Origin of the sequence: Sphaerisporangium dianthi (genome assembly GCF_042654065.1) — a bacterium.
In the GTDB taxonomy this organism is placed as follows: domain Bacteria; phylum Actinomycetota; class Actinomycetes; order Streptosporangiales; family Streptosporangiaceae; genus Sphaerisporangium; species Sphaerisporangium dianthi.
The window spans coordinates 1-52281 of record NZ_JBHSFP010000044.1 but is presented as its reverse complement, the minus strand read 5'-3'; the positions used below and the strand labels follow the sequence as shown (position 1 = coordinate 52281).

Genomic DNA, 52281 nt, shown 5'->3' with positions numbered 1-52281 from the left:
GCCGGCCCGGCGCCGCGGCGCAGGATCACCGTCTCCACCGCCACCCTGGCCGTCGCCGTCGAATGGGCGGCCGCGCCGCGCGCCGCCGGCGACCCGGCCCGCGCACCGGACGGGCCGGCCGCCCGCTGCGCGCACCCCGGCGGGCCGGCCGCGGCCGCCGCCCCGGCCCCGGACGGCGCGGCGGACGCCGACGGCGCCGTCGTGGTCACCTCGCCGATGGTCGGCACCTTCTACCGCGCCCACGAGCCGGGCGCCGCGCCGTTCGTCGAGGTCGGCGACCTCGTCGAACCCGGCCAGCAGATCGGGATCGTCGAGGCCATGAAGCTCATGAACGCCGTCCAGGCCGAGCACGGCGGCCGCGTCAGCGAGATCGTCGCCGCCGACGGCGCGCCGGTGCAGTACGAGGAGCCGCTGCTGGCCCTGGTGCCGCACGGCGGCCACTGACCCCGCACCCGCCACCGCCCGCAGCCTGGAGCGCCATGTTCACCACAGTTCTGATCGCCAACCGGGGCGAGATCGCCCTGCGCGTGCTCCGGACGTGCCGCGAGATGGGAATCCGCACGGTGGTCGCCCATTCCACGGTGGACCGCGACACCCCGGCGGTGCGCCTGGCCGACGAGTCCGTCCAGATCGGGCCGGCCACGCCACGGCGCAGCTACCTCAACCCGGCCGCGATCATCGCCGCCGCCCTGCAGACCGGCGCCGACGCCGTCCATCCCGGATACGGATTCCTGTCGGAGAGCGCCGAGTTCGCCGAGATCTGCCAGGCGCACGGCCTGACCCTGATCGGCCCCCCGCCACAGGTGATCGCGCGGCTGGGCGACAAGGTGTCGGCAAGGGAGTTCGCCGTGGCCGCGCGCCTGCCCGTGCTTCCCGGCGGCGCGGACCCCGCGGGCGGCGCCACCGAGGCGGCCCGCACCGCCGACGCCGTCGGCTACCCCGTCGTGATCAAGGCCGCGGCGGGCGGCGGCGGGCGTGCCATGACCGTGGTGCACGAGCCCGCCGAGTTCGCCCGCGCGTACGCCGCCACCCGCCGCGACGCCCTGGCACTGTTCGGCGACCCCCGGGTGTACGTGGAGCGGTATCTGGACGCGGCCCGGCACGTGGAGGTGCAGATCCTCGCCGACGGCCACGGCAACGTCGTCCACCTGGGCGCGCGCGACTGCTCGGTGCAGCGGCGCCGGCAGAAGCTGATCGAGGAGACCCCGCCGCCCAACCTTCCCGCGGCGACCGTCGAGCACCTGGGCGAGCTCACCGTGCACGCCGCCCGCGCCGCCGGGTACGTGGGCGCCGGCACCTTCGAGTACGTGCTGGACGAGCACGGCGCCTGCTACTTCATCGAGGTCAACTGCCGGCTGCAGGTGGAGCACCCCATCACCGAGATGGTGACCGGGATCGACCTGGTGCGCGAGCAGATCCTCGTCGCGGCCGGGAGGCGGCTGACGCTACGGCAGAGCGACATCGTCCCCTGCGGGGTGGCCATCGAGTGCCGGGTCAACGCCGAGGACCCCGCCCGCGGGTTCCTGCCCACCCCCGGGCTGATCGAGCGGTTCGTCCCGCCGGGCGGCCCGTTCACCCGGGTCGACACCCACGCGGCCGCGGGCCTGCGGATCACGGCCGACTACGACCCGCTGATCGCCAAGGTGGCGGTGTGGGCGCCCACGCGGGCCCAGGCGCTGGCCCGCGCCGACCGGGCGCTGGAGGAGACCGTCGTCCAGGGGCCCGGCCTGCGCACCGGGCTGCCCTTCCTGCGGGAGGTGCTGGCCCACCCGCTGTTCCGGTACGCCAAGCACACCACCTCCCTGGTCGAGCAGATGATGTCCACGCCGATGAGCTGAGCGCGCGCCCGTCCGGGACGGGCCGGAGGCGGGCCCCGGTTTGCGGGGGTGGCGCGCAAGATGCTCTGATAGGTGGCCATGGCGGTTTCGGAGGCGCATCGGGCGATCGACCAGGTGTGGAGGGCCGAGGCGGCGCGGGTGACGGCCGGCCTGGCCCGCGTCGTGCGCGACGTCGGCGTCGCCGAGGAGCTCGCCCAGGACGCCCTGGTGGCCGCGCTGGAGCAGTGGCCGCGCGAGGGCGTCCCGCGCAACCCCGGCGCCTGGCTCATGGCCGTCGGCAAACGCCGCGCGATCGACCTGATCCGCCGGCGCGAGCGCCTGGAGCGCAAGGTCGACGAGCTCGGCCACGACCTGCTCGCCGGCGGCCAGGACGACGACGCGGCCCTGGCCGCGCTGGAGGGCTCCCTCGACGGCGGCATCGAGGACGACATGCTGCGCCTGGTGTTCACCGCCTGCCACCCGGTGCTCTCCACCGAGGCGCGGGTGGCGCTCACCCTGCGCATGCTGGGCGGGCTGAAGACCGAGGAGATCGCGCGGGCGTTCCTGGTGGGCGAGCCGACCGTGGCCCAGCGCATCGTGCGGGCCAAGCGCACGCTGTCCGACGCCCGTGTCCCCTTCGAGGTGCCGGCGGGCGCCGAGCTCGCCGGCCGGCTGTCGTCGGTGCTGGAGGTCATCTACCTGATCTTCAACGAGGGGTACACCGCCACCGCCGGCGACGACTGGATGCGGCCGGCGCTGTGCGAGGAGGCGCTGCGCCTGGGCCGTGTCCTGGCCGGGCTGATGCCCCGCGAGCGGGAGGTCCACGGGCTGGTCGCGCTCATGGAGATCCAGGCGTCCCGCTCGGCCGCGCGGGTCGGCCCGTCGGGGGAGCCGGTCCTGCTGCTGGAGCAGGACCGCGGCCTGTGGGACCGCGCCGCCATCGGGCGCGGGCTGGCGGCTCTGGAACGCGCCGAGGCGATCGGCGCCGCCCCCGGCCCCTACACCCTTCAGGCGGCGATCGCCGCCTGCCACGCCCGTGCCGCCGAGGCCGGCGGCACCGACTGGGTGCGCATCGCCGCACTGTACGAGGCGCTGGTGCGGCAGGTGCCCTCTCCGGTGGTGGAGCTGAACCGTGCGGTGGCCCTGGCGATGGCCTTCGGCCCGGAGGCGGGCCTGCGGCTGGTGGAGGAGCTGGCGGGCGATCCGGCGCTGAAGGGCTACCATCTGCTGCCGAGCGTGCGCGGTGATCTGCTGTTCCGCCTGGGCAGGACCGCCGAGGCCCGGCGGGAGTTCCAGCGCGCGGCCTCCCTCACCCGCAACGACCGTGAGCGCACCCTCCTGCTGGCCCGCGCCGCAGCCTGCGTCCCTGCGGACCCTCGGCCCGGGACCGGGCCTTGACGCGGGTCGCGCCCGTTCGGTGCGATTCGCCGGCCCTTCAGCGTGGCGAGCGCGACGCGGCCGCGTCGAGCGCCGGCACGAGCGGAGTCAGCGCGGCCCGGACAAGGTCAGGCAGCGACCCGGACGGCACGACGAAACCCGGCATCGACGGCAGCGCGCTCGTGGATCGCAGCCACTGCCGCAGCGCCACCCTGGCGGCCGCGCCGACGGCGGCGGACAGCACCTGGGCGGTCAGGCGCTCGATGCCCGGGCAGCGTCCGGTGATGGCTTCCGCGAGCGGAGCCTCGATCGCGGTGACGGTGTCGACGTAGCAGGCGCGCAGAGCGGAACTCGAGGCGATCATCAGTAGCGCGTCGCGCGGATGATCGCCCGAATCGGTGTGAAGCTCCACGACGGCCTCGACGACGGCGTCGCCGAGGCCGGCCTCGGGCGGCCGGGCGGCCACGGCCGCCGCGACGTGTGCCGCGCGGTCCGCGGCGATCGCGGCGACGATCGCCTGCTCGCGGCTCGAGAAGTAGTTGTTGTAGGTCCTGGGCGAAACCCCTGCCGCCTCGGCGATGTCCTCGACGCGGACGTTCTCGGGTCCGCGCTCCAGCGCGAGACGCAGCGCCGCCACCTGCAGCGCCTCTCGGGTGGCCCGCTTCTTTCGTTCACGCAAGCTCGATGGGCCGGTCACGGTGTCGACTCTGCCACAGGTGATGCGTCCACGCAAAATTGCGCGCACGCAAGTTTCTGCTACCGTCGCTGCGTACCCCCTCGGACCACCCCAGACCGAAAGGACCGGCATGCGAGCCAAAGGCATCGCCTACGACACCGGCTTCGTCAGCGACGGCGTCAACTCGCTGGAACGCTTCGACCACACGGTGGTCCGGCGCGAGCTGACCATCATCCGCGACGACCTGCACTGCAACGCCGTCCACATCGTCGGCGGCGACCCGCGGCGCCTGGAGTTCGCCGCCCGCACCGCCGCCGAGCTCGGACTGGAGGCCTGGTTCTCGCCGTACCCGCTGGACCTGGAACCCGGCCGGATCCTCGCTCTGCTCCTGGACTGCGCCGAACGGGCGGAGCGACTGCGTGCGGCGGGAGCCGAGGTCGTGTTCGTCGCCGGCGTCGAAATGAGCATCATGAACCGGGGGTTCATCGAAGGCGACCGTCTCGGCGACCGTCTCGGCCGCCTGCTGGCCGGCCCGGACGGCCGCGCCGAGCGCATCGCCGAGGTCCGCTCCCGCCTCGACCGGTTCCTGCGCACCGCCGTGGCGGCGATCCGCGAACGCTTCCACGGAAAGGTCACCTACGCCGCGATCCCGTTCGAGGGCGTCGATTGGGACCTGTTCGACTTCGTCACCCTCGAACTCATCCGATCCGCCGAGGTCGCCGAGCGGTTCCGCGACGGCGTGCGCGATCTCGTCGCCCAGCCCAAGCCGGTCGCCGTCACCGGCTTCGGCACCGCGACCTGGCGCGGCGCGGGCGACGTCGCACCACGCAGCATGGAGATCCTCGAGTACGATCCCGTCACCCGCGCGCCGCTGCGACTGAACGGACCGTACGAACGCGACGAGGCGGGCCAGGCGCGATACCTCCGCGAGCTGCTCGACATCTTCGACAGTGAGGGCGTCGACAGCGCCTTCGTCCACCTCTTCGCGCTCTACGGCTTCCCCCACCGGCCCGACGGCGATCCCCGTGACGACCTCGACCTCGCCAGTCTCGGGATCGTCAAGGTCCTCGAGGGCCGCACCGGCGACACCTACCCCGACATGCCCTGGGAGCCGAAGGCCGCCTTCGCCGCGGTCGCCGGGCACTACGCCCGCCCGCACGTGCGGGCGAACCCGTAGTCCCCGCTTCCGGACGCCGGGCCTCGTCAATCGGATTGCCCGGGCGGGGGGCGGTGTGCGAGCCTCGGCGGGTTCGCCGGTGCGGGCGACGACCGGCGGCCGCGCACCGGGCGTCTTGCGGCAGGGGGAATGACATGGGCGACGTCGTGGACCCGTCGGATCCGCTGGCCTGGGTGCTGGCGCGCCACCGGCCCTCGACCGCGCAGGAGGCCGCCGATCTCGAACGGGCCCGGGCGCTTCCGGCGGCCGGTGATCCCTGGGGCCGCTCGACGGCGCTGCACGTGACGGTGTCGGCGCTGATCCTGCACCCGCCGACCCACCGGGTGCTGCTGCGCTGGCACGCCCGCCAGGGCGCCTGGCTGCAGGTCGGCGGGCACGCCGATCCGGGCGAGTCCGACCCGCTCGCCGTCGCGCTGCGCGAGGGCCGGGAGGAGACCGGCCTGGCCGACCTTCGGCCCTGGCCCGCGGGCCAGGACGCCGAGACCGTGCACCTGGTGATCGTCCCGGTGACCGCGGGCGCCCGCGAGCCGGCCCACGAGCACGCCGACCTGCGGTTCCTGCTGGCCACCGGCTCCCCCGAGGCGGCCCGCCCGGAGAACGCCGAGGCGCCGCTGCGCTGGCTGACCATCCCGGAGGCGATGGAGGCGACCACCGAGGCCAACGTCCGCGAGACGCTGATGCGCGCCGGGCGCCTCCTCGACCGGAGCCGGTCCTGACCGGCTCGGCCGATCCGGCTCACCTGGCCGGCCTGACCTGTGCGGCGCGGGTCCGCCCGCGCCCGGCCGGCAGGACCGCCGATCCCGGGCCGGCGCGGCGGCGTCGCGGCCGCCCAGGTCAGGAGATGTAGGTCAGGAGGGACGGGTCAGGAGGTGATGCGGGGGAGGGTGGCCGCGGGATAGCGGTCCCCGGCGACGGCGCCCTTGGGGGCGGCCTTCTCCAGGGCGGCCAGCTCGTCGCGGGTCAGCGCGATGTCCAGCGCGGCGACGTTCTGCTCGAGGTAGGCGCGCCGCTTGGTGCCCGGGATGGGCACGACGTCCTCGCCCTGGATGAGCACCCACGCCAGGGCCAGCTGGGCGGGGGTGACGCCCTTGTCCCGCGCGATCTCCTCCACCCCGGCGGCCAGAGCCCGGTTGGCCGTGAAGTTCTCGCCCTGGAAGCGCGGGTTGGAGGCGCGGAAGTCGGTGGCGTCCAGTTGCCCGGCGCTGGTGATCGCGCCGGTGAGGAAGCCGCGGCCGAGCGGGCTGTAGGCGACCAGGCCGATGCCGAGCTCGCGGAACAGCGGCAGCAGTTCGTCCTCGATGTCGCGGGTGAACAGGGAGTACTCGTACTGCCCTGCGGTGATCGGGTGGACGGCATGGGCGCGGCGGACCTCGGCGGGGGCGGCCTCGGAGATGCCGAGGTGGCGGACCTTGCCGGCGGCGACGAGCTCGGCCAGCGCGCCCCAGGTCTCCTCGATCGGCACCGAGGGGTCGACGCGGTGCTGGTAGTACAGGTCGATGTGGTCGACGCCGAGCCGCTGGAGGGAGGCGTCGCACGCCTGCCGCAGGTAGCCGGGGCGGCCGTTGACGCCGACGCGGGTGCCGTCCGGCCGGCGCTCGACGCCGAACTTGGTGGCCAGGACGATCTCGTCCCTGCGCCCGGCGATCGCCGTGCCGACCAGCCGCTCGTTGGTGAACGGGCCGTAGATGTCGGCGGTGTCCAGGAAGGTGACGCCGAGGTCCAGGGCCCGGTGGAGGGTGGCGGTGGACTCGCCGTCGTCGCCCTGCCCGTAGAACTCGCTCATGCCCATGCAGCCGAGTCCGAGAGCGGAGACGGTCAGGCCCTGGCCGAGGGTGCGCTGTTTCATGCCGGGTCCTCCTCGATGCCGCGGCGGTGCCGGCGGGCACGCGGCGTGTCCGCGCGTCCCAGTCTTGCCACTGGAGTGCGCTCCAGGTCAACTCCAGGCATCCGGCTTACTTTGTAAAGCCGCCCGGTCCGGTCGGCATGTTCTCGTCAATGAACGGAGAAACCCCCGTCGACGCAGATGATCTGCCCGGTGATGTACTCGGCGGCGTCGCCGGCCAGCAGGACGGCGACGCCGGCGAAGTCGGCGGGGACGCCGTTGCGTCCGATCATCGAGCGGGCGGCGAGCGCCTCGGCGCGCCCGGGTATCGCCTGGGCGGGCGCGGTGAGCGGGGTGAGCACGAACCCGGGCACGAGGGTGTTGCTGCGCACCCCGTGCCGGGACCACGCCTCGGCCTGGGAGCGGGTTAGCCCGGTGATGGCGGCCTTGCTGACCCCGTAGACGCCGCTGTCGCCGAAGGCGCTGATCGACTGCTGGGAGCCGACGTTGATGATGCGGCCCCAGCCCCGCGCGGCCATGCGGGGGCCGAAGTGCCGGCCGAGGGTGTACGGGGCGGTGACGTTGACGCGCATCGTCGCCTCGTAGTCCTCCGTGGTGAGCTCGTGCATGGGCCGGCGGATGTTGTTGGCGGCGACGTTGGCCAGGATGTCGATCTCGCCGAAGAATCCGGCGGCCTGGTCGCACACGCGGAGCACGTCCGCGGGGTCGCCGAGGTCGGCGGAGATGGCGGCCACGCGCACCCCGTGGGCGCGCATGCGCTCCGCGGCGGCGTCGAGCTCGGGTCTCCTGCGGGCGACGATGACCACGGCGGCGCCGGCCCGGCCGATCGCCTCGGCCATGGCCAGGCCGATGCCGGAGCTCCCGCCGGTGACCAGGGCGGTGCGGCCGGACAAGGAGAACAGCGCTTCGAGATGCCCGGCCCGCGCGGGCCCGGTGGTGTCGTCCCCAGTGGTCATGGGCCCCGAAGCTACCGCACCGGCGGCCGGCCTCCGCCGCCGCCCGGGCACCCGCGGGCGGTGACGACCGGGCGGCGGGTCCTTCGTGGTGGGACGGGGAAAGAGGAGGGCGCGACGGCCGGGGAGCGCGGGGCCGTGGTCAGCAGGGGCCGTACACCTCGGCGGCGGCCGCGCGCAGTTTGGTCATGACGTCGTCGAGGCTGCGCAGGGTGGCGGTGTCGAGGCGGTCGAGCAGGCGCCGGTAGCCGCTGAGACCGGCGTCGATGAGCTCCTCGGTCATGCGGCGCCCCGCGTCGGTGAGCTCGACGCGGCGGATGCGGCGGTCGCTGGGATCCTCACGGCGGGTGACCAGGCCTTGGGCGACGAGCCGGTCGACGATGCCGGTGACGGTTCCGAGACCGGCGCCGAGGGTGGCGGCGAGCTCCTGGCCGGAGGCCGAGCCGCGGCCGGCCAGGATGAGGGTGACCTTGAGCTGTTGCATGGTCAGGTTGAGGGCCAGCAGCGGCAGCGAGCGGTCGTTGGAGAACGCGCGCCCCAGGGCGTGCTGTGCCTCGCCGATCCGGGTGATGAGCTCTTCCCTGTCGTCCACATTCACCTTCCGCGCGGGCCTGATCAGGTTACCAGGAGTTCATGACGGCGCTAAATATTCGTTCTACGCGAAGTGTTAGCATTGCCGGAAACTTTTGGGTACTCGCCCGCAAACCGGGAGGTCCACGCCAATGACCGCTCTGGCCAGGCTCAGCCTTGCCAACCGCAGCCTCGTCATCATGGTCGCGGTCGTGATCAGCGCGTTCGGTGCCTTCGCGATCCCCTCGCTGAAGCAGCAGCTGCTGCCCTCGTTGTCGTTCCCCGGGGCGTTCGTGGTGGCGCCGTACGCCGGCGCCGCTCCCGACATCGTCGAGGAGCAGGTCACCAAGCCCATCGAGAGCGGGTTCCAGGGCATCGCCGGCGTCACCGAGGTGACCTCGACCTCCCGGGAGGGCATGGCGCAGATCCAGGTGTCGTTCGAGTACGGCACCGACATCGAGGCGGCGGTGGCCAAGCTGCAGCAGGCCGTCGGCCGGCTGAGCGGCCGGCTGCCGGCCGGGGTCGAGCCGACCGTCGTGGCCGGCAACACCGACGACATCCCGGTGATGGTGCTGGCGGTGGGCGACGGCGGCGACCAGCGCGCCATGTACGACAAGCTGAACCGCATCGCGGTGCCCGAGCTGCGGGGCGTCACCGGCGTGCGCGAGGTGTCGGTGACCGGGGCGCGCGACCAGACGGTCGTCATCACCCCCAACCTCCTCAGCATGGCGCTGCACGGCGTCTCGCCGCTGTCGATCCCCGAGGTGCTGCGGGCCAACGGCACGCCGATCCCGGCGGGCAGCCTCACCCAGGACGGCAAGACGCTGACGGTGCAGATCGGCCGCCGCATCGCCTCCATCGACGATCTGCGCGAGCTGTACCTGACTCCGCAGGCGCCGGCGGCGCAGGCCCAGACCCCCGCCTCCCGGCAGGGTGCGCCAGGTGGCGCCGGTGGCGCCGGTGGCGCGGGCGGTCAGGGCGCCGCGGCCCGGCCGGGCACGATGGGCACGGCGGGTGCGGCGGGTGCGGCGGGTGCGGTCGCGGCCAAGCCCAAGCCGGTGAAGCTCGGCGAGGTGGCCACCATCGAGGAGAAGCCGGCCGAGGCGACCACGATCACCCGGACGAACGGCACGCCGAGCCTCGGCATGTCGCTCACCATGACCCCTGACGGCAACGCCGTGCAGATCTCCCACGACGTGCGCGACAAGCTGGCCGGGCTGACCCGGGCGCTGGGCGACGCCGCCGAGATCACCGTGGTGTTCGACCAGGCCCCCTACGTGGAACGCTCGATCGAGGACCTGTCGACCGAGGGCCTGCTCGGCCTGGTCTTCGCGGTGCTGGTCATCCTGTTGTTCCTGCTGTCGCTGCGCTCGACGCTGGTCACGGCGGTGTCCATCCCGCTGTCGGTGATCATCGCGCTGATCGCGCTGTGGGCGGGGGACTACTCGCTGAACCTGCTCACGCTCGGCGCGCTGACCATCGCGATCGGCCGGGTGGTGGACGACTCGATCGTCGTGCTGGAGAACATCAAACGGCACCTGGGCTATGGGGAGGCCAAGCGCGAGGCGGTGCTGACCGCGGTGCGGGAGGTGAGCGGCGCGGTCACGGCCTCGACGCTCACCACGGTGGCGGTGTTCCTGCCGATCGCCTTCGTCGGCGGCATGATCGGCCAGCTGTTCGCCCCGTTCGCGATCACGGTGACGGTCGCGTTGCTGGCCTCGCTGCTGGTGTCGCTGACGGTGATCCCGGTGCTGGCCTACTGGTTCTTGAAGGCGCCGCGCCTGTCGCCGGAGCAGGCGCTGCGGGTGCGGGAGGCGGCCGAGGCAAAGGAACTGCGCAGCCCGCTTCAGCGCATGTACCTGCCGGTGCTGAGGTTCGCGACGCGGCACCGGGTGGTCACTCTTCTCGTCGGGGTGCTGGTGTTCGCCGGGACGCTGGGGCTGGCGCCGGGGCTGAAGACCAACTTCATCGACTCCTCGGGCAACGACACCATCTCCCTGACGCAGAAGATGCCGGCGGGCACCGACCTGGCCACGACCGACGCGGCGGCCAAGAAGGTCGAGCTGGTGCTGTCCTCCATCGGAGACATCGCCTCCTACCAGGTCAACGTGGGGTCGGGCGGCACGTTCGCCGGCGGGGTGGGCGGCTCCGCCGACCGGGCGTCATACTCGGTGACCGTCGCCGAGGGCGCCGACACCCCCGCGCTGGAGAAGACGCTGCGCGAGCGGCTGGCCGCGCTGACCGGCGCGGGCGAGGTCACCGTCGGAGGGCAGGGCGGCGGCGGGTTCGCCTCGGACCGCGCCGAGGTGATCCTTCAGGGGCCGAGCCTTGAGGCGCTGAAGTCCGGGGCCGACACGGTGGCGGCGGCGATGCGCGGCATCGGCGGGCTGCGCGATGTGGCCTCCAACCTCGAGTCCAGCGCGCCGCGCGTGGAGGTCCGGGTCGACCGCCGCAAGGCGGCCGCGGCCGGGCTGACCGAGACGGGCATCGGGCAGAGCGTCGCCCAGGCGTTCCGTGGCGCCCCGGTCGGCCAGCTCACCCTGGACGGGCGCACCAACGACGTCATCCTGCGCACCGGGGCCAAGACGCCCGGCGACCTTTCGGCCGTCCGGTCGCTGAAGCTGCTCACCGCCTCGGGGACGGTGAAGCTGTCCAGCGTGGCGGAGGTGCGCCAGGTCGCGGGACCGACGCAGATCACCCGCAAGGACGGCGACCGCACCGCGTCGGTGTCGGCCGCGGCCGAGGCCAGCGACCTGGGCAGCGTCACCACCGAGATCACCGAGCGGATGCGGTCGCTGACCCTGCCGGCCGGGGTGAGCTACAGCATCGGCGGGGTGAGCGCCGACCAGGAGGAGGCGTTCTCCCAGCTGGGCCTGGCGATGCTGGCGGCCATCGCCATCGTCTTCATGATCATGGTGGCGGCGTTCCGCAGCTTCGCCCAGCCGCTGATCCTGCTGGTGTCCATCCCGTTCGCGGCGACCGGCGCCATCGGCCTGCTGCGGGTCACCGACACCCCGCTGGGCGTCCCCGCCCTGATCGGCATGCTGATGCTGATCGGCATCGTGGTGACCAACGCGATCGTGCTGATCGACCTGATCAACCAGTACCGAGAGCAGGGCATGGGCGTGGTGGAGGCGGTCTTGGAGGGCGGCAGGCGCCGCCTGCGGCCGATCCTGATGACCGCGATCGCCACGATCTGCGCGCTGACCCCGATGGCGGTCGGCCTGACCGGGTCGGGCGGCTTCATCTCCCAGCCGCTGGCGATCGTGGTCATCGGCGGCCTGGTGTCCTCCACCCTGCTGACCCTGGTCTTCGTCCCGACGCTGTACACCATCGTCGAACGCACCAAGGAACGGCTCCGCCGGCGGCGGCCTTCGTCCGGCGATCGGGTACATCCGGGTGCCGGAGACGAGGGACGGCGAAAAGTCGATCTCCCCGTCCATTCGACGTGACGCCGTCCAGGCGAAGGCGGCGCGCCGCGGCCTCCACATAGCGGACGGTGAGCGGCCGGACGAACGACCGGTCGCGAGGCCTGCCGCCGGCCGGGGAGATCAGGGGGCGGTGAGGAGCAGGGAGACATTCTGCCCGCCGAACCCGAAGGAGTTGCAGAGCGCCGCCCCGAGGCGCTGCTCACGAGGCTCGCCGCTGACGACGTCCAGCTCGATCTCGGGGGCCTTGTGCTCGAGGTTGAGGGTGGGCGGGATGACACCATTGACGACCGACAGAAGGGTGATGATCGCCTCGACCGCGCCGGCGGCGCCGACGAGGTGGCCGATGCTGGATTTGGGTGCGGTGAGAACGACGTCGTCTCCGAGCGCCCGCTGGATGGCCACCGCTTCCCCTGCGTCGCCCACGACGGTGGACGTCGCGTGGCAGTTGACGTGATCGACGTCCGCGCTCTGGAGTTCCGCGGACGCGACGGCCTTCAGGATCGCCCGGATCTGGCCGGCGCCCGCCGGGTCGGGGCCGGTGATGTGGTGGGCGTCGGAGGTGATGCCGAAGCCGGCCAGCCGGCCGATCGGGCGAGCGCCCCGCCCGGCCGCGAAGTCCGCGCGCTCCAGGATCATGGCGCCGGCGCCCTCGCCGAGCACGAAGCCGTCACGGCCGACGTCGAACGGCCGCGAGGCACGTTCGGGGTCGTCGTTACGTTGTGACAACGTGCGTGCCTGGCCGAACCCGGCGATGGTCAGCGGCGCGATCGCGGCCTCCGAGCCGCCGGCGATCACGACATCGGCCTCGCCGGACCGGATCAGCCGGGCGGCGAGGGCGAGGGCCTCGGCTCCCGATGCGCACGCGGAGACCGGCGTGTAGACGCCGGCGCGGGCGCCGTACTCCAGGCTGACCCAGGCGGCCGGCCCGTTCGGCATCAGCATGGGGACGGTGAGAGGAGATATCCGGCTGGGCCCTTTCTCCTCTATCACGTCGTCCTGGGTCAGGAGGGTGTTGAGGCCGCCGATGCCGGTGCCGATCACCACCGCGAGGCGGACCGGGTCGACTTCAGGTGCGGCGGCGTCGGCCCAAGCCTGCCGGGCGGCGACGAGCGCGGCCTGCTGGCAGCGGTCCATGCGCCGGGCCTGGACGCGGGGCAGCACTTCGTCGGGGGAGACGGCCATGGGGGCGGCGATCTTCGTGGCCAGCTCATCGGCGTGGCGGAACGACGACATCGACTCGTCGATTCTGCGTACGCCGGAGCGCCCCGCGAGCAGCCCCTCCCACAGGGAGGCGACGTCCCCGCCGAGCGGTGTGGTCGCGCCCAGTCCGGTGATGACGACGTCGTGTGCGCTCATGCCGACCTCCTCGAGTGGCGCTGTACTGGGGTTTGCGCGAACCTAGTTGTATCGCATACAAATATGTGGTGTCCACGAGCGAACCGCCCCGCAGCCGCGGCCGGCGCACCCGCGCGCAGCTCCTCGAACAGGCCGTGACGCTCTTCGCCGAGCGCGGCCTGGACTCTGTGAGCGTGGCCGAGATCGCGGCCACTGCCGGCGCCCATCCGAACCAGATCACCTACTACTTCGGATCCAAGGACGCGTTGTTCGTTCACGCGGCGTTCCTGATGCTGCTTCGCGACGCCGAACGGCTGGAACCGATCGGTCACCGGCAGCGCACGCCCAAGACGTTCCGCGAGGCGCTGGCGCGCGCGGCGCTGGCACTACCGGCGGTGCCGATCGCCGTCCAGGCGATGTCGATCACGCGTCACCGGCCCGAACTGCAGCCGTTGGTGCAGCAGAACCTCGCTCTCCTGTTCCGTCAGGCCCAGCGATACCTCACCGCGGTCCTTGAACGCCACGACTGGGTCATCGACCGGCCCGCCGGCACCGAGGCGCGAACCTTCTGGAGCGCCGTCCTGGGGGCGCGGCTGATCTCAGAGTCCGGCTTCGACGGCCGCTCCGGCGACATCGACCTCGCCGGAGTACTCACCGTCCGTGCACGGTCGGCGCATGAATGAGCGGCGCCAGAACCCGGTCCGCCCGTCGATCCCGGCACGGTTCACCGCACGGAGGCGATGTCGTCGGCTGGGCCCGCCACCGGCCGGGCGGCCGGGGAATCAACGCAGGGGGATTTGAGGAAGCGATCGGTGGCCTGGGTCGTTCACCGTGATCGGGCCGGGGCCGCTTGTCTCGGCGCCGGGATTGTCGCTGCCGGCCATGATGCCCGAGACGATGAGGTAGAGCAGAGCGACCACCACGGCTGTGACGCCGCCCGGCACCAGCTTGGACTTGATGGCCGACCGGCGCATGAGGAGTCCCCTTCCTGCTGTACTGGGACATCGCCCCCCGGGGAGACCGCCCCCTCGACCCGCACCTGTTCTCGTACTACTCCCGTCGCGTCCGGCGGTCAAGGGCAGGCGCGGACCGCGACCTGCCCGGCGGACATATCGGCGATCGGGCTTGGGCCGGGCGAGGCGTGAGGGCTACCGCAGGAGTGAGGCGGTCCACCGCGTCACCTGCCGGGCGATCTCCGGCAGCAGGGTGATGTGGTCGGCGCCGGGCACCGGCAGGAAGGTGACGTCGGTTCCGGCGGCGGACAGCTGCCGTACGGTCAGCTCGGTGAGGGCGAGGGGGACCCCGGTGTCGGCGGCGCCGTGCGCGATGTACACCGGCTTGGGGTAGCGGGCCACGACGACCTCGTCGTCGGTGAGGGCGCGGGCCATCACCTCCGCCAGCGCCGCGGGGTCCTTCACCATCTCACCGTTGGTGCGCCCGGCCGCGGCCTGGAGCATCTCGCCCGCGCACACCCGCCCGGCGAGGCGCACCAGCTCCAGCCCGGCGGGGGTGAACCAGTCGGCGGGCCGGAAACCGGGTTCGGTGAGCGCGAGGGCGTGCCCGGTGTAGGGCACGGTGAAGGGGAGCGGCGCGGCCGGGTCGCGGAACGCCGGGCTCGCCAGTTGCACGCCCCACTGCGTGATCGGGGCCATGGCGATCGTGCCGGCGTGCCGGAGCGCGGGCGCGTACCGCTGGGCCAGCGCCGCGGCGAACAGCGCGGCGTGCCCGCCCAGCGAGTATCCGGCCGCGACCCACGATCGGGAGACGGGGGCGACGTTCCGGGCGGCCCGCACGATGTCGATCATGTTGTACGCCTCGGACGCGCCGTTGACGCCGGGGCCGTCCGCCGGGGTGCCGAGGCCCTCGTAGTCGGTGACCGCGACCGCGTACCCGGCGGCGATCAGCGCCTCCTGCACCGCCCGTTCCCACGGGCTCGGCCCGGTGCGGGACGGCCCGCACGCGTCGCCGAGGCCGTTGAACCCGTGCCCGAAGGACACCACCGGCCAGCCCCCGGACGGGGGACGGCCCGGCGGCAGGGACAGGGTGCCGCTCACGACCGCCGGCCCGCCGTTCCAGGAGGTGGACAGGTAGCGCAGCGACCACGACCGCCCGGCGCCGGCGAGCCGCAGCGGCCCGGCCAGCGGCTCCAGCCGCACCGGGGCGCCCCGCCACTCCCCGCCGCCCTCCGGCGCAGCGCCCGCGTGTGCGGGCGCTGCGCCCACGAGCAGCGCGAGGGCCGCGATGAGCGCGATCAGCGCGCGCTGGATCGGCAAGGTGTCTCCAGAGGTCCTATGGATCCGCTGGACGGAGTCTCCCAGGCGGCTCGGGGGTGTCAAGATCGGCGCCGGATCCGGCCATCGCGGCGGGCGGACCCACCGGCCACCCTCGGGGCGGACGGGCCCGGGGGGTGAAACTTCCACGCCGGCCCTCTGCGCGCCACGTACGGCGGCTCTGGGCACGGGTCGAGGAACCCAGAAGCGGCCGCTCCTGTCACCTGCATGTCCTCACCTCCTGCGGCGGCGAGGGTGTGGCCGAGGCCGGCGCGGTCGCGGCGGGGCCGTCCTTTGGCCAGACGCCAGGTGACTCCCCGCCGGCGTCGGGTGCGGCGGAGTAGGCGGCGCTGTCGGCGTCCGTCGGGTGGTACGACTCGATCGCGATCTCGTCCAGGGTGAGGTCCATCGGAGTGCCGAACGGGGTCGTCGTGGAGAACAGCCGCAGTTCGCATCACGGAGCGTTCCGGAGGCCGGGCGGCGGGCCGGCAGGTGACGGTGCGCGACGCGGGCCCTCGCCAGGCATCCGCCGGACCGGCACCTCTACACTGGGGCGACGTGACCAAGCCGCGTATTCCCAATGTCCTGGCGACCCGCTATGCCTCACCCGAGCTGGCCCGCCTGTGGTCGCCCGAGCACAAGGTGGTGGCCGAGCGGCGGCTCTGGCTGGCCGTGCTGCGGGCCCAGGCCGAACTGGGCGTCCCGGTGCCGCCCGGCGTGGCCGAGGACTACGAGGCGGTGGCCGAGAAGGTCGACCTCGACTCCATCGCCGAGCGCGAGCGGCTCACCCGCCACGACGTCAAGGCCCGCATCGAGGAGTTCAACGCCCTGGCCGGGCACGAGCACGTGCACAAGGGCATGACCTCCCGCGACCTGACCGAGAACGTCGAGCAGCTGCAGATCCGCGACAGCCTGCTGCTGACGCGCGACCGCTGCGTGGCGCTGCTGGCCCGTCTGGCCGAGCTGGCCGCCCGGCATTCGGGCCTGGTGGTGGCCGGCCGCTCCCACAACGTGGCCGCACAGGCCACCACCCTGGGCAAGCGGTTCGCCACCGCGGCCGACGAGCTGCTGGTCGCCTTCGCCCGGCTGGAGGAGCTCATCGCCCGCTACCCCCTGCGCGGCATCAAGGGCCCGGTGGGCACCGCGCAGGACATGCTCGACCTGCTCGGCGGCGACGCGGCCAAGCTGTCGGTCCTGGAGGAGCGGGTGGCCCGGCATCTGGGGTTCGCCACCGGGTTCACCAGCGTCGGCCAGGTCTACCCGCGATCATTGGACTACGAGGTGCTGACCGCCTTGGTGCAGCTGGCGGCGGCGCCGTCCAGCCTGGCCAAGACGATCAGGCTGATGGCCGGGCACGAGCTGGTCACCGAGGGGTTCAAGCAGGGCCAGGTGGGCTCCAGCGCCATGCCGCACAAGATGAACACCCGCTCCTGCGAGCGGGTCAACGGGCTGACCGTGGTGCTGCGCGGGTATGCCTCGATGGCAGGCGAGCTGGCCGGGGACCAGTGGAACGAGGGCGACGTTTCCTGCTCGGTGGTGCGCCGGGTGGCGCTGCCGGACGCGTTCTTCGCCTTCGACGGGCTGGTGGAGACCATGCTGACGGTGCTGGCGGAGTTCGGCGCGTTCCCCGCGGTGATCGGGGCCGAGCTGGACCGCTATCTGCCGTTCCTGGCGACGACCAAGATGCTGATGGCGGCGGTGCGGGCCGGGGTGGGCCGTGAGACCGCCCACGAGGTCATCAAGGAGCACGCGGTCGCCTCGGCGCTGGCGATGCGCGAGACCGGCTCGCCCAACCTGCTGCTCGACCGCCTGGCCGCCGACGAGCGGTTCCCGCTGGACCGCGCGGCGCTGGACGCCCTGCTGGCCGACCCCGCGCCGTTCACCGGCGCCGCCGCCGCTCAGGTGGACCAGGTGGTCGCGCGGGTCGGCGAGGTCGCCGCCCGCCATCCGCGGGCGGCCGCCTACCGTCCGGGCGCCATCCTGTGACCCACGATCCGGTGGCTGTGCCAGTGGAGTAGCCGTGCCGGGGGAGCGGGCTCTGGTGCCCGGCCGGACGCCTCGACCGTCGCTCCCGCGCCCCCACGAGCGGCTCGCGGGGGCGCTTGGCGGGGGTGCCGCTCAATGGGGGGAGGCGGCGATCCGCACGCGGTGGCTGTCGCCGTCGGAGAGGAACGAGGCCAGCTCCCGTCCCTGCTCGGCCACGGCGGTGCGGTCGGCTCGCGAGAGGCGGCGCAGCGGGGCGACGATCACGGTGCCGTCCTCGGCGCTCCAGGTCGCGGTGACCCGCCCGTCGACCAGGACGACGCGAGCGCCGGCGACCGACAGGCCGCGGTGGGCGTCGTCGATGATCCGCCCGCGGTCGTGGTAGCCGAGGATCGCGTTGTCGAACGCCGGCAGGAACCGCACCGGGGCGGGGGTGTCGGGGTCGGGCCGCGGCGCGCCGGGGAGATCCAGCAGTTCCCGGCCCCGCTCGTCGCGGAAGGTGACCAGCTCCTCGCGTATCGCGGCCACCGCGGCCGGCAACCCGGCCAGGCCGCACCAGGCGCGCAGGTCGGCCGCGGCGGCGGGGCCGAACGCGGCAAGATAGCGCCGCACCAGCGTCTCGCCGACCGGATCGGAGCCCTCCGGCGCCGGCGGGTCGATCTCGCGTTCCAGCCAGGAGGAGAGCAGGCGGTTGCGCACTCCCGCCCTGGTGCGCCACAGCCCGCGCGGCGGCAGCTGCGTCACCGGCAGGACGGCCATCAGCATCTCGCCCAGCGCCCGCGGCCCCGGCGCGGGCCAGCGTCCGGCGAGCATGCGCGCGAGCTCGGTCATCGAACGGGGTTCGCCGTCGGCCATCACCGCCCGGCCCGCGTCCGCGAGCTCGTCGAGATCCACCCCGGCGAGCTCACGGCGGTAGACCCCGAGCACCCGCTGGCGCAGCATGACGTCGTGGCGAGCCCGCCAGGCCAGGGCGTCGCCCGCGGTGACAAGGTGGACGGTGCGGCGCATGAGGTGGGTCCGCACCACGCCGCGCCCGATCAGCAGGTCCGACAGCACCGCCGGGTCGAACGCGCGCAGCCGCGACCAGAGCCCGACGAACGGCTCCTGCGGCTCCTGCGCCTGCAGGCCGCACAGGTGCGCCACGGCGTCGAGGACCGGAACGTCGGCGTGATCGAGCAGCAACTGCCGGGCGAGCGTCGCGCGGTTGAGCGCCCGGACGCCGAGAACGGTCATCGGGCTGTACGGCGCGGCGCCCGCCGGTCGCGGCCGGGGTCGCGGCCGGCGCCTGGCAGGGCGACACGTGCCGCCGCGGGCGCGGCCAGCGGGTCGCCGCGCCCGTTGGTGAGGGGCGAAGGGGAGACGGTCACGGCGTTTCGGCCCTCCGGGTCGTTGACGGACACATGTCCACGCTCGCAGGTGAAGCGGCCACTTCCTGACCGCTTGCCGGACACGGCATGGGGATCACGGCGGTGCCCTCGACACGACCCCTGTCGTCGCTCGCGCTGTTCCGGGAAACGCTGCCGGCGGGGCGGTCGCTCGACGATCTGAGATTACTTTGTAAAGCCGGTTGGCTGGTACATGGTACTGAAGTACATAAAAGACACCCGCCGAGAAGGCGAGCCGCCGCGTTGCTCCTCGCCTCCCCGGGGCGCATGATCCTGCAGCCGGTCCCTGCCCGTCGCCGGGTCCGCCGCGACGGCCGTCCCCGCCTCGGGGGACGGATAGATCGGTGTCGGTTCAAGAGCGTCAAGGTGGTGATGGGCCTGCTCGAGGGGGAGCGGCGCCGGCGGCGTGCCGGGGCCGTGGAGCCGGTGGATCCGCGTTGAGGACGTGCCGGCCGGTCGCCGGGCCTGCGATGATCGGGCCGACCGCATGTCACCGGCGTCCGTCGCCGGTGTTCTCCCACTCGACGAGGAGGGTGCTGCCATGACCGACGAGCAGAGGTACGCGCCGATCGACACCACCACGCCGCATTCGGCGAGGGTGTGGAACTACTGGCTGGGGGGCAAGGACAACTATCCGATCGACCGGCAGGTGGGGGAGCAGGTTCGCCAGGTGTATCCGGGCATCGTGGAGGTGGCGCGGCATTCTCGTGCCTTCCTCGGGCGGGCGGTGCGGTACCTGGCGGGTGAGGCGGGCATCACGCAGTTCCTGGACGTGGGCACGGGGCTGCCCACGGTCGACAACACCCATGAGGTGGCCCAGCGGATGAACCCCGTATGCAAGATCGTTTATGTGGACAACGATCCACTGGTGCTGGTGCACGCCCGTGCCCTGTTAGCCGGCACGCCGGAAGGGGTGTGCGAGTACATCGACGCCGATGTCCGCGATCCGGAGCGGATCTTGGAGGAGGCCGCCCGGACGCTCGACTTCACCCGGCCGATCGCGCTGATGATGCTGGGCATCTTGGGCAACGTGTGGGACGACGAGGAGGCCGGCGCGATCCGTGACCGTCTGGTGGCGGCGTTGCCGCCGGGCAGCCACCTGGTCCTGGAGGACGGCACCGACGCCGTCGACCCGGAGGCGGCCGCCCAGGCGCAGAAGACCCGCGCGGAGGCGGGGGATCCCTACAAGTTGCGAACGCCGCAGCAGATCGCGGCGTTCTTCGACGGGCTGCGCCTGCTGGAGCCGGGTGTGGTGTCGGTGTCGCGGTGGCGGCCGGAGCCCAGCGCCTGGGGGCTGCCCGAGGAGGTCACGGCGTTCTGCGGCGTCGCCGTCAAGGCGTAGCGCGGTCGCCGGGACCTACCACGCCGGCCGGTTCACCGAAGTGCCGCGGGCCGGCGAACCGCCGCGCGTGCCGGCCTCGGCCGACCGCGGGCCGGGGCGGCTGTGGCGGCCGGGTACCCCGCTCGCCGCCGGCACCCCGGCCGCCGATGTCCGCGTCGGCCATGCCCGCCGCTCAGCCGTCGATTCGCCGGATGGGAAGGATGGCCCTGAGCGTGAGCGAACAGCTGGGCGCGGAGGGCTTCCCAGAGCGCCGGCGCGCGGCGTTGCCTCGGCGCTACGCTTGGCCGGCCAGCGAAGATCTTGTGGTGACTGCTCTGGTGGCAGGCCGCGCGGTGGAGCTGTCCCGATCCTCGCCATCATCGGGGTCCACGACCTGGAGCAGGATCTCCAACAGGTCCTGCGGCGCGTCCCGCATGAGGTTGTGGCCGCTGTCCAGAGCGTACGTCCGCCACGAGGGGTTTTCACGCAACCGCTGGTAGACGGGAGTGAACGGGGATTGGCCGTCCCAGCCCGCGGCGTACACGTAGGACCTGCGGCGGATGTGCGCGAGGTCGCTGGTGAGCTTTAGTGGCTGGAGCAGGGAGGCCAGGGGGTGGGGCGTGGCCCGTGGGTCGAAGAAGGGCAGCGGCCGTACCGCGTAGCCGGTCTCCACCACGTCCATGTACCATCGGCGCTCCTGGTCGGAGACCAGACTCCAGGTGGAGTCGCCGGGCTCCGGCACCATGGCGTCCAGGTACACCAGGGCCTTCACCCGTTCGGGTGCGCGGTCGGCGGCACCGGTGATCACCATGCCCCCGTAGCTGTGGCCGACCAGCACCGCATCCTGGATGTTTTCAGCGGCTAGCACGCCGGTGACGTCCTGGATGTGCGTGTCGAGGTTCACTCCGCCGTGCAGCAGATGGCTGCGCTCGCTGAGCCCGGTCAGCGTCAGCGGGTAGACGGCATGCCCCTGCGCGCGGAGTCCGCCGGTGAGCTCCTCGAAGCACCAGCCGCCGTGGCACATCCCTGGGATGAGCACGAAGTCGCCCATGATCGTTCTCTCTTTCTCTTGTCGGATTTGGTGTCCGGCGACGTGTGAGGCGCTGCCCGGGAGAACGCCGACCGCATGCGCGGTCTTCTGTGCCGGGTCGCCGGTGTCAGGCGCGCGTCTCAGTTGTGTGCCGGGCCCGGCCGGGCCGAGGTGCGCCGGGGCGTGTGCGGCCTCCGGCGATGGCGATCGCGGAGGCCGCGGCGCACAGGATCGCGGTCCACGCCAGCGTGGCCTCGGTCGAGGTGTGATCGGCGACCATGCCGGCGATCCACGGCCCGGCGGTCTGCCCGGCCGCGAACAGCGTGGTGAAGGCCGCCAGCGTGGCGGCCCAGTCGGCGGGCGGGACGTTGCTCTTGATGAGGGCGGTGATGGCGGCGGGAACGCCCATGAATGTCGCCCCGTAGATGATCGCGGAGGCGAGGACGACCGGTGGCGTGGGTGCCGCCAGCGCGAGCGCCGCTCCGCCGGCCAGGATCGCGAGCAGGGTGGCCAATGCCCGGGTGGCGGCCCACTCGGCGGTGGGGCGGCTCCACAGCGCGGGCGCCGCAATGACGGCCAGGCCCAGCGCCGTCCAGGTGAGCACCACCTGCCCGAGCGAGGCGTGTTGGTCGGCGAGGTAGGCGGACAGGAAAGTGATGTAGGTGATGTACCCGGCGGCGAACAGCAGGTATGCCAGGGCGGTCCCCCACAGCGGGCGCACGCGGAACCGGCCGGCCGCGGCGGTATGCGCGTCCTCGCCCGTGCCTGCCGCGCTCCAGCTCGCCACGGTCGCCAGTGCGGCAGCGACGGCCAGGCCAACCCAGGCCAGGCGCCAGTGCTCCCCCAGCGCGGGGATGCTCACCCCGCTGACCACGATGCCCAGCCCAGTGCCGGCGAAGTACACGGTGATGGGCGCGCTGGAGGCCGCGCGGGCGGCGACGCGCGAGGCGATCACGCCGCCGGCGACGAACACCACCGCCCCCGCCGCTCCGGCTGCGGCCCGCGCGGCCAGCAGCGCCGGATAGGCGTCGCTCGCCGCGGTGGCAGCCAGCGACACGGCCGTGAGTGCCATCCCGACGCGGAAGGCGGCGGCGGTGCCCCAGCGGCGCACGACCGCGGCGGTCACCAGCGCGCCGAGGAGGTAGCCGAGCCCGTTGGCGGTGCTCATCGCCCCCGCCTCGGCCAGGGTCCAGCGCAGGTCCTCGCGCATGGACGGCAGGAGCAGGCCATAAGCGAAGCGCGCGAGCCCGAGCGCCGAGGCGGTGCCGAGCGCCAGCCGGCCCGTCTGCCACGCCGCCCGGGGCTCCGCCTTGGGCGCCGTCCGCGTCATCGGTCCCATCTCTCGGCGGCGCCATCGCCGCGAGGGGCCGCGTCCCGCACGTCCGAGACGTTCCGGATTCGCGGTGTGGCGAAAAGGTCCGGCATGACACTCCAAAGATCGAACCGATCGGTACGAACTCGGATGCTAGCAGTAGAACGAACCGACCGGTACGATCTAGGGCATGCCCATTCCCAAAGGCTCGACGATCGACCCAGAGCGCACCCGGGCGGCCATCCTCGAGACGGCCACCCGGGAGCTGTACGCGCGCGGCCTCGACGGCATCGGCGTTGCCGAGCTGTGCACCCGCATCGGAGTGTCCAAGGAGACGCTCTACCGGCACTTCGGCACCAAGGACGCCCTCGTGGAGGCCATGCTGCAAGCGCGCAGCGAGCGGGTCGCGAGCTGGCTGGCCGAAGCCGCCGAAGCCGCCGGGGACGCCCCCGGCGAGCAACTCGCCGCGGTGTTCGACGCCCTCCAGCGGTGGTACGACGATCCGGTCTTCCGTGGCTGCGCGATACTGAACGCGGCAGCCCAGCACCACGTCGACGCCGTTCGCACTATCACCGCGCGCCACCTGGACCGCTACCTCGACCTCCTGACCGGCATCGCCGGTCGTGCCGGAGCCGTCGATCCGCCCCTTCTGGGACGACAACTGCTCATGCTGGTCGAGGGGGCGACCGTCATTGCCGCGCATCACGACGCGGCCGACGCCGGAGAGGCCGCCCGCAAGGCCGCGCTCACCTTGCTGTCCGCCGCCGCTCGCCCCAGCCTCTAAGACCGGCCTTCCTGGCTTCCCGTCTCGGCCGCCGAGCCCGGTCAGGCTGAATGTCCACGACCAAAGGGACACCGCGGCGGCCGGCCACCGGTCATCACCGACGACATGCTGCACGCCGTGGTTCACTACTTTGTGGTACCGTGTACTGGTACTCGGTACTACAGAGTACCTGGAGACCGAAGAGGACCAGCATGGACGACCTGACGGAGATGCTGAAGGGCACGCTCGAAGGCTGCGTGCTCGAAATCATCGGCAGCGAGGAGACCTACGGGTACGCCATCACGCGTCGGCTGAACGAACTCGGCTTCGCCGACGTCGTCGAGGGGACGGTTTACACCATCCTGCTACGGCTCGAGAAGAACGGGCTCGTCCAGGCGACGAAACGACCGTCCGGGCAGGGCCCGCCACGCAAGTTCTATGCGCTCAACGACGCGGGACGCAAAGAACTCGCGACGTTCTGGGCGAAATGGGAGTACATCACGTCACGGATCGACAAGCTCAAGGAAGGCGGGAGATGAACCTCTGGGAGACCATGACGGGCAGCGACCTCACCAGGGAATGGAAGGCGTTCGAAGCCCGGGCCATGGCACTGCCGCCCGGCCACCGGGCGGCGTGGGAACAGATCAAGGGTCATCTTTTTCCCCACTCGGATTTCACCGGCCGAAACCTGATGCCGATTCTCGACGGCGCCCTGGGGCTGCTCGAAGAGACGGCGGCCGATGGGCAGAGCATTCACGAGGTGCTCGGTGACGACATCGGGGGTTTCTGCGCGGCGCTGGCCGGCGGGGGAGGGGGCCGGAACTATCGCGACCGGTGGCGCGAGCAGTTGAACAGGAACGTCGCGAGGAAATTGGGCCGGCTAGGAGGCTGACGTGGGCATCCACGACATCATCGAGGGCAAGAAGCAATGGCGGGCGCACATGGCGCGGGTCAAGGCGCTCCCGCCGGACTATCAGATCGTCTATAAGGAGATGCAGAAGTACCTCTTCAAGATCGGACCGATCGACTTGCTCGGCGGTTCCCTGCTCCCAGGGATTCTCGATTTCTTCGAGGAGGGCGTCGCGGCCGGCAAAGGAGTCCTGGAACTCATCGGCGACGATGTCGCGGCCTTCTGCGACGACCTGGTCAAGGACTCGCGCACCTACGCGGACATCTATCAGGAGTCCATCAGCGGAAAACACGACACGGCCGAGAAATGACATCCGGCGACCGGCGGAATTCTTCCATGGGTGGGCGAAGGGGAACATCGGGCCCGTGACCCGCCGATCCTCTCCGAAGGCCGGCACCTCGACCATGGGTTGAGCGGTCATTCGGGCACCGTTCTTCGCTCCGTGATCGTGCGGGCGATCTCGGGTGGGGGCGGGCCCGCGTGCAGGACGCCCAGGCGGCGGGTGGCCCGGGTCAGGGCCACGTACAGGTCGTTGCGGCCACGCGGGGAGGCGGCCACGATGCGGGCCGGGTCGGCGACGAGCACGGCGTCGAACTCCAGCCCTTTGGCCTGCCGGACGCCGAGCACCACCGCCGGGCGGGTCAGGTCGGGGTGAGGGCCGAAGGAGACATCGGGAACGACCTCGGCGACGGCGGCGCCCAGTTCGGAGGCCCGCGCCTGAGGGACGATCACCGCGAGCCGTCCGCCTCCGGCCGCGGTCTCGGCGGCGGCCAGCTCGGCCAGCACCGTGGGCAGCGCGGCGGCGGTGGTGCGGACGCGCCAGGGGCGCACGCCGGTCCGGCGCACCGATCGGGCCGGGGGAGTGCCCGGGCTGATCGCGGCCAGCAGGTCCGCGGCCGCTGTCATGATCTCGGCGGGGGTGCGGTAATTGACCGACAGCCGGACCAGGCGGAACCGGTCGCCGACGTGCGGGCCGAGCACCTGTTCCCAGCTGGAGGCGCCCGCCGGGTCACCGGTCTGGGCGAGGTCGCCGACCACGGTCATCGACCGGCCGGGGCAGCGCCGCATGAGCATCCGCCAGGCCATCGGGGACAGCTCCTGGGCCTCGTCTACGATGACGTGCCCGAATGCCCAGGTGCGGTCGGCGCGCGCCCGCTCGGCGACCGTGGCCGGCGAGGAGGAGTGGTGGCGTTCGGCGAGCGCGCGAGCGTCGATCAGGTCGGCGGCGGTCAGGACGTCACCGGTTCCGCCGAGCGGATCCGCCCCGCCGGGGCCGCTCGGCCCGTCGCCGGCGTACGGTGCGCCACCGCCGCCACGGGAGGCGGCGGCGATGTCCAGCACCCCCTGCGCGTAGGCGACCCGCCGCGCGTGCTCGCGAGACTCCCGTGCCCGCGCGGCCTGGTCGTCCTCGCCGAGCAGTTCGGCCGCCTCGTCCAGCAGGGGGACGTCGGCCGGGCTCCAGCCGCCGCCGGGCGCCCGGACCAGCAGGGCGCGTTCGGCGGGGGTGAGCCCGGGGGCGGCGCGCTCCAGGCGGGAGGGGTCGGCGTACAGCCCTTCCAGCAGCCGCTGGGGTGTCAGCGCGGGCCACAGGGCCTCTATCGCGGCGCGCACGCCGGAATCGTGGCGCAGTTCGCGTTCCAGGGCCGGCACGTCGGCCGCGCCGAGGAGGTCTCCTGGGCCGCCCTGGTCGCCGGTGCGGTCGAAGACGCCGTCCATGGCGGCCAGGTCGGCGCGGATCGCCTCCCGCACCCCGGACTCGGCCAGCACGTCGGCGATGTCGGCCTCCAGGCGGTCGGCCAGGTCACGGGCGGCGCCGGCCAGCCGGCGGGCGAGGTCGGCGATGACCTCGCGGGCGAAGACCTGCCGGGCCCGGTTGTAGGGCAGGCCGGTCCGCGCGGCCCGCCCGGCGGCGCGCCGGCACGCCGGGCCGTCCAGGAGCAGGCGCTCGCCGGCGGCTTCGACGGTGATGCCGCCGACGGGAGGGGTCCGGTGTTCGCGCACGGCGGCGGCGACCATCGCGGCCATCTCGGCCCTTCCCTTGACCTCTGCCGCGGCGAGGCTCTCCCCGCGGTCGGCCTCGACGCCGGGGTACAGCCCGGCCACCGTCGACAGCAGCGCGCCGGTCTCGCCGAGACCGGGCAGTACCCGCCCGATGTAGGTGAGGAAGGCGGCGCTGGGGCCGACGACCAGTACGCCGCCGGCGGCCAGCCGGGGCTGGGTGTAGAGCAGGTAGGCGGCGCGGTGCAGGGCGACGGCGGTCTTGCCGGTGCCCGGGCCGCCCTGGACGACCAGCACGCCGCGGTGGCCGGAGCGGATGACGGCGTCCTGTTCGGCCTGCAGGGTGGCCACGATGTCATGCATGCGGCCGGTCCGTTCGGCCGACACCGCCGCCAGGAGCGCGGCTCCGCCGACCAGGGGGATGTGCTCGCCCTGGCCGGTGAACCTGTCCTCGGCCGCCGTGGCCGGGGGAGGACTGTCCGCGGAGGGGGTGCCGTCGACGGGTCCGTTCACGGCGGATCCGTGTTCGGCGCGTCCAGGTGGCTGCGGCCGTGTGAGGATCTCGTCGTCCAGGTCCACCACCCGCCTGCCGCGGGTGACGATATGGCGGCGACGGCGCACTCCTTCGGGGGCGAGAGCGGTGGCGACGTAGAAGGGCCGGGCGGCCGGGGCGCGCCAGTCGATCAGCAGGGGGTCGCCCTCGTCGTCCTCGGCGCGCAGCCCGACGCGGCCGATGTAGCGGCGTCCGCCGTCGCGCAGGTCCAGCCGGCCGAAGCACAGGCCGTCGTCGGCCGCCTCCAGCCGGGCCAGCCGCTCGGCGTGACGGGCGACGGCGGCGTCGCGTTCGGAGCGTGCCTGCGGGGTGCCGCCGTTCTCGCGCGACGCCGCGGCCAGCCGGCCCGCCGTCGCGCCGCGCAGTGCGTCGAGCCTCTCGTAGAGGGTGCGAAGGTGGCGCTGCTCGCCTTCGATCTGGGCGCGCAGAACGTGGTCTTCGTGGGTCACCGGGTCCGCCCTGTCGTGTGCCGTGTCGCGTCATGCCTTCGGGTGAGCCCAGGGTGAGGCATGAGCTGTATGGAAGAACAGTCTTGTTCTTCCCGGCGGTGTCAGCCGGGGGCTCGGTGGCAAGGGGAGGGGATCCGGCGAACCGGCCACTGAGCTGGGAGGTGCGGGGCTGGGCAGGGGAGGCGAGTGGTCTCACGACGGCCCCGCCGCGGTTGGAGGAGAAGGCCGGAGACGGTGGAAGAGGGCGCGGACGCGGCGCCTGGTTCCGGATGACCGATGCGACACGATCAGAGAAGCGGATACCCTTTGAACTTACTTTGTAAAGGCCGCGGAGTCGCATACAGAACCTCCCATCAGGAAAACACCTAAAACCCGCTCCGGATCAGTACTTCGGGAAGGGCGTCCGGCGTGGTCAGGGATGGCGGCGGGGGATCGGAGGGTCGTGCGCCGCAGGTCCAGATGACGGGCATTGGCGCCTGACGCCCCCGGGCCACACGCCTGTGGGCGCCGCCGTCCTGGCCTTCGGCGAGCGCCGGTGCCACTTCGGTGGCTACGGCGTCCCCGGCCAAGGCGCCGGCCAGGTGAACGGGGGTGGGTCCCCATGGAGATCCGCCGTTTTCCGGAGTCGCGTACGGCGCGGGGGAAAACCAGGTGAAGCGCGACGGCCGGCGAGGCACAGTTGTTGAGTGATGTCCGATTTCGCTGCTGGTTTCATGCCAGGTCTTCCTTTGTCGCGCGCGTTCTACACGGAGGTGGTGCGCCCGCTGATCGGCCAGGTGCCGCACGGCGCCGCGCTGATCGGCCCGGGCTCGGAGGTACTGGCGTTCGACACCGAACGTTCGGCCGACCACGACTGGGGGCCGCGCGTGCTGGTGTTCGTGGAACCCGGCCAGGAGGCCGCTCTGTCGCAACGGCTGGGAGGCGCGCTGCCCGAGCGGTTCCGCGGCTATCCGACCGTCTTCGGGTCTGACCGGAACCCGCCCCGCCACGGCGTGGTGGTGACCGTGTTCGAGCAATGGGCGCACTCTCGGCTGGGGTTCGACCCGCGCGGGCCGATCGGCACGGCCGACTGGCTGGGGGTGTCCTGGCAGCGGCTGGCCGAGATGACCAGCGGCGAGGTCTTCCACGACGGGCTGGGGGAGCTGGCGGTGGCCAGGGCCAACCTGCGCTGGTATCCCGACCAGGTCTGGCGGTACGTGCTGGCCTGCCAGTGGCGGCGGGTGGGTGAGCTGGAGAGTTTTCCCGGACGGTGCGGCGAGGTCGGCGACGACCTGGGGTCGCTGCTGGTCACCGCCCGTCTGGTGGAGGAGCTGATGCGCCTGTGCCTGCTCATGCGCCGCCGCTACCCGCCCTACGCCAAGTGGCTCGGCAGTGCGTTCGCCCGGCTCGGCGGGTCGGCGGAACTGGGGGAGATGTTCGCGGCGGCGCTGGCGGCGCGCGGCTGGCGCGAACGTGAGGAGCATCTGTGCCGCGCGTACGAGCGGGTGGCGGGGCTGCACAACAGGCTCGGGCTGACCGAGCCGCTGCAGGCGTCGGTGCGCGGGTACTTCGACCGGCCGTTCCGGGTGATCGGCGCGGACCGGTTCGCCGAGGCGCTGCTGGGCACGGTGGATTCGACGGTGCGGAGCCTGCGGGCGCCCGGGTCGGTCGACCAGTTCTGCGACAGCGTGCAGGTGCTCGGCGACAGCGCCCGTTCCCTGGCCGTTTCCCGGGCCCTGCGCGGCCCGACCGGGCCGTGAAGCCGACCGGGCTGTGACCCGTGCAGGGCCGTGGTCCGGGGTCGGAGGTGACGCCGATTCGCCGCTGATGCGAGGTCGGCGTCCGGCTGGGTGGGCCTGTGGCGGTGCGCGGCGGGAAGGCGCCTGACCGCGGTGACCGCTTCGGGCATGTGGTCGCGCGGAGGATGTCCATCGCCGTGGGCACGACCTTGGTGCTCGGCGACCGCCGCCCTGTTCCGGCTTCCGGATCCGGCCGGTCGTTGGGGCCGAGCGCCGTTCGTGCCTGGACCGCGTGCCTGAGCTCGTGGTCTGGACTGTGCGCCGTCGCGTCAGGCGGAAGCGTTGCCGGACCGGCCTCCCTGGTCCAGCAGGGCGTTGATCATCTCCTGAAGCCGGTCGCGTCCGATAGCGCCGAGTGCGCCGGTCAGGGCTTGGGCGAGTTTGTCGAACGGGTCGTCCATCGGCAGTTCCTTCACCTTCTCGGCCAGTTCCTCCACGCTCCACAGCCCGTCCTTGTGGATGTGGCCGCCGAGGACCCAGCCGTGGTTGACCGCGACCGTTCCGCCCCGCACCGACAGCACCTGGCCGGTGAGCGGGCAGGTTGCGCCGGCCAGGTAGGCGGCGACGGGTGCGCAGGTGGCCGGGTGCAGCGGGTCGAACCGGCCCGGGGGTGGTTCCTCGCTCATGCCGGGAACGGCGGCAGTGATACGGGTACGGGCCATCGAGGGCGAGATGCAGTTGACCCGGACGCCGTAGCGGCCGAGTTCAAGGGCGGCCACGGTGGTCAGCGCCGCGACCCCGGCGTTGCCTGCCGCGTAGGAGACCTGCGCGGGCAGTGGGTTGAGGAGCCCGGAGCCGGAGGAGGTGTTGACCACGGCGCGGTCGGCGTGGATCCCTGCCTGATACCGGTCGCGCCAGTGGCGGGCCGCCCAGTGCGTTACCGCGAAGGTGCCTTTCAGCTTGACGGCCACGACGTCATCGAAGTCCTCCTCCGACAGGTCGGTCAGGCCCATGTTCCGTTCGGTGGTCGCGTTGTTGACCACGACGTGGAGGTCGCCGAAGGACTCCAGGGCCGTCTCCACCATGCGGCGGGCGCCGTCCCAGTCGGCGACGCTGTCGGTGTTGGCGACAGCCTGTCCGCCGCGGGCGGTGATCTCTTCGACGACCTTCGCGGCCACGCCGGCGTCGCCGCCCGTGCCATCGATGGCGACGCCGGGGTCGTTGACGACGACTTTGGCGCCTTCGGCGGCGAAGAACAGCGCCTCTTCCCGCCCGATGCCGCGCCCTGCCCCGGTGATGAGGACGACGCGTCGGTCCAGACTTCCCATGAATGATCACCTTCAATGACTGCAGTCCATGTAGTGATTCACAGTATGCATCAATTCGGAAGATGAACTAAACTGCCCTGCATGGCGGAGACACGCGGACTGCGGGAGCGCAAGAAGCAGCGCACCCGGCAGGCACTGATCGAGGCGGCGGTGCGTCTGTTCGAGGACAAGGGCTACGACCACGTGACCGTGGCCGAGATCGCCGACGCCGCGGAGGTGTCCCCCCGCACCTTCTTCCTCCACTTCCAGGCCAAGGAGGATGTGCTGCTGGCCAATGCCGACGTGCGCGTCGATCTGGCGCTGCAGGCGATCGCCGAGCGCCGCGCCGGAGAACGGCTACCCGAAGTGCTGGTGCGGGCGATGGACCAGATGATCGCCAACACCTGGGACAGCGACCTCCCCAGCGGGCTCGCGGCACTTCGCGCACGGCTGGTGGCTTCGGTGCCGGCCCTGCAGGCCCGGCTGCTGCAGCGTTACCTCACCGCGCAGACCGAACTGGCCCAGGCGCTGCAGGGGGCATTCCCCGGCAGACTCGACACGATCACCGCCTCCGCTGCGGTCGGCGCGATGGTGGGCGCGGTCAGCGCATCCGCGCTGACCGCGCTGCAGCGCGGCGACGGACCTGACGAGGTGCGCGACGCCATGCGGCAGGCCATGGCCTTGGTGGCGCGATCCGTCGCCTGACCCCGTCCATCCCGCAGGGAGTCGGTGATCGTTGGGAACGGTCGAAGAAGCGGTCCCAAGGGTTGGGCGGGATCGTCCGGGCATCGGACACTCCGCCTTTGACCGGGCGCGGGTCGCCCGCGGAAGGGGTACGGGCGGGCGGGACGCGGGTCGGTGAGGAAGACGGGGCTTCGGGTGCGACCGGCGGGCAGGCGTGGTGGCAGCCGGGCGGTGCCGGACTGCCACAAGATCCAGCCGGTGGCGCCTCCCTTGACAGCGCCTCGGCCGGCCATGTGCGTGATGACAGCCTGTGATCACGTACATGGCCGGCCGTCGATCATGGTGGAGCAGGCGATCCGGTCCAGAGGTCGTCTTCGGCGGGCGGGCCGCCCACCCGCTGGGGGAGTGGCCGGGATGTTCGCCCTCCGCCCGCGGCCAGGCTCCGGGGCCCGGGCCGCGGGCGTCGGGTCACCGAGCACCGGAACACCGGGCCCCCGTCCACCGGGCCCCTGGCTACCAGCGGGGGTGCACCTGCGGGCGGATCAGCTCGTCGTACACCCGGGACACCGCCGCGTGCGTCTCCTGCGGCAGGGCCGGCAACCGCGCGGCGGCGGCGTTGGCCACCGCCTGGCGCTCGTTGCGGGCGCCGGGGATGACCACGCTCACGGCCGGGTGGTCGATGATCCAGCGCAGCGCGAACTGCGCGGTCGTCATCCCGTCCGGCACCAGCGGCTTGAGCCGCTCCACCGCCTTCAGGCCGGTCGCGTAGTCCACTCCTGAGAACGTCTCGCCCACGTCGAACGACTCGCCGTGCCGGTTGTAGGCGCGGTGGTCGTCGGCGGCGAAGCTGGTGTGCTCGTCGTAGCGGCCCGACAGCAGGCCGCTGGCCAGCGGCACGCGCGCGATGATGCCCACCCCCGCCTCGGCCGCCGCTGGCAGCACCCGCTCCAGCGGCTTGAGCCGGAAGGCGTTGAAGATGATCTGCACGCTCGCCACGCCGGGCCGCGCGATCGCGGTCAGCGCTTCCTCGCAGGTCTCGACGCTCACGCCGTAGGCGGCGATCCTGCCCTCCTGCACGAGGGTGTCCAGCGCGTCGTACACCGCCTGGTCGCTGTAGACCGGGGTCGGCGGGCAGTGCAGCTGCACCAGGTCGATGGTGTCGACGCCGAGGTTCTGCCGCGACCGGTCGTTCCAGGCCCGGAAGTTGTCCAGGGTGTAGGCCGAGGGCACCTGTGGCACGCGCCGGCCCATCTTGGTGGCCACCGTCAGTCCGGGCCGCTCCTTCAGCAGCCGGCCGACGATCTGCTCGCTGCGTCCGTCCCCGTACACATCGGCGGTGTCGATGAAGTCCACTCCGGCGTCGACGGCGGCGTTCAGCGTCGCCAGCGCGTCGTCCTCGCTGACCTCACCCCAGTCGGCGCCCAGTTGCCACGCTCCGAGGCCGACGACCCCGACCTGCCTGCCCGTTTTTCCCAATTCACGCTTTTCCACATGCCCGATCGTACGGGCCGGCCTTCGCCGCCCGGCACCAGGTCCGGTGCGGCCCGTGATCACAGCCGCCGCATGCGCATGAATCGTGCGCCGCATGGGGGGGTGCCGGTCCCTCTTGGCGCCATGGGTGATGGCCAGGCGGGAGGCGATCTCGCGTAGGCCGAGGTCTTGGTCGCGCAGGTGCAGGGCCATGGACGGCATTCCCTCATCGGTGAGGGTGGCGCCGCGGAGCGGTCCCTGCTGGCGCACAGTCACGTGTAAAGCTATGGTTTACACGTGCAAGAAAATTTGACAGACGCGCTGCGGGCCTTGAAGGCGCACATGGAGGCGTTCCTCGCGTCACGCGTCCTGACGAGGAGCGACGACTGGGCCGACTCGATAGGGCGCGCCGTGAGCATGCAGGCGGCCGCCGATGACGTCGTGCGGGCTGTCGTGCAGCAGGCGCGCCAGAACGGCGCTACGTGGCAGGTCATCGGTGATGCGCTCGGCGTGAGCCGGCAAGCGGCGTTTCAGCGCTATGGCAAACCGATCGATCCAAGAACAGGAGAACCCATGAACACCACGCCCCTAGCCGGCGTTGCCGAACTGGCCGTCTCGGTGATCGAGGACCTCGCGTCCGGGCAATGGTCGCGTGTCACCGAGCAGTTCGATCCGCGCATGCGCGATGGCCTGTCGGAGGACGCGCTCGCGGCCGCGTGGGCGCAGATCGTCGGCCTGTCGGGAGCTTTCGAGGGGCTTGGAGAGCCTGAGGTCACCCGGGCCGGCGACGTGACGATCACGAACACGCCGCTTGCGTTGGAGGCGGGCGACTACACCGCGCGGATCGCGTTCCGCGACGACCGCACCATCGCCGGTCTGCACATCCTCGAAGGGCAGACGTCGTGACCATCGAATCTCCGAGCGGCTCGAAAACGGCCACGACCCGAGGCGAATCCCGCATGAGCGGCCGCGATCTGCGATCCATCGGCGTGTTCACCACCCTGGCGTTCGCTCTCGCCTGGCTCCTCGCGCTCCCGCTGTGGCTCGGTGACGGGATCGCCGGCTCCTGGTTCACTCTCGTGGCCGCCGCCACGATGACGACCCCCGCGATCGCCGCCCTCGTCGTCGTGTTCCTCGTGGAGCGGCCGCGGCAGAAGGCGTGGACGCTCGGGCTGTGGCCGTTGCGACCGGTCCGAAGACTGCTCGGCTACGCGGCGCTGGGGATCATCGTGTCCATCGCGCTCGTCCTGGTGGCGCTCCCGGTCGGCGCGCTGCTGGGGGTCTATCCGGCCGATTTCGTGAACTTCTCCGCGTTCCAGCAGGTCCTCGACGAGCAAGCGGGCGCCGCGGGAGTGGCCGAAATCCCGATACCGATCGGCGCGCTCATCGCCATCCAGCTCGCCACGCTCCCGTTGGCGGCGTTCATCAACCTCATCCCGGCGCTGGGGGAGGAACTCGGGTGGCGAGGGTGGCTGCTGCCGAAGCTGATGCCGCTCGGTACGCTCCCGGCCCTCCTGATCTCGGGCGTGATCTGGGGCCTTTGGCACGCTCCGCTCATCCTCCTCGGGTACAACTACCCGGATGCGCCGGGCTGGCTCGGCGTGACCGCGATGGTCGGCATGTGCATCCTGGTCGGCGCGGTCTTCGGTTGGCTGCGGCTCCGATCGGGGTCGGTGTGGCCCGCGGCCCTCGCGCATGCCGCGTTCAATGGGGCGGGCGGGACCTACCTCCTCTTCGCCAAGGCCGGCGAGCACGTCGACACCACGCAGGCGACGATCCTCGGCTGGAGCGGGTGGATCGTGCCGCTCGCGCTCGTCGTGATCCTGATCGCCACGGGACGGTTCACTTCCGCGAAGCACCCATGACGGCCGGCGGGCTGCCGCCCGGCTGCGCCATCTGCCCGACGCCGGATCGACTCACGGGTACCGGCCGGCCGTTTCCGGGCGGTTCGGGCGGTTCGGCGCGGGTCAGGGAAGCGGTTCTCGTACGGCGCCGGCGATGACGGCGGTCACCATCTTGTGCACGGCGCCGGCCTGCGGCGGGGTGGTGCCGCGGTCGGCGTACAGAAGGTGCCCGGCCCCGATCAGGGTCGGCGCGAGGGTGCCGACGTCGGCGTCCTCGGCGACGCGCCCGAGGGCCTGCTCGGCGGACAGGTAGGAGGCGATCATGATCGCGGCCTCCGTCAGTACCGGGACGCCGGCCGGCCATGCCTCGCGCAGCCGGGCGCGCAGCTCATCCCGGAAGATGACAAGGGGGACGATCGCCACGGCCACCGATTCGAACACGGCCGTCAGCGCGTCGGCGAGGTTGCCGGCGACGGTGCCGGTTCCGGCGGACTCGCACAGGGCCGCCGCCTGGGGGGCGATGCGATCGACGCGGTCGAGCACGAACTCGGCGAGGAAGGCGTCGAAGTCGTCGAAGTGCCGGTGCAGGACGCCCTTGGCGCAGCCTGCCTCGGCGGTGACCGCCCGGCTGGTCAGCGCGCTCGGCCCGTCCCGGAGCAGGACGCGCTCGGCGGCGTCGAACAGCTGCTCGCGCACGTCGCGGATGGCCACGCCTGTCGGCATCCCGTACCCCTTCCGACCTGGCCCTCTGGACGAGTGGGCGTCTGCCCACTTATGGTGGGCGCATGCCCACTATAACGCCGGGGGAAGCACCCCCACCCCAGAACCGGCCCCATCTGCACCGGCAGATGGCAGAGTCGTTCGGGGTGGACCCCGAACGGTACCACCGGACCCGCCCCCGCTACCCCGACGCCATGGTGAACCGGATCGTCGCCGCCAGCCCCGGCCCCGACGTCCTGGACGTCGGCTGCGGCACCGGCATACAGGCCCGCCAGTTCCAGGCGGCCGGCTGCAAGATCCTGGGCGTCGACCCCGACAACCGGATGGCCGAGTATGCGCGGCGCGGCGGCCTGGACGTCGAGGTGGCGACGTTCGAGGCCTGGGACCCCGCCGGCCGGGATTTCGACGCGGTCATCGCCGGACAGGCCTGGCACTGGGTGGACCCGGAAGCGGGCGCCGTCAAGGCGGCACAGGTGCTGCGGCCCGGCGGCCTGCTGGCCGTGTTCTGGCACGTGTTCCAGCCCCCGCGGCAGGTGGCGGAAGCACTCGCCGCGGCCTGCGTGCGGGTGATGCCCGACGCGCCGTTCGACTTCAAGGCGGCGCCGAAGCAGGCCCTGGACGGGTACCAGATGCTGCTCACCAAGGCCACCGACGGCATCCGCCAGGCCGGCGGGTTCAGCGACCCCGAGCAGTGGCGATTCGACTGGGAGCAGTTCGTCACCCGGGATGCGTGGCTGGACCAGCTGCCCACCTCCGGCATCCTCACCCGGCTTCCGCCGGACGAGCTGGCGCAGGTGCTGGAGGCCGTCGGCGCCGCCATCGACGCGATCGGAGGCGGCTTCACCATGCACTACACCACGGTGGCGATCACCGCGGCACGAACCGCCGCCACCTGACCCCGTCTGACACGCAAGGCCGCGGCGGCCGGGACGCCCACCGCCGGAGAAGGCGACCGCCGGCCGCGCACCCACGGGCCGTTCACGCCGAGGGCAGAGCCGGCCGGACCGTTGCGCGGCCGCCGGCGCGCGGCCCACCCGCTCTGCCTCCGCGGACGTGCCACCGCCGCACCCCCGCGGCCGCGGCACGAACTAGGCGCCCCCCCGCCCCCGCAGAAGCGGATGGGCCCGCATCGCCACCTCCAGCTCGCCCGGCAACTCGTCGCGGTAACGCCCCAGCGTCGCCAGATCGCTGTGACCCAGCACCCGCCGCACCGCGTCCATGTCCACCGCGTCGGCCAGCAGATGCGTCGCCGTGGTGTGCCGCAGCCCATGCGGCGTCACCGACCGGCGCTGCGACGGATCGACCCGCCGCTGCACGCGGTCGATCACCGCCTGCACATCGCCCCGCGCCAGCCGCCGCCCCCGCCACGACAACAGCAACGCCTTCTCGGCCGTGGCGGGCCGGGCGGCCGACAGGTAACCCTCCAGCACCTCGGTCACATCGGCCGGCAGCGGCACATCACGCGTCTTGCCGCCCTTACCGAAGATGCGCCAATAACGCACACCATCGTTGGTATAGAAATCTTCCACATTGGCGCGCACCAGCTCCGACACCCGCGGCCCCAGCGTCGACAACAACAACACGATCAGCGCGTCACGCACCTCGGTGCGCTGATCACGCCGCCCGCCCCCCGGCTCGGCCACCGCCTGCTCACGCGCCGCCCCCACCAGCCCCTGCGCCTGCTCGCGGGTGAGCGCCCGCCGCTCGGCGCGCAACCCGCCGCGCTCCTTGGCCGTGACCGTCGCCGCGGTCATCGGATCGACCTGCACCCACCCCGAGAGGACCGCGTACTTGAAGAACGCCGACACCGACCGCCGGAACCGCGACTGCGACGAGGGGCTCTGCGCCGCCCCGGCGGGGGAGGAGCGCCGCCCGTCGGGCTTGCGCGCGAACGCCAGCAACACCGCGTCGACATCCTCGCCCGTCAGATCGTCCAGCACCCGCCCCGCCCCGGCCAGCTCGGCGAAGGTGGCCACGTCGCGCCCGTACACCTCGGCCGTCGCCGGGGACAGCGCCCCGGTCGTCGTCTTGGCGCGCACCAGCTCGACGTAGCGGTCGACGCACTCCTCCACGGTGAGCCGCTTGAGCTTCACGGGCCGCATAGATCAGTCCTTCCGGCGGGTAACCAGGGGCACCGTACCGGCCCCCACCGACAATTCCGCCCTGTCCGAGCTCGACGCTCAGCGAGGGCATCGGTGTTCACGGCGGCAAGGCGGCGCGACAGGATCATGCCGCCTTCAGCCCAGTGGTCCGGGCGAGCCAGGTTTCGAGCGTGAGCAGGCCGGGGTGCTGCTTGCGCAGGGCCTGGACGTCGGCGTTGTATCCGGACTCTCCGAACCAGAACAGCATCCGCGCCTCCTTGCCCATCGCCCGCAGCAGCACCCGTGGAACGCGCGCATAGCGACCCGGCCTGCCCGCGGCCTTGAGCCTGGCGGCGATTGTCGCCCTTCGTCCGCCAGCACCTCAACGTGATCGGCACCTACTCCTTCGCCCAGCTCGACCTCGGCCCCGCCGGCGTCCGGCAGCTGCGCAACCCCGACGAGCCTGAGTGGGAAGACGACGTGCTGTAGTCGGGAGCAGCTCATGCACTTGCCATCGGCGAGGCTGTCTCGATTGGCATGTGGCGGAGATTACGGACCTGAAGATCGGAGTGGGCGACAGCTCCTCACGGTTGCCCACTCATATTCATTGCCGTCGCACACATATCGGAGTGCGTTAAGCGAGCTAATGCCCCTTTCTTCGTTGCGGTTGGTTGGATGAGGTCTGCTGGTCGGTCAGCCGCCGTTCGGCCTATGGGCGCGGCTGGCGCGGACACCGGACCGCTCGTGAGCAGGTTCTCTGCGTATACCGCGACTGAGCTGGCCACCATCTCGGTCATGACCGGACGAGGCGCACGCCGGTCGCAAGCAGCCAGACGAGCCAGGCGACGAACCCTAGGAGCCCGACGAAGATCAGCGGCGAGCCGTCGGCGATCGCGAGGTTGCCCAGCCCCGCAGCGAGCAGCAGGCTCCCGCCCACCATGCCCGGCAGGCGCTGCCAAGCCGGAGTCAGCCCGCTCGCGTGCGCGGCGAGGGTCGAGCCGATGCAGGTGGCGCCAAGCATCGGCAGCGCCAGCGCGAACGCCGCCGCGTGAATCTGCCAGACGAGCCCGAACGCGGGCGTCGGCTCGGCGAGGCCGCCGGCGGAGAGCGCGAGCCCGATCTGCAGGACGTTGACAAGCACGAAGATGGCCGACAGCGTCGCGCCAGCGGCCACGGCGAGGCGCGCCCAGTCGGCGCCCGCTCCGCCCCGCCGCTCCACGAGGCCGTGCAGGCCCGTCACGAACACGAGCAGCAGCGGCAGGTACAGGGCTACCAGGCCGGACACGATCGCGACCGCGTCGCGGTTGGCCGCGTAGTAGGCCAGCACCTTGTCGATCGGAGCGCCGTAGGGCAGCGCGCCCGTTACCGCAAACAACACGTTCTCGATCACCACCAACACCGCGAACGCGATCGCCGCGGCGCCGACGAGCCGGCCTCGAACGAACCGACTGCGGGCTGGCGTGGTGGCGGTGTCCTTCGGGGATTTCATCTCTTACCCCTTCGTTACGGTCGGATGGCCGGCGGGTTGTCGCGCAGGTTCGGGGTTTTCGTTGGTTCGTACACCGTACTTCGTACGCTGTACTACGCTCGTACACTGTACGATGACCGTGGGCTGGACGATTGTCAAGCCGTTCGAGGGAGCGAGGAGACCCTTTGTCTGCGAGGGAACGACGCCGGGTCGCGTCAGACGCGGGGCTGAGCAAGGAGCGGATGGTGGTCGAGGCGGTCCGGCTCGCCGACCGCGAGGGGGTCGGCGAGCTGAGCATGCGCCGGCTGGCTCGCGCGCTCGGCGCGGGCGCGATGTCGCTCTACTACTACGTAGCGAGCAAGGAGGACCTGCTGGACGCCATGATCGACGTCGTGTTCGAGGAGATCGAGCTCCCGCCCGAAGAGACCGACTGGCAGTCAGCGATGCGACGGCGGGCGGTATCCGCCCGACAGGTTCTCGCACGCCACCCGTGGGCGATCGGCCTGATGGAGTCGCGGACATCGCCGGGGCCCGCGAACCTCCGCCACCACGAAGCGGTCACCGCCTGCCTGCGGCAGGCCGGCTTCCCGGTCTTGATGGCGACGCACGCCAACTGGTTGCTCGACAGCTACGTCTACGGCTTCGCCCTGCAGGAAGCCAGCCTGCCGTTCGCCACCGCCGATGAGTTCGCGGACATGGCCGAGGACGCCTACCTGCCCCAGCTTCCTCCTGACAAGTTCCCCTACCTCAACGAGTCCGCCGCGGCGCTCGTCGCTGCCGGCTTCGACCCGGCGGATGAGTTCATTTTCGGCCTCGACCTCGTCCTAGCCGCCCTCGAGCCCCTGAGAATGCGTTCTGCGAGCTGATGCCCTTTCGTCGTCGGGGTTGGGATAGGTCGGCTGGTCGGAGGCTCGCGGTTCGGGCTATGGGCGCGGCTGGGTGAATGATCCCGGCTCGGTCTCGACGAGGATGCCGCGGCTGACCAGGCGTTTGAGCTTGGTGCGGACGTTCTGGATGTCGTTCTGCGTCAGCGGAGGTCCATGGCCAGGTCTCGGGCGCGCAGGGAGCCGCCGGTCTCGCCAAGACGGTGAGAATCTGCTGGTAGGCGGGGTGATCGGGAACAGCGGGAGGCGGCGCGGCCGGCTCGGCCGGGGCGGGATCCTCCTCGGCGAGGGAGATGAGGGTCTTGCGGGTGATCCGCAGGTGCTCGATCGCCTCGCTGAGTTCGCCCAGACGCGCGGTCAGCGTGTTGATCTCCGCCTGGGTCTGCTCGATCTGGCAGGTCAGGGAGCGCTCACGGGCGTCGATCTCGTCCAGGAGCCAGGTGCCGGGGTCGAAGCCGGGCTGCCCAGGTCGTGCTGCGCAAGCACCGCTTGGTCAACGCCGGCTGGATGCTGACGTCGATCGGATTGATCGCACTGGTCGCCACTACCGCTGGCCTCATCGTTCGCGGCTATCTGATGGGGGAGTGGCCTTGGCTCGCGTGACGAGGGGGTGGATTCGGTCAGCCGGCAACTCTCCCTCGACCGCGCGGGCTTCACCGCACTGCTGCACGAGGCCGCCGTCGGCGACACCATCCGTATCGCCGACGCCGCCCGCCTGTTCCGCTCCGTCGCCGACATCCTCGCCCTGCGCCCGGTGCTCATCCGCCGCGGCCTCCACCTCCGCGTCGAATCAGGACTGCTCTCCGGCATCGACCTGGCCGGCGACGACCCCGGCACCAAAATGATGGTCTCCGTCCTGGCCGCCGTGCTGGAGTTCCAGCGCGACATGATCGGCGAGAACACCCGCGAAGGCGTCGCCGCCGCCAAGGCTGCCGGCAAGACCCTCAGCCGCCCCGCCGCCGGACGCTGCCGAGCGCCCGGCAGGCACGGGTGAAGGCCACCACCCCTGGCGCCGCCCCCGCGATCAAGAACGACCTGCTCCGCCGCTCTTGGTCATTTCACTACCTTCACTACGACCTTCCCGCGGATCATGCCGCGCTCGGCCGCACGGTGCACCTCCGCCAAGGACTCCAGCGGGCGAGCGTCCACCTCGACCTCCACCACACCCTCGTCGATCAGCGCCACGAGCTCGGCCAACCCGCCCGGATCGTTGCGGGCCACGAACCGGACGGCCCGCGGATGCTCGATCGGCCCGGTGATCGAGACGAACTCCTCGGCCAGCCGCGTCACCGAGGCCGGCGGGTCGGCCACCAGATTGATCAGCACGTCGTTGCCGCCCGGCAGGGGGGCGCGGGTGTAGTCGATGACCTCGTCGGCGCCCAGCGCCCGCACGGCAGCGGCACTGCGCGGACCGGCGGTCGCCACCACATGCGCGCCCGCGTGCTTGGCCAGCTGCACCGCGAACAACCCGACCCCGCCGCCGGCCCCGTTGATCAGCACCCGGCTGCCACGGCCGATACGGGCATGCTCGAACACCGCCTGCCACGCGGTGAGCCCGGCCACCGGCACGGCGGCCGCGTCCGCCAGCGGGATCCGCTCCGGCGCCCTGACCAGCACACTCGCCTTCGCCACCGCGTACTCGGCCGCCGCCCCGTCGATGAGCCCGATCACCCGGTCGCCGGGGACGAAGCCACCGGCCCCGGTCACCACGGTGCCCGCGACGTCCCAGCCGAGGGTGTGCGGCAGCGTGACGCCGAGCACATCTCGCAGCAGGCCCATCCGCAGGCCGGCCTCCGACGGGTTGAACGACGTCGCGGCCACCCTGATGAGCACCTCACCCGGCCCGGGCCTGGGCACCGGCACCTCGTCCAGCGAGATCACCGAGGCGTCGCCGTACTCGTGGATGCGGGCGGCCCACATGGTGCCGAGGAACTCGGAGGCGTGCTCGATCGCCCACGTCTCGAACGCGACCGAGGGCGCTCCGGTGACCTCCCGCACCGTCCCGGTGACCGGGCCGCCGCCGTTGGCCGGACCGCGCAGCATCCCGTCTACCGCGACGCCCCGCTCGTGAACGGGGGAGTAGGCCACGTCACCGCACGGCTGACGCACGACACCCGCGCGGACCGCGTCCACACCGTCGAGAGCCGCCCCCAGCGCGACCGGGTCGGTCGGCTCTCTGGTCACCGTGCGGACGCCGGCGCCCGCCTTGCGAAAGTGGTTCACCAGAGGGCGGCCGATCGCGCCGGACGCCCCGATGACTGGAACTCTTGTCATGCCGTCAACGATAGGAGCCCCGAAAGAGGCGTCCAATGTGTTCCTGTCTCTGATTCATACGCGTTCGTCTCCCAAGTTAGACTCACTCCATGGACGTGCTGAGCGACGTGATCGCCTCCATACGCATAGGCGTGCCGCGCTCGGCACGCGTCGAATGGCCGGCGCCCTGGGGGCGGCGGTTCCCCTCAGCACCCGGCTCCGCGGGCTTCCAGGTGGTGCTGCAGGGCTCGTGCTGGGCCATCCCGCCGGAGGGCGAGCCGATCCGGGCCGGGACGGGCGACGTGCTGTTCTTCCCCCATGGGCACGGCTACGCGCTGGCCGACTCGCCCACCAGCCCCATCGCGGAGTCCGACTGCGACCCCTACACCCACACCGAGCTGTTCGCCTCGGCCTCCATGGAGGGCACCGGACCCGTCACCGTGACCCTCTGCGGCGGCTACCGGCTCGACTCCAGGCGAGCCCATCCGCTGCTCATAGGCCTGCCCCCGATGATCCACCTGCCCGCCAGGCTAGGACACAACACCGAGCTGCGCGCCGCCGTCGAACTGCTCGGCAAAGAGATCGACCACCCACGGCCAGGCGCGGACATGGTGGTGTCGGCACTGCTGGACATGCTGCTGCTGTACATCCTGCGCGCCTGGTTCGACGTCTCGATGGAGCACTGCAAGATCAACAGCTGGGCCACCGCACTCGCCGACCCGGCCACCAGCGCCGCACTCGACGCCATCCACCGCGACCCGGCCAACTCATGGACGGTCGAGTCGCTCGGCCGCCGCGCCGGACTGTCCCGCGCGGCGTTCTCCCGCCGCTTCACCCAGCTTGTCGGACAGCCACCGCTGACCTACCTGACCTGGTGGCGGCTGGGCACGGCCGCGCGCATGCTGCACGACTCCGACGCCGCGCTGAGCGAGATCGCCGCCGCGGTCGGCTACGGCTCGGAGTTCGCCTTCGCCACCGCCTTCAAACGCGAGTACGGCACGGCGCCCGGTAGATACCGCCGCCTCGGCTGCCCGTCCACGGGCCGCACGGCGGCCGGCGCCGCTCCCGCCCTCACCTCCCGAAACCCGGCTCGGTGACCCACTTCCCGGACCCGGCGGGCGCGCTCCCGACCGTCGACGCCGGACGGATCGCCGAAAGCGGCTCATGCCCGTCCCGGCTCATCGCCGGACCGCGGGCCCTCCGCCCGGCCGCCGTTTCAGGCCCTTTCCCCGCGTTCCCCAGGGCCCGCGGGACGCAACCGGTCCAGCACCCCGTACGCCGGATTGCCCCGTGCCGCCGCCCGCACCTCACGCGCGGTCGACGCCACATACGCCTGACCCGTCACGATCGAGGAATGGCCGAGCAACTCCATCAACTCGTGCGCCGAAGCCCCGCGCTCGGCCAGCCGCGTGGCGAACTCGTGCCGCAGCGCGTGCACCAGCGTCCCCTTCTGCACCCGATCATGAATGCCCGCATACCGGTAGCACTGACGCACCAGATACTGCAGCCCGCCCCGCCGCAACGGCTCGTTCCTGGTGTCCACCAGCAGCGCCGCCGACCGGGGGAGCGCGGCCAGGCCGAACCGGCGCAACCTGCTGCCCAGATACTCCCCGATCAGATGCTCGATCGGCGGCTCGATCGGCAGGGAACGGGTCTTGCCCCCCTTGCCGGCCACCTGGATCCTGCGATCACCGGGCGCACCGCCGATCGACCCCAAGGTCAGCCCCAGCAACTCGGCCGAACGCATCCCGGTGACCAGGGCCAGCGCCAGCACCACCAGATCGCGCTCCACCCACGGATCGCGAGCCTTGCGGGCACCGGCCGCCACCCGCTCCAGGAGGGTCGCCGAGGCCGTCCCGTCGCCCAGCAGCGGCTTGGGCGCCTTGGCCGGCTGCCTGGGCCGGGGGACCGCCGCCATCGGATTGCCCTCCAGCATCCCCTCGGCGACACAGAACGTCAGGAACTGGTTCCAGGCGCTCCACGAACGGTTGACGCTGGCCGCCGAACGCGGCCCGGCGAACTCGGCGAAGGCGCCGCGCACCAGCCGCCCGCTCAGGTGACGCACCTCCAGGTCGGGCGCGGCCACGCCGGCCAGCCCCGCCGCGATGCCGGCCACCAGGTGCAGATCGCGCTCGTACCCGGCGATCGTGTGCGGCGAGAGCTTCTTGGTTCGCAGCGAGGAGAGGAACTCGGCGGCGGCCTCGGGCACGCGCATCAGCACCAGCGGACCACGCTCATCCACCATGGGCTTCACCCTCCGGCAAGCGGCGACCTCCTCGGCGGCGACGCATGTGGCTGCGATTATGCATCAAACCCGCACAAGCGGCCCGCTGACACGCCGGATCCGTCCCGCCTTCAGGCGCCATTCCCGGACCAGTCGGGGAATGGCGCCTGCGGCGGCGCCCGGCCATGCGTCGTGCGTCCGCGCCGGGAAGGAAGACCTCGGGCGGCTCATCCGGTGATTCCGGGGAGTGGAATCATATTTGATGCATAAGTGCGATTATGCATCAAACACTGAAGGAGGGCCTGCCGAGAGGGCCCGCGCCGGCGGGCGCACGCGCGTCGCGCACCTCGTGGACGAGAGCTTCAGATGGCCGGCCCGTCGGCGGCGGACCGGCGGCGACCGGCCGCCGAGCTCCGGAGCACGGCCGGTGAGACGACGGCGCGCCAGGCGCCGGTCGGATGCCGTCCGGACGCGGAAACGCCTGACGGGCCCGCGCCGAGTCTCTCTCGCGCCGTGGAACGGCCGGCCGGAGATCATCCGTAAAACGATCATGAGGGATGGCGCTCCCCGAGGCCCCAGCCGTCTCGCGGCATGGGCGCCGGGACCGCCGGGCACGGGCGGCCGGCGGTCCGAGGTGGCGGCGCGGCGCGAGGTCCCGCGGGCCGGCCATCGCCCGCCGCGCCCTCGCGCCCTCCTCTCACACCTGAAGAACGCCAAACCAGACAGAAGCCCAATTCTGTCTGGTTTAGTGCATAAGCCTCAGCGGGGCGCATGAGTGCCTGTCGCGTCACGCGGAACCCCGTCCCCGTCTCAGCGGAGGCGCCCCAGGCGACTTTCCACTCCCGGCGCCTCGCCGATCGCCTTTTCGGTGGAGCCATGGCATCACCTGCTGATGGCGGGCCTGCGGGCCGCTCCCCTCGCCGGGCCTGTGTCCCTGCTGCCGGCGAAGAAGCCGTCCCGGCCGGACACGGCCGACGGCCTGGACCCCGACCTGATGATCTTCTGAAAGGTCCTGTGCGACCGCTCCCCCGCCCCGGCTCGCGTGTGCGCCTTGACAGCGCATCCACGCCCCGAGGTGGAGCAGGCCGGCCATGAGTCGCAGGCTCCTCGCCGGTGAGGAAGCTGTCGACGGCGGAGAACCGGCCGGTGACGCCGATCGCGGCACGCGCTTGGCCGGGTTCCTCGGCCAGGTCGTGCCCGGCGACCCGGATCTCGCCCGCGTCGGCCTTGATCAGGGGTGGGCGGTGCGGCGGTCGTCGCCGTCGTGCTCAGCGGCGCGGGATGAGGGCGGCGATCGTGGCGATGCCTTCGGCGATGTCGCCGGGGGGTGTGGCGGCGTATCCGAGGACGAGGCCGGGGCGGCCGGGCCGGTGCCGGTGCCATGACAGCGGCTGGACCTTGATCCCGCGTGCCAGGCAGGCGGCGGCCAGGGTGGTGTCGGAGACGCCTTCGGGGAAGGTGATCATGAGGTGGAGGCCGGCGGCGGCGCCGTGCACGGTCGCGTGCGGCAGGTGGGCGGCGATGGCGTCGATCATGGCGTCGCGGCGGCGGCGGTGGCGCCTGCGGATGTAGCGGAGCTGGCGTTCCATCTCCCCTGAGGTCATGACGTGGGCGAGGACGAGCTGGGTGAGGACGGCGTTGCCGAGGTCGGTGTTGCGTTTGGCGGTGATGAGGGCGTCGCGGTGCTCGGGAGGTGCGAGCAGCCAGCCGACGCGCAGGGCCGGGGCGAGGAGCTTGGAGACGCTGCCGGTGTAGAGGACGTGGTGGGCGAGCATGGATCGCAGGGCGGGCACGGGTGGGCGGTCGTAGCGGTGTTCGGCGTCGTAGTCGTCTTCGATGATCAGGCCGCCGTCGGCGGCCCAGCGCATGAGGTCGCGGCGCCGGTGGCCGGCGAGGATGACGCCGGTCGGGAACTGGTGGGCGGGGGTGAGCAGGACGGCGGGGGCGGAGGTGGCGGCCAGGTCGGCGACGCGCAGGCCGTCGGCGTCGACGGCGATGGGGGGTGTGTCCAGGCCCCAGTTGCGCAGTTGCCGGGCGGTTCCCAGCGATCCGGGGTCTTCGACGGCGATCTGGTGGACGCCTTGGCGGTGGAGGGTCTGGGCGATGAGGGCGAGGGCTTGGGCGACGCCGGCGACGATGAGGACGTGGTCGGGGTCGGTCCTGATGCCGCGGTTGCGGGCGAGCCAGTTGGCGACGGCCAGGCGCAGGGCGGGGGTGCCGCGGGGGTCTCCGTAGCCGAGTTGGGCGGCGGACAGGTCGGCGAGGATGGTGCGTTCGGCGCGTAGCCAGGCCGTGCGGGGGAAGGCGGCGAGGTCGGGGACGCCGGGTGACAGGTCGATGCGGGCGGGGGCGGCGCGCAGGTCTTCGAAGACCTCGGTATGGGGGGTGGCGGTGAACAGGCCGGCGCCGTGGCTGGGATGTGCGGGGCCGGGTGCCGGGGTGGGCGCGGGGTGGGGTGCGGTGATGGGTGTGGCGACGACGACGGTTCCGGCTCGGCCGTGTCCGGCGATGTGGCCGTCGTCGATGAGGCGTTGGTAGGCGGCGGTGACCAGGCCGCGGGAGACGCGGAGTTCGGCGGCCAGGACGCGTGTGGCGGGCAGGCGGGTGCCGATGGGGAGGCGGCCGTCGGAGATGGCGTGTCTGAGCTGGCGGGCGAGCCATTCGGAGCGGCCGCGGGCGGGGGCGTCGGCGATGGTGAGCTGCAGGAAGTCGGAGCCTTGCGCGGGCCGGATGGGTTTGTGGAGGGTGAGGTCCTGTTGTGGCGTGCCGGTGGCGTCGGACCGGTCGTCTGGGTGTCCCCCGGTTCGGCCGGCAGGGTGTCGCCCGGTTTGCGGTGCGGCGGGTTCCGGGGGGCCGGTGGGGGTGGATCGCGTGGGCGCGGGAGCGGCGGGGTCGTTGTGGGCGGGGGCGGTGGGCGCGCCTGGGCGGGGCGTTGTGGATCGGCTGCCTGTGCTGGGGTCGGCCCTGCTCATCGGGTCATTGTGTCAGCAGGGTGTGTCGCTGTCCGGCGGGCCGGGGGTGGTGGGCTCGCCCGGGAGATGTTCGGGTGCCGGCCCGGGTCCCCGTCGCCGGCTGATCAGGCGGTGGTCCCGGTTCGCGTTCGCGGCCCGCGAACGCGCGTCAGGATGGCTTGACGTCAAGGTGATCTGACGTAAGACTGCGGGCATGGTGACTCCTGAGACACTCGATGGCCGATTCACGCTGCTGACCGCCGCCGCCCGCTACGACGCTCTTCGCGTGCGCGACGCGCTGGCCTCCCCCGCCGCGCTGGGCGCGCAGGAGGAGGACGACGAGGCCGGCGACTATGGTGCGCCGTCTCTGTCGCCGCAGGAGGCGCTGGAGATGCTCGCGCTCGGTGAGGTGATCGCGCGCAAGGCGGGGTACGGGCGCCAGCTCGGGGTGCGTTCGGCGCGGGCGGCGGGCGCCTCCTGGTCGCAGATCGGGGCGGCTCTGGGGGTCAGCAAGCAGGCGGCGTGGGAGACGCACGGCCGCTGGATCGACGACCAGGCCGAGCAGCACCGTCGCAGCGGTTACCAGGGGCTGGACGCCGATCAGGTGGCCGCCGCGCGTGCTCTGGCGGGCCGTTGCGAGGGTGAGGACGCCGGGGCGGCGCCCGCCTGATCGCAGCGCCCCGCGGCGGGGCGGGCCTCGTCCGGTCGATGTCGTTCGCCGACCGGCGGCTCAACCGGCTTGTGGGTCGCGGACCGGGATCGGCTCGGCCGGCGCGGCGCGGCCGGGAGGCGCGGGGAAGGGGTCGGCGAAATACTGCGTCTCGTGCGTCACGAGACCGTCGGTGAGCTCCATGACGCTGATCGAGTAGGTGGGCACACCGTCATAGGTGATCACGCATTCGCTCACCCACAGGCCACCGCCGCCCAAGATCCGGCGGATGGTGAAGTGGCGTTCGGCCGGGTGCCCGCCGCGTTGCGCCTGGATCTTCGACCGGCCTTCGAAGCGCTCCCCCGACTGCGGGTAGTCCAGGATCGCGTCGGCGGCGTAGATGGCGTGCTCGGCGTCGAGGTCCCCGCGTTCGGAGGCCTCCCAGTGCTGCCGGAGCCGGGCCCGGATGCCGGCGTCAGGATCAGTGGCTCCGCTCACCGTTGGTCCTCCGTCAGCCCCTGGTGACCGGAAGGAGTTGTCGCTGCTCGCACGGTGAAATGCTACCGAGGGTTCGCGGGCGGCTACGGGGCCGGGTGGAGTCCCGGCTCCGCGGCGGGCACGTCGGCCGGGCGGGCCGCGTATCGCGGGATCGCCGGGCCGTCACATCAGGTAGCGCAGCCACAGGTACGGGGTCACCAGCGCCACGGTGACGACGGTGACGATGAGCCCGTACTTGGTGAAGGTCCAGAAGCTGATCGGGGTGCGGTTGCGGGCGGCGATGCCGATGACGACGACGTTGGCCGCCGCGCCGACGGCGGTGGCGTTGCCGCCGAGGTCGGCGCCGAAGGCCAGCGCCCACCACAGCACCCGGGTGTGTCCCTGGCCTTGGCCCGCCTGGACCAGATCGGCGACGATGGGGCTCATCGTGGCGACGTAGGGGATGTTGTCCACGATCGCCGACAGTGCGGCCGAGGCCCACAGGATGACGATCGTGGTGACCTCGAGCCGGCCTTCGGTCGCCTCGACGGCCATGTGCGAGAGCTGTCCGATCACTCCGGTCTCGACCAGTGCGCCGACCATGACGAACAGGCCCATGAAGAAGACCAGGGTGGGCCATTCGACCTCGGCGATGGCGTCGGAGGTGGTGACCTTGGTGGCGGCCACCAGGATGCCCGCGCCGAGGACGGCCACGACCGAGGGTTCGTAGTGCAGTACCGGGTGCAGCACGAAGGCGGCCATGACGAGGGCGAGCACGGCCAGGCTCTGCCACAGCAGGGTGCGGTCGGCGATGGCCTCGCGCTCGTTGAGGTGCATGATCTGTGCGGCGCGTCCGGGATCGTAGCGGAACGCCGTGCGGAACAGGATGCGGCACAGGCCGATGAACACGGCCATCAGGATGACGACCATCGGCGCCATGTGCGCGAGGAAGTCGTTGAACGACAGGCCGCCGCGGCTGGCGATGATGATGTTGGGGGGGTCGCCGACCAGGGTGGCGGCGCCGCCGATGTTGGAGGACATCGCTTCGGCGATCAGGTAGGGCACCACCGGCAGCGCGAGCCGTTCGCAGACCAGGAAGGTGACGGGTGCGATCAGCAGGACGGTGGTGACGTTGTCCAGCAGCGCCGAGGCGACCGCGGTGATCACTACGAGCAGGACCATCAGCCGGTAGGGCCGGCCGCGGGCGCGTTTGGCGGCCCAGATGGCCAGGTATTCGAACACGCCGGTCTGCTTGAGCACGCCGACGATCACCATCATGCCCAGGAGCAGGAAGATGACGTTCCAGTCGACGCCGGTTCGCGGGGAGAAGAACGCGGCGCCGGCGTCGCTGGCGTGGATCAGCAGCATGACGCCGGCGCCGCCGAGCGCGGCGGCGACGCGGTGGACGCGTTCGGTGGCGATCAGCGCGTAGGCGCCGAGGAAGACCGCGACCGACAGCCAGGCCAGGGTCGTCATGAACCGAGCATCCTGTCCATGAGCGTCTGGAGTGTGACGGCTCCTTGCAGGCGGCCTTCGCTGACGACGGCGACCAGGGGGGTGCGGGTGCGGGCCATCAGGGCCGCGATCTCCAGCACGGTGGCGTCGGGATCGGTGACCGGTAGTTCGTGTGGCCTGCCGGGCAGTGCCCGGCGTACGGTCTGGCCGGTCATGGCGTGCAGGAAGGTGTCGGCGTGTGCCTCGTCCACCACCCGGGCCAGCGCGGGATCGTCTTGGCAGTAGGTCGGCACCGCCAGCTGTAGTACTTGGGTGCCGGCCAGGATGCTGAACGGCAGGCCGCTCTCGTCGACGACGATCAGGCCGGGCAGGTCCTGGTCGGCCAGCAGCCGGGCGGCGTCGAGGACGGGGGTGTCGAGGGTGACGGTGGGAAAGTCGGTGAGCAGGTCGCGAGCGCGCATGGCGGCCCTTCGGGGTCGGCGGCGGAACTGCCGACCAGACTTCCCGGCGCACCTTCGGTGGACTCTATCAATGATCGCGCGTCCGGGGAGGAAGGGCGGGCGGGTGTCGCCGTGCGAGGGCTATCGGGTCCACAGTGATTCCTGGACCGCCTGGATCAGGGTCATGAGTTCGGGGGTGGCGCGGTCGGGCGGCCAGGCCAGGCCGTAGGTGAGGCGCAGCCGTCCCGCTTCGAGCGGGACGAGGGCGATGTCGGGCCGGCGGGTCGAGGAGGCCAGCAGGTGGGGCACCGGCAGTAGTCCGATGCCGGCGGCCACCAGGTCCAGAAGTGCGGCGAAGTCGTCGATGTCCTCCGCGACGATGTGGTGCTGGCGCGGGCTGTGCAGCGCGGCGGCGAGTTGCGCCCACATGCCGCCGTGCGGGCGGTGGCGCGGCATGAGGATCTTGTGGGAGGCCAGCTGGGCGGGGCGGACGGCCGGGACCGTGGCCAGCGGGTCGCCGGCGGGCACGGCCAGGTGGGTGACGGCCACGCTGAACCGGGCGCCGGTGGTGTATCCGAGGGGGAACGGCGCGCTCAGTATCGCCGCCGCGACGTCGCCTTTGGCCAGGGCTTCGATGGCGGCGCGGCGGCCGGTGGCGCGCAGGTCGACCTCGATGGCGGGGCGGCGGCGGGCCAGGCGGCGGGCGGCTTGGGCGATGAGGCCGCCCGCCGGTGGTGCATAAGCGATGCGAATGATCGTTCGAGGGGGTGCGGTCAGGCGTCCGGCTTCGGCGCGCAGGGCGGCGGCGGTCTCCAGCAGGGATTCGGCGTAGGGCAGCAGTGCCGCGCCGGCCGGTGTGAGGCGCACCTCGCGGCTGGTGCGCTCGAACAGGCGCACGCCGAGCGAGCGTTCGGCCCTGCCGATGGCCTGGCTGATCGCCGGTTGGGAGAGTCCCAGGTCGGTGGCGGCTCGCGAGAAGCTGAGGGTCTGGGCGACGTGGGCGAAGCAGCCGATGTCGCGCAGCGTCGGTGCGGGTTCCACCGGGCAAGTATGGCCGTCGCGCGCGCCGTGGCGCGTGGTCACCGCCCCGGGCCGCCTGTGGCGGCGGCCGGGGTGTCGCCCGGCGGCGGGCCGCCGGTCCGGGACGGCGGCGGGCGCGGCGTCAGCGATGTCATCGATAAGCGTTGTCGATAGATCGGGCTGGTGCTGGGGATTCGCGGGCAGGATGCCGGGCATTCACCGCCGTCTCGAGTCCTCGGGAGTTCGCATGACCACCGCCCGTCCCACCCCTTTTCCCGCCTCGACCGTGCTGGGGTATCCGCGGATCGGGCCGGACAGGGAGCTCAAACGGGCCCTGGAGGGGTACTGGCAGGGAGGTGTGGGCTTGCGTGAGCTGCGTGCCACGGGCGCCGAGCTGCGCGAGCGGACCTGGCGGCGGCTGGCCGAGCTGGGCCTGGCCGGCCTGCCGTCCAACACCTTCTCCTTCTACGACCACGTGCTGGACACCGCGATCATGGTGGACGCGGTGCCCGGTGGCCATCGCCGCCCGTCGGCGGAGGACACCTGTTTCGCCATGGCGCGCGGCGCCGGGGGGATCGCGCCGCTGCGCATGACCAAGTGGTTCGACACCAACTACCATTACATCGTTCCTTCGATCGGCCCTGGCACCGCGTTTCGCGCGGTGTGCGACAAGCCGGTGGCGGAGGTGCGCCAGGCCCGCGCGCTGGGCTTGACGACCCGGCCGGTGCTGCTGGGCCCGGTGACCTTCCTGCTGCTGTCGCAGCCCGAGGCGGCCGCCCCCGCCGGTTTCCGTCCGCTGGAGCGGCTCGGCGATCTGCTGGAGGTCTACGAGCGGGTGCTGGCCACCCTCGCGGCCGAGGGCGTGGAATGGGTGCAGCTGGACGAGCCCGCGCTGGTGGCCGACCGCACCGCCGCCGAGCTGGACGCCGCCGGGGAGGCCTACCGGCGGCTCGGCTCGCTGAAGGCGCGTCCCGCGATGCTGGTCGCCTCCTACTTCGGGGAGCTCGGCCCGGCGCTGCCCGTCCTGGCGCGAACGCCGGTCGAGGCGATCGGCCTGGACCTGGTGGCCGGCGCCGCCGGCCTGGAGGCCGCCTGCCGGACACCGGAGCTGGCCGGCAAGACCGTGGTGGCCGGGGTGGTCGGCGGGCGTGAGGTGTGGCGGACCGACGGGCGGCGGGCGATGGCCGCGCTGCTGGCCCTGCGCGGCCGTGCCGCGCAGGTGGTGGTGAGCACGTCCTGTTCGCTGCTGCATCTGCCCTACGACGTCGAGCGGGAGACGGGCCTGGACCCGCGGCTGCGCGCCCGGCTGGCCTTCGCCGAGCAGAAGGTGGCCGAGGTGGTCGAGCTGGCCGAGCGGCTGGCCAGGACCCCGGCCGCCGCCGCTCCCCCGCATCCGGCCCCGCCGCCCGCGGCCGGCGCCGCCGAGGCGGCCGCGCACGCGGCGCCGGCATCGGTGACCGGCGCGTCCGCGGCCGTCGTGCCC

Annotated in this window: 50 protein-coding genes and 1 pseudogene; 26 read left to right on the top strand and 25 right to left on the bottom strand. The window is 72.3% G+C overall.

Annotated features, from left to right (window positions below; all coding sequences use genetic code 11):
* The 3 genes from ACFO60_RS37000 to ACFO60_RS36990 all read left to right on the top strand — a co-directional run.
* On the top strand, nt 1-444 hold a 444-nt coding region (locus ACFO60_RS37000; protein ID WP_380850783.1), incomplete at its 5' end, for an acetyl-CoA carboxylase biotin carboxyl carrier protein.
* Between the two features lie 35 nt (nt 445-479).
* The gene (locus ACFO60_RS36995) at nt 480-1838 is read left to right on the top strand and encodes an acetyl-CoA carboxylase biotin carboxylase subunit (protein WP_380850780.1); all 1359 of its coding nucleotides are present in this window, start codon (nt 480-482) and stop codon (nt 1836-1838) included.
* A 78-nt stretch (nt 1839-1916) separates the two neighbouring features.
* Nucleotides 1917-3215 carry an RNA polymerase sigma factor gene (locus ACFO60_RS36990; RefSeq protein WP_380850777.1) on the top strand — a complete coding sequence of 433 codons (1299 nt, stop codon included), beginning with the start codon at nt 1917-1919 and terminating at the stop codon, nt 3213-3215.
* A gap of 37 nt (nt 3216-3252) precedes the next feature.
* Here ACFO60_RS36990 and ACFO60_RS36985 read toward each other — a convergent pair whose 3' ends face one another.
* Nucleotides 3253-3873, bottom strand: a complete 621-nt coding sequence (locus ACFO60_RS36985) for a TetR/AcrR family transcriptional regulator (protein WP_380850774.1) — start codon at nt 3871-3873, stop codon at nt 3253-3255.
* A 127-nt stretch (nt 3874-4000) separates the two neighbouring features.
* Between ACFO60_RS36985 and ACFO60_RS36980 the strand changes: the two genes are divergently transcribed.
* Both ACFO60_RS36980 and ACFO60_RS36975 read left to right on the top strand, forming a co-directional pair.
* Nucleotides 4001-5047 (top strand): hypothetical protein, encoded by a 1047-nt coding sequence (locus tag ACFO60_RS36980; RefSeq protein ID WP_380850771.1) that lies wholly within the window; start codon nt 4001-4003, stop codon nt 5045-5047.
* Between the two features lie 134 nt (nt 5048-5181).
* Entirely contained in the window at nt 5182-5763 is a 582-nt protein-coding gene (locus ACFO60_RS36975; RefSeq protein ID WP_380850768.1) for an NUDIX hydrolase, read from the top strand.
* Between the two features lie 146 nt (nt 5764-5909).
* Here ACFO60_RS36975 and ACFO60_RS36970 read toward each other — a convergent pair whose 3' ends face one another.
* The 3 genes from ACFO60_RS36970 to ACFO60_RS36960 form a co-directional block, all read right to left on the bottom strand.
* Nucleotides 5910-6893: an aldo/keto reductase gene (locus ACFO60_RS36970; protein ID WP_380850765.1), complete on the bottom strand. Its 984-nt coding sequence runs from the start codon at nt 6891-6893 to the stop codon at nt 5910-5912.
* Between the two features lie 146 nt (nt 6894-7039).
* The gene (locus ACFO60_RS36965) at nt 7040-7846 is read right to left on the bottom strand and encodes an SDR family NAD(P)-dependent oxidoreductase (protein ID WP_380850762.1); all 807 of its coding nucleotides are present in this window, start codon (nt 7844-7846) and stop codon (nt 7040-7042) included.
* 139 nt (nt 7847-7985) lie between these two features.
* Nucleotides 7986-8435, bottom strand: a complete 450-nt coding sequence (locus ACFO60_RS36960) for a MarR family winged helix-turn-helix transcriptional regulator (protein WP_380850759.1) — start codon at nt 8433-8435, stop codon at nt 7986-7988.
* Nucleotides 8436-8565: 130 nt separating this feature from the next.
* On the opposite strand from ACFO60_RS36960, the gene ACFO60_RS36955 reads away from it, so the two are divergent.
* Entirely contained in the window at nt 8566-11865 is a 3300-nt protein-coding gene (locus tag ACFO60_RS36955; RefSeq protein WP_380850756.1) for an efflux RND transporter permease subunit, read from the top strand.
* 99 nt (nt 11866-11964) lie between these two features.
* On the opposite strand, the gene ACFO60_RS36950 is transcribed toward ACFO60_RS36955, so the two are convergent.
* The gene (locus ACFO60_RS36950) at nt 11965-13200 is read right to left on the bottom strand and encodes a beta-ketoacyl-[acyl-carrier-protein] synthase family protein (RefSeq protein WP_380850753.1); all 1236 of its coding nucleotides are present in this window, start codon (nt 13198-13200) and stop codon (nt 11965-11967) included.
* A gap of 14 nt (nt 13201-13214) precedes the next feature.
* Between ACFO60_RS36950 and ACFO60_RS36945 the strand changes: the two genes are divergently transcribed.
* Nucleotides 13215-13862, top strand: coding sequence for a TetR/AcrR family transcriptional regulator C-terminal domain-containing protein (locus tag ACFO60_RS36945; protein ID WP_380850750.1), 648 nt, complete (start codon nt 13215-13217; stop codon nt 13860-13862).
* A 99-nt stretch (nt 13863-13961) separates the two neighbouring features.
* On the opposite strand, the gene ACFO60_RS36940 is transcribed toward ACFO60_RS36945, so the two are convergent.
* The 3 genes from ACFO60_RS36940 to ACFO60_RS36930 all read right to left on the bottom strand — a co-directional run bounded on the left by ACFO60_RS36940 (nt 13962) and on the right by ACFO60_RS36930 (nt 15858).
* The gene (locus tag ACFO60_RS36940) at nt 13962-14153 is read right to left on the bottom strand and encodes a hypothetical protein (RefSeq protein ID WP_380850747.1); all 192 of its coding nucleotides are present in this window, start codon (nt 14151-14153) and stop codon (nt 13962-13964) included.
* A gap of 174 nt (nt 14154-14327) precedes the next feature.
* Complete coding sequence (locus ACFO60_RS36935) at nt 14328-15452, bottom strand: lipase family protein (protein WP_380850744.1); 1125 nt, start codon at nt 15450-15452, stop codon at nt 14328-14330.
* Between the two features lie 217 nt (nt 15453-15669).
* Nucleotides 15670-15858, bottom strand: coding sequence for a hypothetical protein (locus ACFO60_RS36930; protein ID WP_380850741.1), 189 nt, complete (start codon nt 15856-15858; stop codon nt 15670-15672).
* Between the two features lie 149 nt (nt 15859-16007).
* On the opposite strand from ACFO60_RS36930, the gene purB reads away from it, so the two are divergent.
* Complete coding sequence (gene purB / locus ACFO60_RS36925) at nt 16008-17435, top strand: adenylosuccinate lyase (protein ID WP_380850738.1); 1428 nt, start codon at nt 16008-16010, stop codon at nt 17433-17435.
* Nucleotides 17436-17567: 132 nt separating this feature from the next.
* Here the strand turns inward: purB and ACFO60_RS36920 are convergent, their stop codons facing one another.
* A complete protein-coding gene (locus tag ACFO60_RS36920; RefSeq protein WP_380850735.1) occupies nt 17568-18665 on the bottom strand; it encodes a winged helix DNA-binding domain-containing protein in 1098 nt (365 codons plus the stop codon).
* Nucleotides 18666-19358: 693 nt separating this feature from the next.
* On the opposite strand from ACFO60_RS36920, the gene ACFO60_RS36915 reads away from it, so the two are divergent.
* Nucleotides 19359-20159, top strand: coding sequence for an SAM-dependent methyltransferase (locus ACFO60_RS36915; RefSeq protein ID WP_380850732.1), 801 nt, complete (start codon nt 19359-19361; stop codon nt 20157-20159).
* A 274-nt stretch (nt 20160-20433) separates the two neighbouring features.
* Here ACFO60_RS36915 and ACFO60_RS36910 read toward each other — a convergent pair whose 3' ends face one another.
* Together ACFO60_RS36910 and ACFO60_RS36905 are read right to left on the bottom strand one after the other, a co-directional pair.
* Nucleotides 20434-21189: an alpha/beta fold hydrolase gene (locus tag ACFO60_RS36910; protein WP_380850729.1), complete on the bottom strand. Its 756-nt coding sequence runs from the start codon at nt 21187-21189 to the stop codon at nt 20434-20436.
* Nucleotides 21190-21295: 106 nt separating this feature from the next.
* Nucleotides 21296-22498 (bottom strand): YbfB/YjiJ family MFS transporter, encoded by a 1203-nt coding sequence (locus tag ACFO60_RS36905; protein WP_380850726.1) that lies wholly within the window; start codon nt 22496-22498, stop codon nt 21296-21298.
* 172 nt (nt 22499-22670) lie between these two features.
* On the opposite strand from ACFO60_RS36905, the gene ACFO60_RS36900 reads away from it, so the two are divergent.
* The 4 genes from ACFO60_RS36900 to ACFO60_RS36885 all read left to right on the top strand — a co-directional run bounded on the left by ACFO60_RS36900 (nt 22671) and on the right by ACFO60_RS36885 (nt 24463).
* On the top strand, nt 22671-23264 hold the full coding sequence (locus ACFO60_RS36900; protein ID WP_380850723.1) for a TetR/AcrR family transcriptional regulator: 594 nt from the start codon (nt 22671-22673) through the stop codon (nt 23262-23264).
* Nucleotides 23265-23455: 191 nt separating this feature from the next.
* Nucleotides 23456-23782 (top strand): PadR family transcriptional regulator, encoded by a 327-nt coding sequence (locus ACFO60_RS36895; RefSeq protein WP_380850720.1) that lies wholly within the window; start codon nt 23456-23458, stop codon nt 23780-23782.
* Entirely contained in the window at nt 23779-24135 is a 357-nt protein-coding gene (locus tag ACFO60_RS36890) for a DUF1048 domain-containing protein (RefSeq protein ID WP_380850717.1), read from the top strand. The genes ACFO60_RS36895 and ACFO60_RS36890 overlap by 4 nt, the downstream gene beginning before the upstream one ends.
* A gap of 1 nt (nt 24136) precedes the next feature.
* Nucleotides 24137-24463: a DUF1048 domain-containing protein gene (locus tag ACFO60_RS36885; protein WP_380850714.1), complete on the top strand. Its 327-nt coding sequence runs from the start codon at nt 24137-24139 to the stop codon at nt 24461-24463.
* A 107-nt stretch (nt 24464-24570) separates the two neighbouring features.
* Here ACFO60_RS36885 and ACFO60_RS36880 read toward each other — a convergent pair whose 3' ends face one another.
* On the bottom strand, nt 24571-27153 hold the full coding sequence (locus ACFO60_RS36880) for an ATP-binding domain-containing protein (protein ID WP_380850711.1): 2583 nt from the start codon (nt 27151-27153) through the stop codon (nt 24571-24573).
* A 713-nt stretch (nt 27154-27866) separates the two neighbouring features.
* Between ACFO60_RS36880 and ACFO60_RS36875 the strand changes: the two genes are divergently transcribed.
* Nucleotides 27867-28892, top strand: coding sequence for a DUF4037 domain-containing protein (locus tag ACFO60_RS36875; protein WP_380850708.1), 1026 nt, complete (start codon nt 27867-27869; stop codon nt 28890-28892).
* A 308-nt stretch (nt 28893-29200) separates the two neighbouring features.
* Here the strand turns inward: ACFO60_RS36875 and ACFO60_RS36870 are convergent, their stop codons facing one another.
* Nucleotides 29201-30199, bottom strand: a complete 999-nt coding sequence (locus ACFO60_RS36870) for an SDR family NAD(P)-dependent oxidoreductase (RefSeq protein ID WP_380850705.1) — start codon at nt 30197-30199, stop codon at nt 29201-29203.
* Nucleotides 30200-30280: 81 nt separating this feature from the next.
* On the opposite strand from ACFO60_RS36870, the gene ACFO60_RS36865 reads away from it, so the two are divergent.
* Nucleotides 30281-30883, top strand: coding sequence for a TetR/AcrR family transcriptional regulator (locus ACFO60_RS36865; protein ID WP_380850702.1), 603 nt, complete (start codon nt 30281-30283; stop codon nt 30881-30883).
* Between the two features lie 492 nt (nt 30884-31375).
* Here the strand turns inward: ACFO60_RS36865 and ACFO60_RS36860 are convergent, their stop codons facing one another.
* Nucleotides 31376-32353, bottom strand: a complete 978-nt coding sequence (locus ACFO60_RS36860; RefSeq protein WP_380850699.1) for an aldo/keto reductase — start codon at nt 32351-32353, stop codon at nt 31376-31378.
* A 321-nt stretch (nt 32354-32674) separates the two neighbouring features.
* Here ACFO60_RS36860 and ACFO60_RS36855 point away from each other — a divergent pair, with 321 nt between their 5' ends.
* Both ACFO60_RS36855 and ACFO60_RS36850 read left to right on the top strand, forming a co-directional pair.
* Entirely contained in the window at nt 32675-33238 is a 564-nt protein-coding gene (locus ACFO60_RS36855; protein WP_380850786.1) for a DUF3887 domain-containing protein, read from the top strand.
* A gap of 53 nt (nt 33239-33291) precedes the next feature.
* On the top strand, nt 33292-34197 hold the full coding sequence (locus tag ACFO60_RS36850; RefSeq protein WP_380850696.1) for a CPBP family intramembrane glutamic endopeptidase: 906 nt from the start codon (nt 33292-33294) through the stop codon (nt 34195-34197).
* A 102-nt stretch (nt 34198-34299) separates the two neighbouring features.
* Here the strand turns inward: ACFO60_RS36850 and ACFO60_RS36845 are convergent, their stop codons facing one another.
* A complete protein-coding gene (locus ACFO60_RS36845; protein WP_380850693.1) occupies nt 34300-34899 on the bottom strand; it encodes a TetR family transcriptional regulator in 600 nt (199 codons plus the stop codon).
* A gap of 62 nt (nt 34900-34961) precedes the next feature.
* Between ACFO60_RS36845 and ACFO60_RS36840 the strand changes: the two genes are divergently transcribed.
* Complete coding sequence (locus ACFO60_RS36840) at nt 34962-35792, top strand: class I SAM-dependent methyltransferase (RefSeq protein ID WP_380850691.1); 831 nt, start codon at nt 34962-34964, stop codon at nt 35790-35792.
* A gap of 192 nt (nt 35793-35984) precedes the next feature.
* Here ACFO60_RS36840 and ACFO60_RS36835 read toward each other — a convergent pair whose 3' ends face one another.
* Entirely contained in the window at nt 35985-36998 is a 1014-nt protein-coding gene (locus ACFO60_RS36835; protein WP_380850688.1) for a tyrosine-type recombinase/integrase, read from the bottom strand.
* A 124-nt stretch (nt 36999-37122) separates the two neighbouring features.
* Nucleotides 37123-37245 carry a hypothetical protein gene (locus tag ACFO60_RS36830; RefSeq protein ID WP_380850685.1) on the bottom strand — a complete coding sequence of 41 codons (123 nt, stop codon included), beginning with the start codon at nt 37243-37245 and terminating at the stop codon, nt 37123-37125.
* Between the two features lie 89 nt (nt 37246-37334).
* Here ACFO60_RS36830 and ACFO60_RS36825 point away from each other — a divergent pair, with 89 nt between their 5' ends.
* On the top strand, nt 37335-37466 hold the full coding sequence (locus tag ACFO60_RS36825; protein ID WP_380850682.1) for a hypothetical protein: 132 nt from the start codon (nt 37335-37337) through the stop codon (nt 37464-37466).
* Between the two features lie 304 nt (nt 37467-37770).
* On the opposite strand, the gene ACFO60_RS36820 is transcribed toward ACFO60_RS36825, so the two are convergent.
* Nucleotides 37771-38466, bottom strand: coding sequence for a hypothetical protein (locus ACFO60_RS36820; RefSeq protein WP_380850679.1), 696 nt, complete (start codon nt 38464-38466; stop codon nt 37771-37773).
* A gap of 221 nt (nt 38467-38687) precedes the next feature.
* On the opposite strand from ACFO60_RS36820, the gene ACFO60_RS36815 reads away from it, so the two are divergent.
* The 3 genes from ACFO60_RS36815 to ACFO60_RS36805 all read left to right on the top strand — a co-directional run bounded on the left by ACFO60_RS36815 (nt 38688) and on the right by ACFO60_RS36805 (nt 40323).
* Nucleotides 38688-39311, top strand: a complete 624-nt coding sequence (locus ACFO60_RS36815) for a TetR/AcrR family transcriptional regulator C-terminal domain-containing protein (protein ID WP_380850676.1) — start codon at nt 38688-38690, stop codon at nt 39309-39311.
* Nucleotides 39312-39800: 489 nt separating this feature from the next.
* On the top strand, nt 39801-39932 hold the full coding sequence (locus tag ACFO60_RS36810; protein WP_380850673.1) for a hypothetical protein: 132 nt from the start codon (nt 39801-39803) through the stop codon (nt 39930-39932).
* A 7-nt stretch (nt 39933-39939) separates the two neighbouring features.
* On the top strand, nt 39940-40323 hold the full coding sequence (locus ACFO60_RS36805; protein WP_380850670.1) for a recombinase family protein: 384 nt from the start codon (nt 39940-39942) through the stop codon (nt 40321-40323).
* Between the two features lie 59 nt (nt 40324-40382).
* On the opposite strand, the gene ACFO60_RS36800 is transcribed toward ACFO60_RS36805, so the two are convergent.
* The gene (locus ACFO60_RS36800; protein ID WP_380850667.1) at nt 40383-41603 is read right to left on the bottom strand and encodes an alcohol dehydrogenase catalytic domain-containing protein; all 1221 of its coding nucleotides are present in this window, start codon (nt 41601-41603) and stop codon (nt 40383-40385) included.
* 89 nt (nt 41604-41692) lie between these two features.
* Between ACFO60_RS36800 and ACFO60_RS36795 the strand changes: the two genes are divergently transcribed.
* A complete protein-coding gene (locus ACFO60_RS36795; protein ID WP_380850664.1) occupies nt 41693-42679 on the top strand; it encodes an AraC family transcriptional regulator in 987 nt (328 codons plus the stop codon).
* Between the two features lie 119 nt (nt 42680-42798).
* Here the strand turns inward: ACFO60_RS36795 and ACFO60_RS36790 are convergent, their stop codons facing one another.
* Nucleotides 42799-43827, bottom strand: coding sequence for a tyrosine-type recombinase/integrase (locus ACFO60_RS36790; protein WP_380850661.1), 1029 nt, complete (start codon nt 43825-43827; stop codon nt 42799-42801).
* Between the two features lie 847 nt (nt 43828-44674).
* Between ACFO60_RS36790 and ACFO60_RS36785 the strand changes: the two genes are divergently transcribed.
* Complete coding sequence (locus ACFO60_RS36785; RefSeq protein WP_380850658.1) at nt 44675-44812, top strand: hypothetical protein; 138 nt, start codon at nt 44675-44677, stop codon at nt 44810-44812.
* A gap of 262 nt (nt 44813-45074) precedes the next feature.
* Here ACFO60_RS36785 and pdxR read toward each other — a convergent pair whose 3' ends face one another.
* On the bottom strand, nt 45075-46778 hold the full coding sequence (gene pdxR, locus ACFO60_RS36780) for a MocR-like pyridoxine biosynthesis transcription factor PdxR (protein WP_380850655.1): 1704 nt from the start codon (nt 46776-46778) through the stop codon (nt 45075-45077).
* Nucleotides 46779-46971: 193 nt separating this feature from the next.
* On the opposite strand from pdxR, the gene ACFO60_RS36775 reads away from it, so the two are divergent.
* On the top strand, nt 46972-47427 hold the full coding sequence (locus ACFO60_RS36775; RefSeq protein WP_380850652.1) for a hypothetical protein: 456 nt from the start codon (nt 46972-46974) through the stop codon (nt 47425-47427).
* Nucleotides 47428-47487: 60 nt separating this feature from the next.
* Here the strand turns inward: ACFO60_RS36775 and ACFO60_RS36770 are convergent, their stop codons facing one another.
* The 4 genes from ACFO60_RS36770 to ACFO60_RS36755 all read right to left on the bottom strand — a co-directional run bounded on the left by ACFO60_RS36770 (nt 47488) and on the right by ACFO60_RS36755 (nt 50819).
* Entirely contained in the window at nt 47488-47904 is a 417-nt protein-coding gene (locus ACFO60_RS36770; RefSeq protein WP_380850649.1) for a nuclear transport factor 2 family protein, read from the bottom strand.
* 162 nt (nt 47905-48066) lie between these two features.
* Nucleotides 48067-49359, bottom strand: a complete 1293-nt coding sequence (locus ACFO60_RS36765) for an ArsB/NhaD family transporter (protein WP_380850646.1) — start codon at nt 49357-49359, stop codon at nt 48067-48069.
* Nucleotides 49356-49799, bottom strand: coding sequence for a CBS domain-containing protein (locus ACFO60_RS36760; protein WP_380850643.1), 444 nt, complete (start codon nt 49797-49799; stop codon nt 49356-49358). Before ACFO60_RS36760 ends, ACFO60_RS36765 begins: the two co-directional genes overlap by 4 nt.
* Nucleotides 49800-49919: 120 nt before the next feature.
* Nucleotides 49920-50819, bottom strand: a complete 900-nt coding sequence (locus ACFO60_RS36755; protein ID WP_380850640.1) for a LysR family transcriptional regulator — start codon at nt 50817-50819, stop codon at nt 49920-49922.
* Nucleotides 50820-51045: 226 nt separating this feature from the next.
* On the opposite strand from ACFO60_RS36755, the pseudogene ACFO60_RS36750 reads away from it, so the two are divergent.
* Nucleotides 51046-52281: pseudogene (locus tag ACFO60_RS36750) on the top strand (5-methyltetrahydropteroyltriglutamate--homocysteine S-methyltransferase); the annotation flags it as partial.

What these genes read in the sequence shown, in the direction of transcription:
- ACFO60_RS36900 (WP_380850723.1), top strand. Translation starts at nt 22,671, where the DNA reads ATGCCCATTCCCAAAGGCTCGACGATCGACCCAGAGCGCACCCGGGCG.
- ACFO60_RS36795 (WP_380850664.1), top strand. Translation starts at nt 41,693, where the DNA reads ATGGACGTGCTGAGCGACGTGATCGCCTCCATACGCATAGGCGTGCCG.
- ACFO60_RS36990 (WP_380850777.1), top strand. Translation starts at nt 1,917, where the DNA reads ATGGCGGTTTCGGAGGCGCATCGGGCGATCGACCAGGTGTGGAGGGCC.
- ACFO60_RS36950 (WP_380850753.1), bottom strand. Translation starts at nt 13,200, where the DNA reads ATGAGCGCACACGACGTCGTCATCACCGGACTGGGCGCGACCACACCG.
- ACFO60_RS36870 (WP_380850705.1), bottom strand. Translation starts at nt 30,199, where the DNA reads ATGGGAAGTCTGGACCGACGCGTCGTCCTCATCACCGGGGCAGGGCGC.
- ACFO60_RS36940 (WP_380850747.1), bottom strand. Translation starts at nt 14,153, where the DNA reads ATGCGCCGGTCGGCCATCAAGTCCAAGCTGGTGCCGGGCGGCGTCACA.
- ACFO60_RS36830 (WP_380850685.1), bottom strand. Translation starts at nt 37,245, where the DNA reads ATGCTGTTCTGGTTCGGAGAGTCCGGATACAACGCCGACGTCCAGGCC.
- ACFO60_RS36800 (WP_380850667.1), bottom strand. Translation starts at nt 41,603, where the DNA reads ATGACAAGAGTTCCAGTCATCGGGGCGTCCGGCGCGATCGGCCGCCCT.
- ACFO60_RS36955 (WP_380850756.1), top strand. Translation starts at nt 8,566, where the DNA reads ATGACCGCTCTGGCCAGGCTCAGCCTTGCCAACCGCAGCCTCGTCATC.
- ACFO60_RS36820 (WP_380850679.1), bottom strand. Translation starts at nt 38,466, where the DNA reads ATGAAATCCCCGAAGGACACCGCCACCACGCCAGCCCGCAGTCGGTTC.
- ACFO60_RS36775 (WP_380850652.1), top strand. Translation starts at nt 46,972, where the DNA reads ATGGTGACTCCTGAGACACTCGATGGCCGATTCACGCTGCTGACCGCC.
- ACFO60_RS36840 (WP_380850691.1), top strand. Translation starts at nt 34,962, where the DNA reads ATGCCCACTATAACGCCGGGGGAAGCACCCCCACCCCAGAACCGGCCC.
- ACFO60_RS36790 (WP_380850661.1), bottom strand. Translation starts at nt 43,827, where the DNA reads ATGGTGGATGAGCGTGGTCCGCTGGTGCTGATGCGCGTGCCCGAGGCC.
- ACFO60_RS36815 (WP_380850676.1), top strand. Translation starts at nt 38,688, where the DNA reads ATGGTGGTCGAGGCGGTCCGGCTCGCCGACCGCGAGGGGGTCGGCGAG.
- ACFO60_RS36930 (WP_380850741.1), bottom strand. Translation starts at nt 15,858, where the DNA reads ATGGACCTCACCCTGGACGAGATCGCGATCGAGTCGTACCACCCGACG.
- ACFO60_RS36965 (WP_380850762.1), bottom strand. Translation starts at nt 7,846, where the DNA reads ATGACCACTGGGGACGACACCACCGGGCCCGCGCGGGCCGGGCATCTC.
- ACFO60_RS36920 (WP_380850735.1), bottom strand. Translation starts at nt 18,665, where the DNA reads ATGACCGTTCTCGGCGTCCGGGCGCTCAACCGCGCGACGCTCGCCCGG.
- ACFO60_RS36855 (WP_380850786.1), top strand. Translation starts at nt 32,675, where the DNA reads ATGGAGGCGTTCCTCGCGTCACGCGTCCTGACGAGGAGCGACGACTGG.
- ACFO60_RS36980 (WP_380850771.1), top strand. Translation starts at nt 4,001, where the DNA reads ATGCGAGCCAAAGGCATCGCCTACGACACCGGCTTCGTCAGCGACGGC.
- ACFO60_RS36875 (WP_380850708.1), top strand. Translation starts at nt 27,867, where the DNA reads ATGCCAGGTCTTCCTTTGTCGCGCGCGTTCTACACGGAGGTGGTGCGC.
- ACFO60_RS36970 (WP_380850765.1), bottom strand. Translation starts at nt 6,893, where the DNA reads ATGAAACAGCGCACCCTCGGCCAGGGCCTGACCGTCTCCGCTCTCGGA.
- ACFO60_RS36905 (WP_380850726.1), bottom strand. Translation starts at nt 22,498, where the DNA reads ATGACGCGGACGGCGCCCAAGGCGGAGCCCCGGGCGGCGTGGCAGACG.
- ACFO60_RS36895 (WP_380850720.1), top strand. Translation starts at nt 23,456, where the DNA reads ATGGACGACCTGACGGAGATGCTGAAGGGCACGCTCGAAGGCTGCGTG.
- ACFO60_RS36850 (WP_380850696.1), top strand. Translation starts at nt 33,292, where the DNA reads ATGAGCGGCCGCGATCTGCGATCCATCGGCGTGTTCACCACCCTGGCG.
- ACFO60_RS36865 (WP_380850702.1), top strand. Translation starts at nt 30,281, where the DNA reads ATGGCGGAGACACGCGGACTGCGGGAGCGCAAGAAGCAGCGCACCCGG.
- ACFO60_RS36845 (WP_380850693.1), bottom strand. Translation starts at nt 34,899, where the DNA reads ATGCCGACAGGCGTGGCCATCCGCGACGTGCGCGAGCAGCTGTTCGAC.
- ACFO60_RS36765 (WP_380850646.1), bottom strand. Translation starts at nt 49,359, where the DNA reads ATGACGACCCTGGCCTGGCTGTCGGTCGCGGTCTTCCTCGGCGCCTAC.
- ACFO60_RS36915 (WP_380850732.1), top strand. Translation starts at nt 19,359, where the DNA reads ATGACCGACGAGCAGAGGTACGCGCCGATCGACACCACCACGCCGCAT.
- ACFO60_RS36760 (WP_380850643.1), bottom strand. Translation starts at nt 49,799, where the DNA reads ATGCGCGCTCGCGACCTGCTCACCGACTTTCCCACCGTCACCCTCGAC.
- ACFO60_RS36835 (WP_380850688.1), bottom strand. Translation starts at nt 36,998, where the DNA reads ATGCGGCCCGTGAAGCTCAAGCGGCTCACCGTGGAGGAGTGCGTCGAC.
- ACFO60_RS36995 (WP_380850780.1), top strand. Translation starts at nt 480, where the DNA reads ATGTTCACCACAGTTCTGATCGCCAACCGGGGCGAGATCGCCCTGCGC.
- pdxR (WP_380850655.1), bottom strand. Translation starts at nt 46,778, where the DNA reads ATGAGCAGGGCCGACCCCAGCACAGGCAGCCGATCCACAACGCCCCGC.
- ACFO60_RS36890 (WP_380850717.1), top strand. Translation starts at nt 23,779, where the DNA reads ATGAACCTCTGGGAGACCATGACGGGCAGCGACCTCACCAGGGAATGG.
- ACFO60_RS36910 (WP_380850729.1), bottom strand. Translation starts at nt 21,189, where the DNA reads ATGGGCGACTTCGTGCTCATCCCAGGGATGTGCCACGGCGGCTGGTGC.
- ACFO60_RS36975 (WP_380850768.1), top strand. Translation starts at nt 5,182, where the DNA reads ATGGGCGACGTCGTGGACCCGTCGGATCCGCTGGCCTGGGTGCTGGCG.